Below are 57671 nucleotides of genomic sequence, written 5' to 3'. Positions count from 1 at the left end.
CTGGGTACTTGTTGATCTTGGTGACGTGATCGTGCATGTTTTCCATAAAGACGAGCGCGATTACTACCAGCTGGAAAAATTGTGGGGCGACGCTCCGCTTTATACATTGGAAAAAAAGCCGCTCTGAAGCGGCTTTAAAAATATCTGCGCCACATCCGGCCTTTCTCCGGATAAATGTCCTTCGATCTTTACGGCTGACGATTTCTTCATTTTGTCACATTTGTGGGGAGGATTCCGTGTTTGCCGGGAAGAATAGAGAAAGTGTGTTCTGTTTTTATTTTGCCGCCGCATTCAGTCTGTCTTACTGAAAAACGGATCCACGGCGAGATGATCTTCCAGGAATTTCTTCTGCGTTTCTTCAAAAAGATGCTCAAAAACAGTGCCGCATCCGTGACTGAGCACGTCCAGGCCAACCCCTGTTACCCCGCCTTTAACCGTAACTTTTTTTCTTAATTGTTCCAGTGTGTACGTCTTTTGCTCGAGCAGTTTTCCCAATCCGATAACCATTTCAGTGGTTAATTCCGCGGCTTCTTTTTGGGGAATATGCGTGGATCGGACAGCGCCGTCCACCATTTTTTCAAGCAAAAAAGAGAGAAAGGCCGGACCGCAGCTTGAGATGTCCGAGGCGGCACGGATATTCTCTTCCGCGATCTCGATCGGATGCGAAAAACGTTCAAGAAGATCCCACAGTCTATTCTTCATACGGTCATTCATGCCTGCACCGAACGTGACAAGCGTGCTTCCGGAAAGAGCCCGATTGACAATACTCGGGACGACCCTTGCAACCGGGCAGTCAATCATTGTTTCAAGCTGTCCGACCGCAAGCGGGCTTGTTATCGAAACGGCTGTCTGATCGGCGTTCCAGACGCCGCGGACGGACTGCAGCAAGGGGAAAAACTGAGGCGGCCGGACACAGAGAAAAATAAGGGCTGAATGCCGGATCACTTCGGCCGCGGAATGATGGACTGTCAGCCCCGGATACTTTTCAGTCAGGTTCAGCGCCTTTTTCTCCGTCCGGTTCATTACAGAGATGCTTTTCGCCTTGACCGCTTTACTTTTTATCAGGACGTCAACGATCAGCGAGCCCATGTTTCCGGTTCCGATCACGCCGATCTTCATGATTGCCTCACCTCGATTTGCCGGTATCCCCTGGATTGTATGCCCGGGTGAAACATCATATGTCCCCGGCGGGCGGCACAGAACACGATTCTAAGTGAATGGAAGTGGATCTATGGAGAAATTATGGCGAAAGCACAAAATCGTGCTGTTCGCACTGCTTGCCGCCGCCAGTCTTTCGCTTCTGGTCATGTACCGGTATTATACGGCGAAGTCAGCTTCCGAAACGGCGAAAACAGAATCCATGTTTTCAAAAACCGATCAGAAAAAAACGGCCGAACAACTGTCCGGAACGGCGCAAACTGAAAAAAAGCAATCGTCCGCCGCCGCTGTCGTCGATGTGAAAGGTGCGGTCAGGGCGCCCGGAATTTACCGGATGAATGCTTCCGACCGCGTGGTTGATGCCATACGCAGCGCGGGCGGCCTCACTGAAAAGGCAGACGGCAGCCAAATCAATCTTGCCCGGAAGGTTGCGGATGAGATGGTCGTTTATGTGCCGGAAAAAGGGGAAAAAGAGAGCCCGATTTTAGCGGGCCCGCCCGCCGCCGATTCCGCTGCCGCAGCTTCGGGCGGGTCGGACCGGGAAAAGACGGTGAATATTAATACTGCAGATGAACAGGGTATGCAGGATCTCCCGGGCATCGGTCCGGCAAAAGCGAAGGCGATTGTCGCGTACCGAAATGAGCACGGTCCTTTTAAAACGGTTGATGAACTGACCAATGTCTCGGGCATCGGCGAAAAATCTTTGGAGAAAATCAAACCCTCGGCAACGGTAAATTAATCTTTCTCCGGCTGCAGGTTCTGATACAATGGGGACAGGACACTTTTACTTTTTTAGGGAGGACAAAAGATGAAACGATTATCCTGGGATCAATACTTTATGGCGCAGAGCCATCTGCTGGCGTCGCGCAGCACATGCACGCGCCTGGTCGTCGGTGCGACGATCGTCCGCGACAAACGCATTATTGCGGGCGGGTACAATGGTTCAATATCGGGAGGCGTGCACTGTACCGATGAAGGATGCTACGTGATTGACGGCCACTGCGTCAGAACGATACATGCCGAGATGAACGCCATCCTGCAATGTGCGAAGTTCGGCGAACCGACTGAGGGCGCAGAGATTTACATCACACATTTTCCCTGCATCCAGTGCACGAAAGCAATCATTCAGGCAGGGATCCGGAGTGTTTATTATGCGAATGACTACAAGAATCATCCCTATGCGGAAGAACTCTTTAAAACGGCGAAAGTAGCCGTCAAAAAAGTTCCTTTTGACAATATTTTTGACGGAAGAGAGCAGGACATTTCCGGAAAGCAGCTGGCCTATATTGCATCGCTTTTTAAAAAGCTGGAAGAGTCCGGCATGGAAAAAGAAGAGCTGCATCGTTTGTATGATCAGGCGGAGCAGCTGTTTGCCCGCGGTATGTAATGCCGTTCGCAGGAAAATGGCATCTTCTTGCGCTGTGCGCCTGTCTTTCGGCCTGGGCGGCAGCGGAGCGGTCCGCCGTCCCGCTTCTCCTGCTCGTTGCATACGGGATTTATCTGATTTTCGGGAGACATTTCCGGATGCTGGCGGCTTTTGCGGTGCTGTTTCTGATTATCGGTGCCGATGTTTTCTTTTTTCGGACAGACCGGACCGTTTTATCGGAGAAACAGTCAGTCTTTGAAGGGACAGTGGAAAACAGTCCTGTTTTTGATGGGAATCAGTTAAGCTTCATGCTGAAGACGTCTTCGGGCGAAGTGGTGCAGACCTTTGTGAAGCTGCCTTCGGAAGAAGTGAAGAATAAACTGAAACGATCGATCCGGCCGGGAGCGGGGTGCCGGCTGTCCGGCCGGCTTGAACGCCCCGCGGCGCCTTCGAATTTTCATGCCTTCGACAATCGCCGATATCTTGCGTTTCGCCATGTCTATTGGATACTTAAAGCCAACGGACCCCCGCTCTGCCGGGACGGGCCTGTTTCTCCGGTCAATCGTCTGAAACGTTTCCGCCAGGATCAGATCGACCGGGTCAATGCTCTGTTCTCCCCTGCGAGCGCTGAAATGATCGATGCACTCGTTTTCGGCGACGACAGCGGTTTTAATCCGGAACTTGCCGATGCATACCGGCTTTTCGGTCTTGTCCACCTGCTGGTCGTTTCCGGCATGCACGTAGCCGTCATTTTCGGCTGCCTCTTTTTCATTGCCCGGCGTCTCGGCATGATCAGGGAGCATATCGTCATCCTGTTTCTGCTGCTTGTCCCGGTGTATGTTATCTTAACCGGGGCCGAGCCGTCGATCGTTCGCTCCGGGCTGACGGCCTGTCTGTTTTTCCTGTCTGATCTTTTTAAGAAGCGCCGGCTGAAGGCTGCCGATGTAATCGGCGGCGCCTGCCTGATCATGGTTGTCGGGGATCCGAATGTTGTCTTTGATCTTGGTTTTCAATTATCCTTTGCCGCAACATTTGCGATTTTGATTACCGGACCGCAGATTCTGGAAAGGTACCGGTCACCGCTGATCCGAATCGCCGTTTTATCGATCGTCAGTGAACTAGCCGTTTTTCCGATGGTTATTTTCAGCTTTTATCAGCTTCCCCTGATCAATTTTTTTCTCAGTATGTTTTTTGTCCCTTTTCTGACGTTTGTCATTCTTCCTCTCTCGGCAGGCGCTTACCTCGTCAGCATTCTCTCTCCCTTTTCAGCGGATTTTATGCCCTTTGTTATCGATTCGTTCCTCACTTTTCCGCATCAGGCGCTTCTGTTTCTGTACAGGCATCCGGTTCTGCAGCTGAATTACGGTGCGCTGTCTCCCTGGCTTCTTTCGTCAGCTATTGTGATTATTTTTACTGTTCTTCTGATCTGGGAGCGGTTCAGCGCCTCATGGACGCTGCCGCTTCTCATTGCCCCGTTTTTTCTGATTTACGCGCTCGTTGTCTTATCCGACTGGCTCAGCCCCTACGGTTCGGTTACGTTCCTCGATGTCGGCCAGGGAGACAGCATTCTGATCCGGCTGCCGCATCGGCAGGGGAATATACTGATTGACAGCGGCGGCTCGCTGCCCTATTTTCAGAAAAACTGGGAGAAGCGGAGAAGACCTTTTGAAGTAGGCAGAGACGTTGTTCTTCATGAATTGAGGGCGATGGGGGTCGGATCGCTGGATGCTGTTGTCATGACGCACAGCGATTATGATCACATCGGCGGTATGAAAAGCATCGTCGGTCAGCTGCCGATTAAAAGGCTTGTCATCAGCCCGTATTTCGACCCGGATCCGGCGGATATCGAGCTGTTCAGGAAAGCCGCCGGTACCGGAAGTGAAATCGATGAATTAAAATCAGGGGACAGGCTGAACATCGGAGGTACTGTCTTTTATGTGCTTTCGCCGGCCGGACGTTTGAACAGAAATGACGATTCGCTTGTGCTTCAGTCGACGCTCGGAGGGAAAAGCTGGATTTTTACGGGAGATCTGGGAAGCGACGGCGAACGAAGACTGATTGCCCACTATCCGGCCGTTCGGGCGGATGTGCTGAAACTCGGCCATCACGGCAGCCGGACCTCGAGTTCCGAAAACTGGCTGAACCAATTAAATCCGTCCATAGCTATTATTTCCGCCGGCAAAAATAACCGTTACGACCATCCTCACCAGGAAGTGCTGGACCGCCTGCAGGCGCATCGTATAGCGGCGATGAGAACGGACCGTTCGGGTGCGCTCCAGTTTCTGTTTACCAAATCGCGGATTGTCCGGATTCGAACGGCTGTCGTTCAGGAGTGATCAGAGGCATATTTTTTCCAGCATTTTGCGGGTGCTGACAAGTGTTGTCACCCATACTTTGCCTGCACATAGGATAACATAGAGAGAGAAACAGAACATCGTCTGTCCCGCGCTGTCCTAGGCTCTGCGAGACAAACGTTCATATATAAATCAGGGATCGGCCGCAAAAGCCGGTCTCTTTTCTCTTGTCAACCGTCTTTTCGGACTGTAAAGTAAACGGTATAAGGGGGGCGAAAGAAACTGGCACAGATCAAACAAATGGATTTGTCGGTCCGGAGACCGCTGGCGCCCGTCTACCTGCTTTACGGAACCCAGGATTATCTGCTCCGGCTGGTCAAAAGAAATATTATCCGGGAAGCATTGCCCGCTGAATCGCGCGATTTTAATTTTTCCAGTTATGATATGCTGGAAGTTCCGGTCGAATCCGCTCTCGAAGATGCGGAGACCGTTCCGTTCATGGGCGAAAAAAGAGTCGTGCTGATCGAGAATCCGTTTTTTCTGACCGCAGAAAGAGCGAGAACAAAAGTCGACCACAATCTGCGACGGTTTGAGCAGTATATTGAAAAGCCTTCTCCCGATACGGTTCTGCTGATTGAAGCCCATTATGAGAAACTGGACAAACGCAAGAAACTGGTCAAAACTCTGGAAAAAACGGCCCATGTATACGAGCTGTCCAGACTTTCGGACGCGACACTTTATGCGCTTCTGGAAAAAATTGCGGCCCGGCACGGATCTGTTTATACAAAAGAAGGGCATGAACAGCTGCTCTCGTCAGTCGGCCCGCATCTGACACAACTGGCGAATGAAGTTGAAAAATGTGCCCTGTATTGCGGTGAAAACAGGACGATCGATCGCGACGCCGTGCTGGAAATCGGTTCGCGTTCGCTTGAAACCAATGTTTTTCTGTTGGTCAATAAAGTGATGCAGAAAAAAACGGCGGATGCGCTTCACCTGCTCCACGAGCTGGTGAGTATGAAAGAAGAACCGCTCAAACTGCTCGCTCTGCTCGAACGGCAGTTCCGCATCGTCTATCAAGTGGCCTGCTACCGCGATGCCGGATATACTCAGAAGAATATTGCCGGAAAAATCGGGGTGCACCCCTATGCGGTAAAGCTTGCCGCTGATCAGTCGCGCCTATACAGTGCCGACATGCTGAAAACGGCTCTCGAGAAGTGTGCGGAGGCCGATTACCGGATCAAAACAGGGGGCATGGACAAACTGCTTGCCCTGGAACTGCTGATCCACCGTATCGCGTCGGCAGCTTCTGCGTAAAGAATGCCGGCTTCTCTCTGTTCCCGATACCGTTTATTTCTGATTATTTTTTTATAAAAAAATGGGGCCGCGATTTCGCGGCCCCTTCTTTTTAAATTCAGGCGTTCAGTTCATTCAGTTTCTTGGACAGTCTCGATTTTTCATGAGCTGCTTTGTTTTTGTGAATCAAGCCCTTCGAAGCCGCCTTGTCGACCTTTTTAGTAGCGGCAATAAAAGCTTCTTTTGCCGATTCAACATCTTTTTCTTCTGCTTTTGCGTTAAACGACTTGATCGCCGTCCGCATGGCGGATTTAAACTGCATATTGTGCTGACGATTGGCTTCGCTCTTCTTAACGCGCTTAATGGCTGATTTAATATTTGGCATCGCGTTCACCTCCAAAGCCTGGATTTCCGGTCAATCATAATCAAATGGCTGCAGAAACAGTGCCGAAACGAAATCTGCATCCATGTTTCGCTGAGATTATTTCTGACAAAGTGTATTGTATCAAAGCCGCACCGCTTTTGCAACGATGAATGAAAAATGCCGTGATCGGCCATCCTTTTTAAATAGAAGCATCCACACGGAGTGACGGAGGAATGTTATATGGAAAAATTGGATCTGCACGCCTACGGTGTTCGCACCGACCTGGCGATTGAGGCCGACGGCAAAAAATCGCTGATCAATCACGGCGTCACGGTTGAAGAAAAAGACGAGGACGGAATTAAAGTCACAAAAATGATGATAAAGCAGGAGGCGGCGGCGAGAATGAATAAGAAGCCGGGTGCCTATCTGACTTTTGAAGCCAAAGCGCTCCGTACTGGGGACACGGAAATAGAGGAAAAAACAGAAAAACTATTTGCCGGGTATTTCGCGCAGTTTCTCAAGGATCTGAATATCTCTGAAGAAGCCGAATGCCTGGTTGTCGGACTGGGCAACTGGAAGGTAACGCCGGATTCACTGGGACCAAGCGTCGTCGGGAACATCCTGGTCACGAAACATCTGTTCAATCTGCAGCCTGAAAACGTTCAGAAAGGCTATCGTCCGGTAAGCGCGATTACGCCGGGTGTTATGGGTCTGACCGGTATTGAGACAAGCGATATCATTCTGGGCGTGATCGACCGGTCGAAACCTGATTTTCTGATTGCCGTCGATGCGCTCGCTTCACGGTCGATAGAAAGGGTCAATACGACCATCCAGGTTTCGGACAGCGGCATTCATCCGGGATCGGGCATTGGCAACAACCGGAAAGAACTCAGCAGAAAAACGCTGGGGATTCCGGTGATTGCGGTCGGTGTGCCGACCGTAGTCGACGCGGTAACGATCACGAGCGATGTTCTCGATCTTCTGCTCAGGCATCTCGGACATGAGATGGGCGAAACGGAGCCTTCAAGCGCGCTCGTCCCTTCGTGGCTCCCGTTCGGTGAAAAAGTGGATTACACAAAACTGGCGCTTCCAAGCAAGGAAAAAAGGGCGGCGTTTCTCGGCCTGGTCGGCACGCTGGATGAAGATGAGAAAGCTCAGCTGATCGAGGAAGCACTGGGTGCCTCCGGAACCCAGCTGATGGTCACGCCGAAGGAAGTCGACTTTTTTATTGAGAAAATGGGCAATGTTCTGGCCGGCGGTCTGAATGCCGCCCTGCACAGGCAAGTGAACCAGGAGAATTTCGGGCATTTCACACACTAAGCGTCATAGAATTAATTGGGACGCATAAAATTCTGTATAAACAAGGCGACAGGCGGACAAGCCTTATCGACGGGCAGAGGAGAGCGATGAGTGTGAAACGGATCGTCATCGAAATGCTGGTTATTTTCTCAGTCCTGATGCTCTGCGTCCTCTACGGAGCGGTTACAGTCAGAGATGCGCAAAGCATCAATACGCAAACAAACGTTCAAACGGGAAACAGCCGAAGCACGGCCGCTCAGCCGGGCGCCAGTTCTTCCTCCGGATTGCATCCGGCGGCAGCCGGCGGGACGGCTCAGACAACGGCTGGACAAAATACGTCTATTAAATCGCCTCGTTCCGGATCGGCAGCGGTAAAAAATACGGGTGAAGCTTTTTCAAATAAAGTTTCCCGACTTTTTCTCTGGGGCGTGGGCCAGGTAGCCGGAATGGTCAGGGGAGTGATTCAAGGTTCCGGCTGAATTTCTCCGCAGATCGATTCCTTCCACGCCTGTTCTTTGCTTTATTGCCGGCATTTAAACAGATGGATCGAACCGGAATCTCTTCGTTCCGGCTTTTTCCGCGTTGAAACGGTCTGGTCCGATTGCTATAATCGAACGTAAGCAAGGTGTTTTGGAGCAGGAGGAACGCAGATGGCAGAAAATAGAAACAGCCGGCAGTCACACATCCGTAATTTTTCAATCATCGCCCATATCGATCACGGCAAGTCGACGCTTGCCGACCGGATACTGGAAGCGACACAGGCGCTGACCCAACGGGAGATGAAGGAGCAGACGCTGGACGCGATGGACCTGGAAAGAGAACGCGGAATTACAATCAAGCTGAATGCCGTTGAACTGACTTATAAAGCGCCGAACGGCGAAACCTATATTTTTCACCTGATCGACACGCCGGGGCACGTCGATTTTTCTTATGAAGTCTCCCGGAGTCTGGCGGCGTGCGAAGGCGCCCTGCTTGTCGTTGATGCCGCCCAGGGCGTTCAGGCTCAGACGCTGGCGAATGTTTATCTGGCTTTGGAAAATAATCTCGAAATTATTCCGGTCATAAATAAGATTGATTTGCCAAATGCCGATCCCGGCCGGGTAAAAAAGGAAATTGAAGATGTCATCGGTCTTGATGCCTCGGAAGCAGTTCTGGCTTCGGCGAAGACGGGCATCGGCACCGACGCGGTTCTGAAACAGATTATCGAAAAAATTCCGGCGCCGCAGGGAGATCCGGACGCTCGTCTCCGTGCGCTTGTTTTCGATTCGTTATACGATTCCTATAGAGGCGTCGTTGTTTATGTCCGGATTGTGGACGGAACAGTCAAAGTCGGCGACAGAATCCGGATGATGGCGAACGGAAAAACGTTCGAAGTCACCGAGGTGGGCGTGTCCACGCCGAAAATCGAGACAAGGGATCAGCTGTCGGTCGGGGATGTCGGCTTTCTGACGGCTTCGATCAAATCGGTTCACGATACGCGTGTGGGCGACACGGTCACCGATGCGGAACGCCCGGCCACCAAACCGCTTCCGGGCTACCGGCGGATGAACCCGATGGTCTACTGCGGACTCTATCCGATCGATACCGCGCGATACAACGACCTCCGCGAGGCGCTCGGACGCCTCGAGCTGAATGATGCGGCGCTTCAGTATGAACCGGAAACATCCGAGGCGCTCGGCTTCGGGTTCCGCTGCGGTTTTCTCGGATTGCTTCACATGGATATTGTTCAGGAGCGTCTCGAACGGGAATTTAATATCGATCTGATCGCTACCGCTCCCAGCGTAATCTATCAGGTCGTGCTGACCGACGGATCGACGGTCCGCGTCGGCAATCCATCGGAAATGCCCGAACGGAAATTCATCGCTGAAGTGAAAGAACCTTTCGTCCGGGCGACAATCATGACACCGAATGATTACGTCGGCGCCATCATGGAACTGTGTCAGAAAAAACGCGGCGAATTTAAGAATATGGAATATCTGGATGAGAACCGTACCAATGTCATTTACGACTTGCCGCTTTCCGAGATTATGTATGATTTTTTCGACTCACTGAAATCCAGCACGAGAGGCTATGCATCGCTTGATTACGAGATGAACGGTTACAGGTCCGGCGATCTGGTCAAAATGGATATTCTTCTGAACGGGGAAAAAGTGGACGCGCTTTCCGTCATTGTTCACAAAGAATTTGCTTTTGACCGCGGTAAGGCAATTGTCGAAAAACTGAAGGAACTGATTCCGCGCCAGCAATTCGAAGTGCCGATTCAGGCGGCGATCGGCCAGAAAGTCATCGCCCGTTCAACGATAAAAGCGCTCCGCAAGAATGTGCTGGCCAAATGTTACGGCGGCGACGTTTCCAGAAAACGCAAATTGCTGGAGAAGCAGAAAGAAGGCAAAAAGCGGATGAAGGCAGTCGGAAACGTCGAGGTGCCTCAGGAAGCGTTCATGGCGGTGTTCAAAATGAGCCAGGATGATTAAGGGGGGCATGCAGGTGGCACGAGGCGCATATATCCACATTCCCTTTTGCGATCACATCTGTTTCTATTGTGATTTTAACAAGGTATTTATTAAAAACCAGCCTGTTGACGAGTATCTTCTGGCGCTGGATCGGGAAATGGCCTATTATGCATCGATGGGTCCGGCAAAAACAATCTACATCGGGGGCGGGACTCCTACGGCGCTGAGTGATGCACAATTTGAGCGCATGCTGGACAGCGTGAGCAGGCATTTCATGCACCCGGAAATTGAGGAATTTACTGTAGAGGCCAATCCGGAGAGCCTGAACCATGCGAAACTGCGCCTGATGAAAAAATACGGAGTGACGCGCCTGAGCATCGGTATCCAGTCTTTTGATGACCGGCTTCTGAGAACGATTGGCCGCGCTCACGGATCGGAAGATGCCAAAGAAGCGGTCGGGCAGGCTTTAAACTCCGGTTTTCATAACGTGACTCTAGATCTCATGTTCGCACTTCCCGGGCAGACAGAAACCTCGCTGCAAGAATCGCTTGAGGCCGCAGTCGCGCTCGGAACGCCGCACGTTTCGATTTATTCACTGCAGATCGAGCCGAAAACAATCTTTTTCAATCGGATGAGAAGCGGCAAATTAAGACTTCCCGGCGAAGACATCGAAGCAGACATGTACGGCCGGATTATTTTTGAGCTCGAAAAGCACGGCCTGCATCAATATGAGATCAGTAATTTTGCAAAGCCCGGGTTTGAAGGCGTGCATAATTCGCTCTACTGGCATAACGAAGAGTATTACGGAATCGGGGCGGGCGCCCATGGTTACATTGACGGCAGAAGGTACGCCAACGCCGGACCGATTAAAAGATATATCGCTTCGGTTGCTGAACGCGGTTATTCGGAAGCCTTGTCTCATGAGGTCACAAGCCGTGAAAAAATGGAGGAAGAAATGTTCCTCGGCCTTCGCCTTCTGAAAGGTGTCAATAAAAAACAATTCCGGGAAAAAACAGGCCGTCCGATCGAAAGTATTTACAGCGAACCGATCGAGCGCCTGAAAGCACAGGGATTGTTGAAGGAAAACGGAGAACGGGTAGCTCTGACAAGAAGGGGCGTTTTTCTGGGGAACAACGTCTTTGAGGCATTTTTGCTGTCTTAAGCGCCACGCCGATAAATACAAATGAAATTGTTTATGCGGAAGGACACGAATCAGCAGTCTCCCATTAAATAAAATCAGCGGTCATTCAAAAAAGGCTGTTTGCCAGGCAGCCATTCCACGATTGATCATTGATTTGATGAAGCCCTTTACTGCTCCGTAAATGAACGACTGCATGGCAGACGGATACTGACTGCGCAACAGTCCGATCGGATTTCTCAATGGGCAGGTCGCACCGAAATGCTGGGGGAGTCGCACCGAAACGTGGGAAAGCTGCACCGAAATAGGAGAAAGTCGCACCGAATCGGGCAGACGCACCGAATTGGTCAGAGCTCGCACCGAAACGTGGGAAAGCTGCACCGAATCCCGAATAAGCTGCACCGAATCGGGCAGAACTTGCACCGAAATTTGAAGCCACACCGAATCGCTGGAATGTCGCATCGAAACGTGGAAAAGCTGCACCGAAACACCGGAATGTCGCACCGAATTGGTCAGAACTCGCACCGAAATGCAAAAAAGCTGCACCGAAACACGGAATGTCGCACCGAATAGAGGCAGACGCACCGAAACAGGAAAGAGCCGCACCGAAATGCAGAAAGGACGCACCGAAACGCCGGAATGTTGCACCGAATCGCTGGAATGTCGCACCGAATCAGGCAGAACTCGCACCGAAATGCAAAAAAGCTGCACCGAAACGTCGGAATGTCGCACCGAATAAGGGCAGACGCACCGAATTGGTCAGAACTCGCACCGAAATAGGAGAAAGTCGCACCGAATCAGGCAGAACTCGCACCGAAATGCAAAAAAGCTGCACCGAAACGTCGGAATGTCGCACCGAATAAGGGCAGACGCACCGAATTGGTCAGAACTCGCACCGAAACCGGAATGCCGCACCGAATCAGGCAGAACTCGCACCGAAACGTTAACGGCCCTGTTTGTCGATTTTATGCACCGTCCGATGCTTATGTGCAGCGTCATTCGTCCTGGTAAAGATTTCCTGTCCGGCAATCAATTTTTTGCAAATAAAAAATGGTGCGGGAATCGAACAAATGCTCATGAAACGGCTGACGGCAGTGACCTCTCTTCCTGAAGGGTAAGAGGTCATTTTTACTATGGCATCGCATTTAGACATTAAACGGCGCAAATTCGGAAAATGATGCTTCCGTATCCTGGTGCAGCCGTCTCTGGGCCCGGGCAATGAGGAACTTTACCGATGAGGAACTTTCCCATTGACCGTTTACCGGCTGCGCGGACAGCAACTGGATGATCGGCGCATGAACAAACGGAGTCATCCAGTTAAAAAAATAGCATTGGCTCCTCCATCGCCAATACTTGTGACGGCCACATGTACCATCCACTCTAACTTTATTTTAAATCACGTACATTAAAAACAGTTTAATGCCGGGTTAAGAAATAATGATTTTACGCGCGGGCCGCAGCGGCCGGTCGGACTGAACGAAGAAATAGTAAAGGGAGCCCCGGGCGGCACGGCATTTTGATAAATTATGAGCCTGTTTTGCCGGCGTAACGATGAGAATGCGGGGTTGCTCCGTTTACAGTAGTCGTGCCTTTGAACTCATGATAGTGCCTGCCGTCCGGAAGAGAAATGGCAGGGCCTGTAATGCCTGATATCTCATGATGATGCCCGTCGTCAAACGATGTAAACGTGAAATAACGGTGCGTATGCGGGACTCCGCTTGGAGCAGGTTCGGTCGTTCCGGCATATCCGTGGGCGTGCCCGGCATCAAAGGAAGTGACACCGCGAAACGGATGGACATGAACCGGCCCGCTGTCCCAGCTTGTTATAAAAAGCTGATGCGCATGAAGCGGATCTGAATCGTCTGAAGAATACATGAATCCGTAAATCGGCATTTTCATTTAACAGACTTCCTTTTAAAAGAAAGATTGATGAAACGGTAATCTATATTCATGGACTTTCGGATTAGAACGGGACGTTTTCATTCGATAATAAGACTCTATTTTTACAAAATTTTAATTCTTTATTAATGCTGTACGTTTATAATAAACAACGTTAGAAAAACAGAAAGGATGATCGGGATGAAAAGAAGGCCGTCGTATATTCAACTGGTGAGAACAAATAGATCCGAAATATTGGGAGACAAAGAAACGCTGGAAAGAATAGATCTGATCATCGAACAAAGGCGCATGAAAGAAAATCAAAAGCGGGCCGATCGGTTAAGAAAATAAAAAGGGGCCGGAAAGACGGGCTCCTTTTTTGTTGTGAAAAACAGTATTCACGGGACGAACGCTTAAAGGGCCGAGCAAGATGGGCCCCTTTTTATGTGAATTCCGGATTATGTATGTTCTTTTCCAATCTTTTTGCTTCATTCCGACCGTAAGATTACAATCGGCCGCTGCGATTATTGTTGGTAATACTTTTTATAAAATCAATGAATTAATGTATAATGATCAACGTTAATTATTCATGTTTTTTATCAGATGAAATCTCTTAAAACATTGACAAATGAGCGGGAAGTTGTTAAATTTTAATGTAGAATTAGCACTCGGATAAAGAGAGTGCTAACAGAGGTGATAAGGATGTTAACAGAACGCCAGTTGTTTTTGCTGCAGCTTCTTGTTAATGACTATATTCTCTCTGCCGAACCCGTGGGGTCCCGTTCGATAGCAAAGCGTGACGACGTTCATTACAGTCCGGCGACGATCCGGAATGAGCTGGCGGATTTGGAGGAGATGGGTTATCTCGAAAAGACACATATGTCTTCCGGGCGGGTGCCTTCGGAGAAGGGCTACCGCTTCTATGTGGATCATTTGCTTTCACCCATTATGCTGACCGATAAGGAAATGTCCGATATTCGCAGGGTGTACCATCAGCAGTTTACCGAGACCGAACAATTGATCCGGGTGACTGCCAGGCTGCTTTCCGAATTCACGAATTATACGGCGATTATGCTGGGGCCTGAATTGCTTGAGACGAAGCTGAGGCACATTGAGCTGATCAAACTGTCGGAAGAGCAGGGTGTGATTATCATCGTGACCGACACCGGACATGTTGAAAACAAACTTGTGTCTTTTCCGGAAGGAGTCAACACGGAGGATATTGAGAAAATCGTTAACATTTTGAACGAAAAGCTGAATATGGTTCCGTTGTATCAGCTGCAAAGCCGTCTCGATACAGAGATCAGAGACGTGCTGAAGCAAAATGTCAGCAGCTACGAGCGTGTGATGGATCTTCTGAGCGAAGGTCTGACGATCAGCGATCCGGAAAAGATCTTTTACAGCGGCAGAAGCAAGATGCTGGCTCAGCCCGAGTTTCAGAATGTTGATAGAATCATCTCGCTTTTTAATGTATTTGAAGGAAAAGAAATTGTTCGTGAACTGATGAGTATGCCGTCCGAAGGCCTGCAAATCCGCATTGGCGGGGAGAACAAGCTGGTCGGGATTAAAGACTGCAGCCTGATAACGACGACTTATTCGGCCGGCGGCGAGCATCTGGGAACCGTTGCTGTGATCGGTCCGACACGTATGGCCTATCCTCGTGTTGTCACGCTGATTGATGTTTTATCCAAAATATTGACAAAAAGTTTAAGTGAAAGGAAAAGCATGGCATAGCGCCGTTGCATTTTTTCGGGAGGTGAGCCTATGGCTAAACAGACGAATGAAGAGATAAGAAAAGATGTGGCAGGAAATACTGATGATCAAACAGATCAGCCGAAGGTAGAAAAGAAACCTGAAGAAGAGAGGAAAACGGAAGAAAAAAAGAAGGAAGCTGCCGTGCCGGAAGCCGAAGGTGAGGTACAGGACCGGCACGAGGAAGCATCGGATGAAAAGGCTGCCGATCAGCCGGATGCGCAATTGCTTGCCGAACAGGTTGAAGAATTGACGGCTGAGATCGGCTCTCTGAAAAAGGAGAAAGAGGATCTGAAAAATCGCCTGCTTCGTGCGCAGGCTGATTTTGAAAATTACAGAAAGCGCACGAACAAAGAAAAAGCGGATGCAAGAAAATACCGCGCTCAGGATCTGACATCGGATTTGCTTGAAATTCTGGATAATTTTAAGCGGGCACTGGATGTCGAGACCGCGTCTGAGGACGGGGCGGCTCTGAAAAAGGGTATGGAAATGGTGCTGAACAGATTCGAAGCGGCGCTTAAAAAGGAAGGTGTCGAAGAAATTGACTCCCTCGGAAAACCATTCGATCCGAACTTTCATCAGGCCGTGATGCAGGAAGAAAGCCAGGAACACGAGAGCGGTACAGTGATCCAGGTGCTTCAGGCAGGTTATACATTGAACGGACGGATCCTCCGTCCGGCAATGGTCAAAGTCAGTGCCTGATTTTACGGCACTGACTCAACATTTTGTTTCTAATACATTTAGGGGGAAATGAGAATGAGTAAAATCATCGGTATCGATTTAGGTACGACAAACTCGTGTGTGGCGATTATGGAAGGCGGGGAACCCGTTGTCATCCCGAATCCCGAAGGCGGCCGCACAACTCCGTCTGCCGTCGCCTTCAAAAACGGCGAACGCCAGGTCGGCGAAGTAGCCAAACGGCAGGCCGTCACCAACCCGAACACGGTGCTTTCCATCAAGCGCCACATGGGTTCCGATTACAAAGTAGAAATCGAAGGGAAAAAATATACACCGCAGGAAATTTCAGCGATCATTCTGCAGAAGCTGAAATCGGACGCTGAAGCCTATCTCGGGGAATCCGTGGAAAAAGCAGTCATTACCGTCCCGGCTTACTTTAATGACGCGCAGCGCCAGGCAACAAAGGACGCCGGCAAGATTGCCGGACTGGACGTTCTGCGTATCATTAATGAACCGACGGCGGCATCACTCGCTTATGGACTGGATAAGGGTGAAGATCAGACGATTCTTGTCTTTGACCTTGGCGGCGGTACTTTTGATGTGTCGATTCTCGAACTTGGGGACGGCATTTTCGAAGTCAAAGCGACGGCGGGCAACAACCGCCTCGGCGGAGACGACTTTGACCAGCGAATCATTGACTATCTGATCGCTCAGTTTAAAAAAGATAACGGCATTGATTTGTCCGGTGATAAAATGGCGCTTCAGCGGCTGAAAGATGCCTCTGAAAAAGCCAAAAAGGAGCTGTCGGGTGTTTCTCAGACTCAGATTTCTCTTCCGTTTATTTCAGCGGACGCAACCGGTCCGAAACACCTCGAAGTCAACCTGACGCGCGCCAAGTTCGACGAATTGACTGCCGATCTCGTTGAATCGACGATGGGTCCGGTTCGCCAGGCACTGTCCGACGCCGATATGACGATGGACGACATCGACAAAATTATTCTGGTCGGCGGATCGACCCGTGTTCCCGCGGTTCAGAACGCAATCAAGAATCTGACCGGCAAAGAACCGAGCAAGGGTGTCAATCCCGATGAAGTCGTTGCCGTCGGTGCAGCGATTCAGGGGGGTGTGCTGACCGGGGATGTAAAGGATGTCGTACTGCTTGATGTGACTCCGCTGTCCCTTGGAATTGAAACGATGGGCGGAGTATTCACCAAACTGATCGACCGTAATACAACGATTCCGACAAGCAAATCCCAGGTCTTCTCAACGGCTGCCGACAATCAGACGGCTGTCGATATTCATGTGCTCCAGGGTGAACGTCAGATGGCTGCGGACAACAAGACACTCGGCCGTTTCCAGCTTAATGACATTCCGCCGGCTCCGCGCGGCATTCCTCAGATCGAAGTCACATTCGAGATCGACGCCAACGGAATTGTCAATGTCAAAGCGAAGGACAAGGGCACCAACAAAGAGCAGTCGATCACCATTAAATCTTCGTCGGGCCTGAGCGAGAATGAAATCGACAAAATGGTTAAAGACGCTGAAGCGAATGCCGATGCCGATAAAAAACGGCGGGAAGAAGTCGATCTGCGCAACGAATCGGATCAGCTGATTTTTTCAACAGAAAAAACGCTGAAGGATCTTGGCGATAAGGTGGACGGATCGGAGAAAGCCAAGGCAAACGATGCCAAGGATAAACTGAAGAAGGCACTTGAAGGCAAGGATATCGAAGCGATTAAGAAAGCCAAGGATGAATTGAATGAAATCGTTCAGCAGCTTTCCGTTAAACTTTATCAGCAGGCGGCTCAGAAAGCCCAGGGCGCCAAGAACACCGGGACTTCAAACGGCGGAGATGCAAACGGAGATTCAAAAGGAAAGAAGAAAGATGACGATGTCGTCGATGCGGATTATAAAGAAGTCAATGATGACGACAAGAACAAGAAAAACTGATGCAGCGTAAACGAACACCGGCACGCAAGGTCGCTGAATGATCGAAGGATAAAGTCGAAGTCAGGCACGGGTCTTGGCTTTGGCTTTTTCTTGCTTAATCGCCAGTCCGAATGGTATGATTTATTTTATACGATTACAAAGCAAAAACGACCGGTTGAAAGTAAATAAGAGACACTTAAGCCGGGCTGCAGCCTGAGGCCCGGCTTGCCAGGTTTTCTATATGCAAAGTCATTTCGGGAGTGATTTGATGAGTAAACGGGATTATTACGAGATCCTCGGGGTGAGCAAGGATGCCTCGAAAGACGAGATTAAAAAGGCCTTTCGGCAATTGGCGAGAAAGTATCATCCCGATGTAAACAAGAGTCCGGGTGCAGCGGAAAAATTCAAGGAAGTTAAAGATGCCTACGAAGTTCTGAGCAATCCGGAAAAAAAGGCAAATTACGATCAGTACGGTGAAGCCGACCCGAATCAGGGCTTTGGCGGTCAGGGTTTTGGCGGCCAAGGCTTCGGCGGTTCCGATTTCGGCGGCTTCGGCGATATCTTTGATCAGATTTTCAATGGCGGATCGAGAAGGCGCGACCCGAATGCTCCGAGGCAGGGATCCGACCTTCAATATGAAATGTCGATCACCTTCGAAGAAGCTGCTTTCGGCAAAACGACGGAGATCAGGATTCCGAAGGAAGAAACATGCACAACGTGTCACGGGACCGGAGCCCAGCCGGGCACAAAACCGGAGAGCTGCCCGCACTGTCACGGGACCGGCCAGCTGAACACCGAACAAAATACGCCTTTCGGACGGATTGTTAACCGGCGCGTCTGCCCTTATTGCCACGGTACAGGTAAGGTTGTCAAGAGCCCGTGCCATACGTGCGGCGGCAACGGCAGAGTGAAAATCAACAAGAAAATCGAGGTCAAAATACCGGCGGGAATCGATGACGGCCAGCAAATCCGCCTGTCCGGACAGGGCGAGGCAGGCGTGAACGGCGGTCCTTCGGGAGATCTCTATATCGTGTTCACAGTTAAACCGCATAAATTTTATCGCCGTTCCGGCGACAACGTCTTCCTGGAAGTCCCGCTCAGCTTTGCTCAGGTGGCCTTAGGCGATGAAATCGAAGTGCCGACCCTCTACGGAAAAGTCAGGCTGCGGATCCCGGCGGGAACACAGACCGGGACGAAATTCCGGCTGAAAGGCAAGGGCATCAAAAATGTCAGAGGATACGGGCAGGGCGATGAACATGTAACGGTTAAAGTGATCACACCGAAACATCTGTCGGAAGAAGAAAAAATGCTTTTCAGAAAGCTTTCAAGCCTTTCGGGCGGTTCAGCGAATCCGGAAAACGAAAGTATCTTTGACCGAATGAAAAAAAAAGTATTTAAGGCCGACTGAACAGGGATACCCGGAGACAGTGCAAATGTCTTTTCAAGCGGCAGGCTTCCGCTTTTTTTGAAACAAGCGGAGGGTTCGGCCTTCTCCGGCATTTGAGCTATCTCTAAGACGGAAACGGAGCTTATGACTGATGAAATGGTCGGAAATCTGTATTCATACAACCGAAGAAGCCATTGAACCGATTACAAACATTCTTTATGAAGCAGGTGCGGGCGGTGTCGTCATTGAGGACTCCAATGACCTGCAGAAAGAATGGAAACGGGATAACGGTGAGGTTTATTCTCTGGACCCCGACGATTATCCGCAAGAGGGGGTCAATGTGAAAGCCTATTTTCCCGTAAACAGCTTTCTCGGCGAAACCGTCGCGGAAATCAAACAGTCGGTGAACGACCTGCTTCTCTATGATATCGATCTGGGAGAAAATCGATTGACGTTCAGTGAACGCAATGAAGAAGAATGGGCATCGGGCTGGAAGAAGTATTATAAGCCCGTCACGGTCGGCAGACATTTTGTGATTACTCCGACATGGGTTGATTACCGTCAGAAGCCGGCGGAACGGCAGCTGATTGAACTGGATCCGGGAATGGCTTTCGGTACGGGGACGCATCCGACGACTGTACTGTGTATTGAAGCTCTGGAACGGTACATGCCCGAAGACGCGAGAGTACTCGATGTCGGCACGGGCACGGGGGTGCTGTCGATTGCGGCGGCGAAACTGGGTGCCGGCAAAGTCCTGGCCGTCGATCTTGACCGGGTAGCCGTCCAGTCGGCAAGACTGAACGTGAAATTGAACAAGGTTCAGGATATTGTGGAAGTCAGGCAGAATAATCTGGCCGATAATATTGAGCCCGGCTTTGACGTGATCGTCGGCAATCTGCTGGCAGAACTTGTTATAAGGCTTGTCAAAGACGGCGCAGCCCGCATCATCAGGCCGGATGGATTGCTGATTGCTTCGGGCATCATTAAGACAAAGAAGGATCAGGTTGTCGCGGCACTTGCTGCGTCCGGCTTTCATGTCTGCGACAGCCTGGAAAGCGGGGACTGGGTGGCCTTGGTCACTAAGAAGAGGCCTTGAATGTTGCCGGGTGATCATTTCCGGAGAGCGGCCGGGTCGGCAAAAGCGGCTGTTCCGCCCTGCTTCTTTTATCGGGCAATGTGAGAACCGGAATGCCCAATGATGATTTGGAAAAGGGCTTTCGCGATGAAACCGAACAGCGAAACGCTCTGCTTCTCTTCCTGCGGTTTCGTCTCACGAATCATGGAGGGGTATGACTCGCTGCTCTGTACTTTCTGTCCCAGGATCCGATCATTTTTGAATTATTAGAACGCGAGGTGGATCGATAAAAATGCCTTCTGTCGCTTTTCATACATTAGGTTGTAAAGTCAATCATTATGAAACGGAAGCCATCTGGCAGCTGTTTCAGAAACAGGGATATGACCGCAGAGATTTTGAAAAAACCGCCGATGTCTACGTCATTAATACGTGTACGGTTACGAATACCGGTGATCAGAAAAGCCGCCAGGTGATCCGCCGCGCGATCCGCAGCAATCCGGACGCTGTGATCTGTGTAACCGGCTGCTACGCTCAGACGTCCCCGGCGGAGGTGCTTTCGATACCGGGTGTGGATATCGTCGTCGGTACACAGGACAGAAGCAGGTTGCTCGATTTTGTCGATCAGTACCGAAAAGAGCGCGAACCGATCAACGGTGTCTCAGACATCATGAAAGCGAAAGTCTATGAAGAACTTGATGTCCCCGTTTTCACAGACCGGACACGGGCGTCCCTGAAGATTCAGGAAGGCTGTAATAATTTCTGTACGTTCTGCATCATTCCCTGGGCACGCGGCCTGCTTCGTTCCCGGACGCCGGAGAATGTGCTGAAACAGGCGCAGCAGCTTGTGAACGCAGGCTATCGGGAAATTGTCCTGACCGGGATTCATACAGCGGGCTACGGCGAGGATATGGAAAATTACAGTTTCGCACAGTTGCTGCGCGATCTGGAAAGGAATGTTGACGGTCTGAAAAGGCTGCGTATCTCTTCCATTGAAGCGAGCCAGATTACCGATGAAGTAGTCGATGTGATTCATCGCTCCCATATCGTGGCCAGACACCTGCACATTCCTCTTCAATCCGGCTCGGACGGCGTCTTAAAAAGAATGCACCGGAAATATACGACAGCCTTCTTTGCCGATAAGATTGCCGGCCTGCGCCGGGCTCTTCCGGATTTCGCCCTGACTTCAGACGTCATCGTCGGCTTTCCGGGAGAAACGGATGAGGAGTTTGAAGAAACCTGTGATTTTATTCGCCGACTGAAATTTTCGGAGCTTCATGTGTTCCCGTATTCTCAGAGAACCGGCACGCCTGCCGCCCGAATGGCGGATCAGGTGCCCGTCGATGTGAAGCATCGACGTGTGGAGCGTTTGATCGGCCTGTCTAACAGGCTTTCGGAAGAATATGCGGCGAAGTACAAAGGCAGCGTGCTGGAAGTCATTCCTGAAGAACCGCTTAATCATCATGAACAAGACGGGTACTTTGTCGGCTTTACAGACAATTATCTGAAAGTCAAATTCCATTATCCGTCTCGCGATATTATCGGAAAACTGGTTCGTGTCAAGATCACCGAAACGGGCTATCCGATCAACGAGGGCCGTTTTGTCCGCATTCTCGATGATCGCGAACAGCCGGCAACGACGTACTGAAACAGCGGGCGGAGGCAACAGAGAATCTGCCTTATTTGAGCGGATTCTTTTCCACCCAGCGCCCGTACGGACCGGCAAGAGGAACGGCGAGAAGGGCTGTAATCAGATTGAAAAGAACCGATGTATGCGCAAGTGCTGTCCGGTCGCTGCCGGCGATAAACAGCGACAAATCGGCCATCGGATGAATGAACGGAAAGAAAAGCAGAACGCTCAGCACATTGAACAGAATATGTGTATAGGCTGTCCATCTGCCGGCTCTGCCCGTACCGAGGCTGGCAATATAGGTTGTCACGCACGTTCCGATATTTGCGCCGAGCATGATCGCAATCGCCGGGGGAAGCGACAGAATGCCGTGGTCGAGGAATCCCATGCAGACGAGCGTGGCTGCGGAACTTGACTGGATAATTGCTGAAAACAGCGTACCGACGACAACGGAAAAAAACAAATTGCCGTTAGCGTCTGCGAGCAGGTCGGATATGAACGGCGATTGAACAAGCGGTTCGGCAAGCGAACTGAAGCCGGCCATCGATGCGAAAAGACAGCCGATTCCGAAGAACAGCGCACCGATAGACAGGCTGTGACGGAAGGGGAGGCACATGATCGCCAGACCGGCAGCAAGCAATATGTAGTGGAACGATCCGATCGGCAGTGCGGCAATTTCACCGGTGAGCGTTGTCCCAATGTTGGCCCCGAGTATGATGCCCACGGTCTGCGAGAAACGGAGCGCATTCGCGCCGATCAGTCCGACCGTAATGATCGCCACGGCCGAACTGCTTTGCAGTAAAATGGATGCCAATGTGCCGATTGCCAGCCCTTTCATAGGCGTGTCGGCCGCATGCTCCAGAATGCGGCGCATGCGATCGCCGACGAGTCGATGCATACCACCGGTCATGACACCCATGCCGAGCATAAAAAGAAGAATATAGAAAATAAAGACGAGGACCTGATGGTTCACCTTGATCACCTCGTCCTATTCTATTAAAGAGACGGATTTTCGATGACTTAAAAAAGAGGACATGTTTCCAAAACTGCCCGACAGGGCGGGCGCACCGGCGCCTTTCGTGTTTTTTTCAGCCGTCCTGAAAAAAAAGCCCGTCCTCCACTGGGCAAAACTCATCGTTTTTAATTTGATCATTTATGGTCTATCGTATATAATGTCTAGTGACATGCAGAGATGTCATTTTAAGTTGTTGTGCTTTTGGAGGGAGGGAAACATAGATGGTCGAAACAAGGGTTCGGAAAAATGAATCAATTGAAGATGCTCTGAGACGTTTTAAACGGTCGGTTTCTAAATCCGGGACTTTAGCGGAAGTGAAGAAACGGAGGAACTATGAGAAACCAAGTGTAAAACGGAAGAAAAAATCTGAGGCTGCGCGTAAAAAGCGTCGCAGATTCTGAGAAGGGGTTTTATAAATGAGCCTTGTTGATCGTCTGACAACAGACATGAAGCAGGCGATGAAAGCGAAAGATAAAGCCAGGCTTTCCGTCATTCGCATGATCAAGACATCGCTGCAGAATGAGTCGATCAAGAACGGTAAACCTTTATCGGAAGACGAGGCATTGACGGTTCTGACCCGAGAACTTAAACAGAGGAAAGACTCCCTCCGAGAGTTTGAGAATGCGGGACGGCAGGATCTTGTTGACGAAGTCAGCAATGAAATTGCAATCGTTCAATCCTATATGCCTGAACAGCTGTCTGATGATGAGATCCTGTTCATTATAGAAAAAGCAATTTCTGAAGTCGGCGCCCAGTCAAGCGCCGACATCGGCAAAGTCATGAAGGCTGTCATGCCGAAAGTGAAAGGCCGCGCCGACGGAAGCCAGATTAATCGTCTGGTGCGCAAGAAGTTAAGTTAAAGACAAAAGCTCTGTTTGCAGTGAAAGACAAACAGAGCTTAATTTCTGATTGGAGCTTAATAAATTTTTTCGGGAAAGAAAGAGAAAACCAATAATTGATAAATAGGGGTTGAAAGCTGTGTCGACATCAACGGTAAGCGTTTTAATCATTGCCGCACTGATTATTATCGCAATTGTCGTTCTTTTCACCTTTGTTCCGATTATGCTTTGGGTATCGGCCCTTTCATCCGGAGTCCGTATCAGCATTTTTACATTGATTGGTATGCGTCTGAGACGAGTTATTCCGCGCCGCGTCATCGATCCGCTGATCAAAGCAACCAAAGCCGGCCTCGATCTGCACACCAATCAGCTCGAAAGCCACTATCTGGCCGGAGGCAATGTGGACCGCGTCGTTAACGCGCTGATAGCGGCGCACCGCGCGAATATCGAGCTGACCTTTGAGCGGGCGGCGGCCATTGATCTGGCCGGGCGGAATGTACTTGAGGCTGTCCAGATGAGCGTCAATCCCAAAGTTATTGAGACACCGTACATTGCCGGTGTCGCGATTAACGGGATTGAAGTCAAGGTCAAGGCGAGGATTACCGTTCGCGCAAACATCGACCGGCTGGTCGGCGGTGCCGGAGAAGAAACCGTTCTGGCCCGTGTCGGCGAAGGCGTTGTCAGTACCATCGGAGCGTCGCATACGCACAAGGATGTTTTGAAAAATCCGGACGCCATTTCTAAGACCGTTCTTCAGAAGGGCCTTGATGCCGGTACGGCGTTCGAAATCCTTTCCATTGATATTGCCGATGTCGACGTCGGCAAGAACATCGGAGCCTTCCTGCAAACCGAACAGGCCGAGGCGGACAAAAATATTGCTCAGGCAAAAGCGGAAGAGCGCAGAGCGATGGCTGTGGCCAGCGAGCAGGAAATGCGTGCCCGTGTAGAGGAAATGCGTGCCAAGGTCGTTGAGGCAGAATCGGAGGTACCGCTTGCGATGGCCACCGCACTAAAAGAAGGGAAGCTCGGCGTCATGGATTACATGAACTACAACAACATCAAGGCCGATACGGAGATGCGCCATTCATTCGGCAACAACGGGGAAAGCGATGACAATTCTTCGGGGGATGAATATAAGTAATCGCATTCCGGGCGGGAAGGAGATGTTCAAGGGATGGGGTTTGCCTCGATTATCTTTGCCGTGATCATTTTGCTGTTTTATGTTGCCCGATCGGTGGAAAAACAGAATGCACAGGAGCGCGCGCGGCGTGCAGCAAGAAGCGGACGACGCACGGCTGTTCCTGAAGATCGGTCTCATGAAGAAGGCAGCTCCGGTTCCTCCCCGGAAAAAGAGGCCGGTAACAGCGGATCTGATCCGGAGCCGCTAAATAGCCAGGGTGCGGAACCCGCGGAGCAGAGACCGCTTTTTCAGGAGACAAGCGATCGGCTGGCCCGCTCCCAAGCAAAAAGAATGGCTCCATCCGGGCGGCGTACGATCGAGAGAAGCCCGGCCGGCGTTTCTTCCGGAAAGTCAAAAATGCAATGGGCCGGAGACCGGCGCAGGATTCGCCGAGCTTTTATTTTCGCGGTGTGCATCGGAAAACCGCGGGCGCTGGAACCGCATCAATACTTCGGAAAACAGAAAAGCCCGGGGAATAAATATAAAAACTGAGCCGATACCGGTTTCAGGTTTCGCTCAACAGGGAAGACGGACCGATTGATCCCCCTTCTTTGGCAGTTAACTAAAGTTGATAATCCGCGAAGCCATTCCGCGATCGATCTATGCTGATCCGGGTCTCATGGTTGAGCAATCGTCTCCGGGAATACGTTTGTGCAGAAAGATACAGCTTTTTAAAAACAGTCCGGCGATACATTTTGATTTTGCAGATGTGTCGCCGGTTTTTATTGCTCAGCTTTGAAAATAAACTCTTGATAAGATGTTCACTTGGAGCGGCCAGCAGTCATTCAAAAAAAGAATTGCTGACTCAGACAGCTGTTCCGTGATTGACGCACGGATTTAATGAAAAAAGACTCTATACCAAAGAAATGAACGACTGCGCGGTATAAACGGAACCTGCACAACGTCCGATCGGGTTTAGAAAACCGAACTCAGTGAGCGGGTCGCCCTGAATCGGCTACAGACGCGCCGAAACGCTGGAAACGCGCACCGAAAATTCGAGGTCGCACCGAATTGATCGGAACTCGCACCAAAACAGGGGAAAGTCGCCCCGAATCCGGCTACAGTCGCACCGAAAATTCGAGGTCGCACCGAATTGATCGGAACTCGCACCAAAACAGGGGAAAATCGCCCCGAATTGGTCAGAACTCGCACCGAAATAGAGAAAAGTCGCCCCCAATCCAGCTACAGACGCCCCAAAAATTCGAGGTCGCCCCGAATCGATCGGAACTCGCCCCGAAACAGGAGAAAGTCGCCCCGAATCCGTTTACAGTCGCCCCAAAAATTCGAGGTCGCCCCGAATTGATCGGAACTCGCACCAAAACAGGGGAAAGTCGCCCCGAAACGAGCTACAGTCGCACCGAAAATTCGAGGTCGCACCAAATCGATCAGAACTCGCACCAAAACAGGAGAAAGTCGCCCCGAATCCGGTTACACTCGCACCAAAACACCGTAAAGTTGCTCCGAAATATAAATCGGAATTCAGATCGGACCCGGCGGGGTTCATATAACTAAAAAGCTCCACTCATTGCCCATATCTTTTCAGCTTTTAATTTCATTCCTATCGATTTGATGCACCGGCCAATGCTCCTGCACCACTTCATTCGTTCTCAGTAAAGGACTTGTTTTTCCGGGCCCGGCGGTCAGCTTCCCTGTAAATGATGCCGCGATCTTTCCGCTGCCGGATCTACTTGCTGAAGCACTGCGGAAAATCAGCTGGGCGAGACAATTTGTCCGATCGAACAGCGGATCCCTGTGAAACAGAAGAAAATAGAATGACGTCGCGGTGTTGGCATCCAGAGCCCCCTTTTAAAGAAATTCATGAGCACGCAGCGAATCCGCGGAAAGCCCCCTCACTTTTAAATCCCCCGACACCAAATGATCCGGATTCAGTGTGCTAGGAGGACTGACTGGCACATAAGCTGTAAAGAGGTGGAGAGAGATCATGAAAAAATGGACCGCTCGGTTTAGGAAATGGTTTGCGGCTGTCTCCGACATACCCGCGGATGTTGTGATGGACTTACCGAGAATCACTCTGATCGGTCAGTTTCATCTCTCTATAGAAAATCACACAGAAGTTCTGGCCTTTTCACAGAATGAGCTGAAGCTTGCCCTGCAAAACGGCGAGCTGCACATCACTGGTGAAGGGTTTGTTTTGGAAAACGTTTTAGAAAAAGAGATATACCTTGAGGGACGTGTGAAAGATGTCCGGTTCGTCAATGACTGATAGAAGGGGGTGCGGTGGCGTTGACACATCGGATTCAGCATCCGGGAGGCTATCTGAAAGCAGTCATTACGGGTGCACAGACCGAACGGTTTATCACCCGCTGTGCTGAGGAAGGTATCCGGATGTGGCAAATCAGGCGCAGAAATGAGACAACCCTTGTTTGTTATATTGAGCTGACTGAGCCCGAAAAGCTGAAAAGCATGCTTAAGGAAACCGGAAGCCGCATTCGCATTCTGGATAAAAAGGGAGTCCCGTTCCTGTGGAGAAGCATCCGCTCCCGTCTTGGAATGGCCGCCGGTCTGTTCTTTTTTTTAGCGCTGTTATTTATTCTGTCTAATATGGTATGGGATGTGAAGGTGAACGGGGCGGATCCGAAACTCGAAGAGCAGATCCGATCATTGCTGAAGAACGAGCATCTTTATGTCGGCTCTCTTGAATTTTTCGTTCCGACGACCGATCGGCTCGAGTCCGGATTGTCGGCTAAGCTGACCAATGTGACATGGATCGGAGTTTCTCAGGACGGAACCCGTTATCAGATTGATGTGGTTCAGAAAAAGTATCCGAAGAAAAAAGAAACAACGGGGCCGAGAAATCTTGTCGCCACGAAGCGGGCCGTGATCCATCATATGTTTGTTGAAACCGGACAGCCTGTCGTCGAAAGCAATCAATTTGTCAAGCCCGGCCAGATTCTCGTTCTCGGCAGAATCGGAAACGAAAAGGATCCGAAATTTGTCTCCGCCAACGGGAAGGTCATCGGCGAAACCTGGTATCAGTCTGAAACGGCCATACCGCTGAAAAGCCGCTATACTTTATATACGGGAAAATCGTATACGCAGCACCGGCTCGTTTTCTGGGGCTGGTCCGTGCCGGTCTGGGGTTTTAAAACCAAGCCTTTCAAGAGCTGCGATCAGGAAACCACCCGCAAGCCGTTCCGTTTCCTGATCTGGGAACTCCCCATTTCCTATGAGCAGATTCTTTACCGGGAAAAACAAACCGTTGTCCGCAGCCTGAAAGAAAATGAAGCGCTTATAGAAGGAAAGGAGACGGCTGAAAAAAAATTGTTGAGTGAGCTTCCCGCTGACTCGGAAATTGTTTCTTCGACGATTGAAGATAAACGTACGGAGAGCGGCAAGCTGATCGTCCGCAGCCATTATATTGTTTATGAAAATATTGCCCGTCCGCAGCCGATTGATCCGGCGGCGGAACGGAAAAATCTGAAAGAGAAAGAATAAGCGTCCTGCAGACCGGAACGGAAGGCGGCGCCGTTTTCCGCCTGCTGATAATCGGTCCTAAATCGACGGAAGGCCGTTCTGCTGATTTTGAATAAAAAGCGATTGGAATTCAGGCGCTCACGTATGTTAAAATGAGAAAAAAGCGATCTGATTTTTGAGGAGGATAATCAAAGTTTGCCAGAACGCCAATTATACGGGATTACGATAGACTGGGATAATGCAAATGAAGCGCTGATGTTGTTTGGTCCGGGGGATGCCAACCTGAAGATTATCGAGAAGACACTGGGCATTTCCATTGTGACGCGCGGCGGCGTGGTCAGTGTCTCGACAGAAAATCAGAGCGATGTCCGGAAGGTTGAGCAGGTGCTCCGGGCTCTTCTGCAATTAATCAGGCGCGGTATTTCCGTCTCGGAACGGGACGCTGTTTATGCCTTGAAAATGGCAGAGAACGGCCAGCTGGATGCATTCGGCGATTTATATGAGACGGAAATTACAGCTAATGCGAAGGGAAAGCCTATCCGCGTGAAAACGCTCGGACAGCAAAAATATGTCCAGGCGATCAAAAAATTTGATATGGTGTTTGCTATCGGACCTGCCGGAACAGGAAAAACTTATCTTGCCGTCGTGATGGCCGTCGCCGCCATGAAGGCCGGAAAAGTAAAACGCCTCATTCTGACCCGGCCGGCTGTCGAAGCTGGAGAAAGCCTCGGTTTTCTCCCAGGCGATCTGAAAGAGAAGGTAGATCCTTACCTTCGTCCGCTTTATGACGCGCTCCATGACGTACTGGGCTCGGAACATACGCTCCGGCTGATCGAAAGAGGGACGATCGAGATCGCCCCGCTGGCCTACATGAGAGGGCGGACACTGGAAGATGCCTACGTTATCCTTGATGAAGCACAGAACACAACTCAGGAACAGATGAAAATGTTCCTGACCCGCCTTGGTTTCGGTTCGAAAATGATCATTACGGGGGACGTGACTCAGATCGATCTTCCGAAGGGGAAAAAATCGGGGCTGAAAACGGCAAGAGAATTACTGTCGCATATTGACGACATTGCTTTTATAGATCTGCACAGTACGGATGTCGTCCGTCATCCGCTCGTCCAGAAAATTATTCAGGCTTACGGAGACTGACAGATCGCCGATGAAAAATGAATGCATCCCGAGAAGGGGCCTGTTTCCCGGAAAACGATCGCGGTCGTTGCCGGAGATCGGTGGTGACTGACTTCATCAGTGAAGTTTTGGAGGCACAATCATGACATCATCGTTCCTTTTTAGAGGTCAGCTAAAGAAATTCTTTGCCAGGTATATTGCCGACTGGGGTATTTACGCCATTGTCTGTGTGGTCCTTTATGTACTGATGATCGGCAGTGTGATGCCGAAAAATCCAAACGTCCGCCTTCATGAAATTGCTTCGAGCGATATTCAGTCGCCGATCGACGCAGTCGACACGCAGGCAACGGCGGTAAAAAAACAGGAGGCAATGGGGGCAACGCCGTCTGCTTATGTATATAACAGCAATCTCGCGCTGATTCAGGTCGAGAAAGCCGGAGACCTTTTCGATACGATATCCGCAGTAAGAAAGGAAGACAAAATAACGGCCCAGTCGACTCCCGCGCAGCTGAACGCGGCGGCCGGGAAGGTTTCCGCCAGGCTTGCTGCATCTCCGGACACCAAAATATCGAACACGACGATGAAAACACTGATGACGGCGTCGGACCGCGATCTTCAGGTTGCCCAGGATATCGTCAGCACAAGCATTTATGAAGCGATGAGCGGAAAGGTCGGCTGGAATGATCTGGAGAGCGTGCAAACGAAAGCCTCGGCTTCGCTCCCGTCCTCCGTGCTGGACGACAGCATGCGGAGTGCGCTGAATGAAATATTGCGCGCTTATATCACGGCCAACTACACTTTTGATCCGACGACGACGAGGCAAAATAAGCAGGAGGCCGCCAGTAATGTCGGCAATATTATGATCCATCAGGGAGAAGTGATTGTCAGAAAGGGCGAACTGGTTACGAGCGATATGATCCGTCAGCTGAAACTGGTCGGATTAATGGACGAACACTTTAATATTATTCCGTTTATCGGCCTATTATTACTCACCCTGTTCATAACGGCCGTGTTCTGGCTCGAATTTAATCGCTTTAGAGCAAAGAGCGGAGAAACTCCGTTGAAATATCTCGGCATTTACGTCCTGATTTTTCTTGGAATGGCCGTCATTATCAAGATCTGCAGCTATCTCAGACTGGCAAACGTTACCGGACTGACGTATATTATTCCGATCGCTTTCGGCACGCTGCTGATTCGCATGCTGCTGAACGAACGGATGGCTATTGTTTCCGGCATGCTCCTTTCCCTGATCGGAAGCGTGATATTCGGGGTCAGTGTGAAGGCCTCTCTTTTCGACGCTCCGACGGGTATTTATCTGCTTTTTTCTTCGCTTGCCGGTGCGGTGGTACTGAGAGGAAAACAGACCCGCCCGAAAATTTTTCTAACGGGCGGAATCATCGCACTTGTGAATGTACTGGCCGCTCTTTCCCTGATGATGTTCCAAAATGCACAGTTCACGCTTTCCGAAACAGGAATGACTCTGGGGTTCGCCTTTCTTTCCGGTTTCCTGTCGGTGATTCTGGCAAGCGGCGTGATGCCGCTCTTTGAAGCGGGGTTCGGCATTTTATCGCCGATACGGTTGATTGAATTGTCGAACCCGGGCCAGCCGCTTCTGAGAAAAATATTGCTTGAAGCGCCCGGAACCTATCATCATAGTGTCATGGTTGCCAACCTGGCGGAACGGGCGTGCGAAGCGATCGGAGCGAACGGGCTTCTTGCCCGGGTCGCTTCGTATTATCACGATATCGGCAAAACAAAGCGTCCGAGGTTTTTTGTTGAAAATCAGCTTGACGGGGTCAATCCCCATGAGAAAATTTCGCCTCAGCTGAGCCGGACGATCATCTTTTCTCATCCCTATGACGGCGCCGATATCTTACGCAAACACCATATGCCGAAGGAAATTATCGACATTGCCGAGCAGCATCACGGCACGACGATTCTCCGCTACTTCTATGCCAAGGCCCAGGAGCAGAGCGAACAGCCGATTCCGGAAAGCGAGTTCCGCTATCCGGGACCGAAAGTGCAGACGCGGGAGGCGGCCGTCGTTGAACTTGCAGACAGCATCGAAGCAGCGGTACGTTCCATGAAAAAACCGACGCCGGTCAAGGTAGAGAATCTGGTAAAAAGCATTTTCAATGACCGCTTGAGCGACGGCCAGTTTGATGAGTGCGAGATCACGCTGAGCGACCTGAAGAGGGTTGAAAAATCGATTGATGAGACACTGAGAGGTGTTTATCATTCACGCATTGAGTATCCGAAAGAACTAAAGATGAAAAAGGTGAACGGGAAATGACGATGACGATTGACATACATGATGAGACCGGAGAAGTCGGCGCCGAACTGCAGCAATGGGTGATCCGGCTGATCGACCATGCAGCCGAAATTCTGAATCTGGAAGGGGAGATCGAATGCTCTCTGACTTTCGTCCGAAATCCAAGGATTCAGGAAATTAACCGGACCTATCGCGGAATCGAAAGGGCGACCGATGTGATCTCTTTTGCACTGGAGGAAATGGAAGAGGGCGAGGTTCCGATTCTTCCGGAGGAAGGCGAACCGCGCGTCCTCGGCGACATCGTCGTTTCGATCGATAAAGCCCGTGAGCAGGCCGAAGCCTATGACCATTCATTTGAGCGTGAGCTCGGGTTTTTAATCATCCATGGCCTGCTTCATCTCCTCGGCTATGATCACACAACGAAAGCGGAAGAAGAAAAAATGTTCGGCCTTCAGGAGGACATCCTTTCTTCTTTTGGATTGAAAAGGTTCTGACTATGGAAAAGTATAAAAGAAGAAGACATAAGCACCTTTCAGAAAGCTTCAAAGATGCCATCTGCGGGTTCCGCCTGGCCCTCTTCCAGGAGCGCAATATTCACATTCAGCTGTTCGCCGCTGCCGCCGTGATCATTTTCTCGCTGGCCATCCGCGTGCCGCTGACGGACATGCTGATCATTATTGTTCTGATCGGCGGCGTCATTAGCCTGGAACTGGTCAACACGGCGGTCGAACGCTTGGTCGACCTCGTCACTAAAGAGCATCATCCGATGGCGAAAGCGGCAAAAGATACGGCCGCCGCCGCCGTATGGTGGTTTTCCGTCATGGCGGCCGTTATTTATTTTTTTATCGTGTACAGCACGCTGCATTAATCCGTTTTCGGAAGAAAAGAGTGAAACAAATGAAAGATGAACAGCTAATGGCGGCAGCGCGAAAAGCAATGAATGGTGCCGATGCACCCGATGCATATTTTCAGGCGCGTGCCTTTTCAACGAAACCCGGCAAAGTTGCGGGCGGGTTCCGTGGCGGGAACGCGGCCGAAGGACCGCTTCCGCGGACCTTTGAAGCGGGGGATATGAAAAAATGAGCGAATCATTTAAGTCCGGTTTTGTCGCAATTATCGGCCGGCCGAATGTCGGAAAATCAACACTTCTGAATCAGGTTCTCGGCCAGAAAATCGCTATAATGAGCGATAAGGCGCAGACGACGCGAAATAAAATCCGCGGCATTTACACGACGGATGACGAACAGATTATTTTTATCGATACGCCGGGGATACATAAACCGAAACACAGACTCGGAGAGGTCATGACGGCGACGGCGCTGGCTACGCTTAACGAAGTGGATCTGACTCTCTTTATCATCGATGCGGAGCAGGGCTACGGCAGAGGCGACCAGTTTATCATGGACTTTTTGAAGAAGACCGCCTCCCCCGTTTTTCTTGTCGTCAATAAAATCGACAAGGTACGCCCGGATGACCTGCTTCCGCTTATCGAACGCTACCGGCAGCTGTACCGCTTCGCCGAAATTGTTCCGGTGTCCGCTTTGCAGGGACAGAATGTCGGAACGTTGATGAAACAGATCCGCGGCTATCTGCCCGACGGTCCGAAGTATTACCCCGACGATCAGGTGACCGACCATCCGGAGCGGTTCATCGTTTCTGAACTGATCAGGGAAAAAATTCTTCAGATGACCCGGGATGAAGTCCCTCATTCCATCGCCGTGATTATCGAACAAATGAAGCACGACAAAGATCGCGGCATCGTTGATATTCAGGCGACGATCGTTGTGGAACGTCCTTCGCAGAAGGGAATTATCATTGGAAAGGCGGGCAGTATGCTGAAAAAAATCGGCACACTGGCCAGAAAGGAAATTGAAGCGCTGATCGGCTCGAAGGTCTTTCTCGAACTGTGGGTGAAAGTCGATAAAGACTGGCGCGATAAAGAAGAAGAGCTGAAAAATTTTGGCTATATCGACGACGAAAAAGAGTAAAGCCTTACAGTTCCGCGCTCAATTAGCAATCATTTCTTCTCATGATTCCGTATTTTTCGCAGACGCTATAACAGACGAGGCGAAAAAATGGGAAAGAAGGGAAACTCATGTTAGACTTAGCTTGGTGGACTTTTTGTATGACCGGGAGCATCGATGTCTATCTGCTGATGAGGGAAATAGAACAAGATGGCGAGGGACAGTCGGCGGCGGAGCCCCTGTCCGGCCTATCCGAACCTGCCGGATAAGCAAAAATCAAGCAAGATGAGGGAAACGGGTGATCGCTTTGATGATCAAAGCGGAAGGTATCATCATTCGCACGACGGATTATGGGGAAACGAATAAAATCGTGACCCTTTTTACTGAAGAATACGGAAAGATAGGGTTGATGGCAAGAGGGGCAAAAAAGCCGAGGAGTCCCCTTTCGTCAGTCAGCCATGTCCTTTTTTACGGCCTCTGTCTCTTCCAAAAAGGCAGGGGCCTTGGCATGTTATATCAGGCCGAGGGACTGAATCCTCTCAGACACATCATGGAAGATATTGAAAAAGCGGGTTATGCGGCCGTCATGCTTGAGCTGACGGACCGGCTGACTGAAGAAGGCAAAGCTTACAGCGGGCTTTATCATATGCTCAGGGATACACTTCTGTTAATGGAGAAAGGAACGGATGCTGCTGTGCTTGCGGCGATTTTTGCGGTGAAAATGATGCGCATTGCCGGAATCGATCCAGAGGTGGATCGCTGCATCCGCTGCGGCAGACAAAGCGAACAAGTCAGATTTTCTGTATCCGGAGGAGGGATTCTCTGCTCCGATTGCGCGGGTGCGGACCCTCATGCGATTCCTGTCTCGGTTCCGGCTGCAAAACTGCTGTCACTTTTTAAACATATTCCGATTGCGCGGATCGGGCATGTGTCGCTGAAGCGTAAAACCATAGAAGAAATCGAATCATTGATTGCTGTTTACTATGAACAAAACGCGGGATTGAAACTGCGTGCCTGGCGTTTTATTGAGCAGCTGTCCAGGTTTCGGACCGAATGAAACGCTGCGGTACTGTTCGTGGGGCAGGGATAACGGCTGATCGGACCGTCATGCGTTGCACACAGAGATATGAAAGGGCAGGGGAAACGGATGGAACTGAATGAGCGGCAAAAAAAAATTATTGAAATTGTGAAAGAAGGTGCGCCGGTAACCGGGGAGCAGATCGCGGAAAAACTTCATGTGACGCGTGCAACCCTGCGGCCGGATCTTGCCATCTTAACCATGGCCGAGTTTCTTGATGCGAGGCCGCGTGTCGGCTACTTTTACACCGGTCAGACCCTTTCAACATTGCTTTCCAATCAGATTAGAAAAATGAAAGTAAGGAATTATCAGTCTCTTCCGGTTGTTGTCAAAGAATCTTCGTCGGCTTATGAAGCGGTATGTGCCATGTTTCTGGAAGACGTCGGTTCTCTTTTTATTGTTAATGATCAAGGCCTGCTTTCCGGAGTCCTTTCGCGAAAAGATCTCTTGCGAACGGCGATCGGGTCTCAGGATATGAACCATGTGCCGATCAGCATGATTATGTCCCGGATGCCGAATATCACTTTTTGCCGCAGCGATGATGCCGTGATTGACGTTGCCGAACTGCTTATATCGAGAGAGATCGACGCTTTGCCGGTTGTCCGGGCCAAAGGGGACGGGCTGGAAGTTGTCGGGCGGATCACGAAAACGAATATTACCAAAGCTTTTGTCGAGCTTGCCGGAGGGACTGATGAGTGATCAGTCCGGGCAGAAAATCCTGAATCATGCCGGCGCTTCACCCCGGAAGACAAGGGATATGATACTTGGGAGGAATGTAAATGACTGAACGCCACCTGATCTATGTTGTCTCCGATTCTCTCGGCGAAACGGCCGAGTCGGTTGTCTGGGCGGCAGCAAGCCAGTTCGGGCAGACAAATGTTGAGATCGAACAGTTTTCATTTGTCCGCGATACAAAAAAGATTGACGATTTGGTTGCTTCGGCGAAAAAGGATCACGCTTATGTCGTGTTTACTCTGGTGATGCCTAATTTAAGCCGCTATTTTACAGCGAAAGCCATGGAAGCGGGAATCCAGTATCTCGATCTGATGAGCGAGATGGTCGACGGATTAAGCCTGTTTTTCGGTAAAAAACCTTTGGGGGAACCCGGGCTTTCTCATCAATTGGACGAAGACTATTTTCGAAAGATGGAAGCCATCGAATTTGCGGTGAAATATGATGATTGTAAAGATACACGCGGCATTTTATTTGCGGATATCGTGCTGATCGGCATCTCCCGTACGTCCAAAACGCCGCTTTCACAATTTCTGGCCGTCAAAAAATATAAAGTAGCGAATGTCCCCATTGTTCCGGAAGTCGATCCTCCCGAAGAACTTTTTAAGATCAATCCGAAACACTGCTTCGGATTGAAAATCAGCACGAAACGTCTGAACTCGATCCGTATGGAACGGCTTGCCGCGCTTGGACTGGACGGAGGAGCAAATTATGCGAACCTGGACCGCATTAATGAAGAGCAGCGATATTTCGACGAGATTGTCCGGCGTATAGGCTGCAGGGTAATCGACGTGTCATTTCGTGCAGTCGAGGAAACGGCTAATGAAATACTGAAATCGATGAGTGAAATCGGCTGATTTTCTCGCAGATCCTGCGGCGTTTGCAGGCGCGGTGCCGTTGCTCCGCTCTGATCTGAAAAAATATTGATCCGGAACGGCGTGCCGGACAGATTGAAAAACCCTCTCCGCATTTTTTGACAATATTGGCAATATAAAAACATAAAAAGACAAGAAGGATTTATAAAGGAAGTTAGAGAATTATTAATTATGGTGAATAAAATCACGTTATATGTCGATGCGGACGCATGCCCTGTAAAAAAAGAAATTGTCGACTGTGCCGGATTGTACGACATTCAGGCTGTTTTTGTTGCTTCTTATGCCGGGTTCAGCCCCGACCGGCAATCAGCATGGATTTTTGTGGATCAGGAGAAGGAAGCCGCCGATCTCTATATCCTAAACCATGCCCGGCCGGGCGATGCCGTTGTGACACAGGATATGGGGCTCGCCGGCCTGCTTGCCGGCCGCGGGGTGTCCGTTTTATCTGATCGCGGAAGGGAGATCATGGAGAGGGATGTTCCGGAAATTCTGAACAGGCGGTATATATCCCGCAAATCGCGTGCTGCGGGAAGGAGAATCAGGGGACCGAAGCCGTTTGCCGCGGAGGATCGGAAAAAATTTTCGGCTGCTCTGACAAATTTGTTATGCCGTTTAGGTCATTAGGATATAAATAAGTAATATGTTGGTGGTGCATGGCAAAGTGCGGCTGCAGGAAGAAACCATTGAGAAAATCAGAAAGTCACTCGATATTGTCGATATCATCGGCGATTATGTTCAGTTGAGGAAGCAAGGGAGAAATTTTATAGGCCTGTGTCCTTTTCACAGCGAACGCACCCCTTCTTTTTCCGTATCCCCGGATAAACAGCTTTATCATTGCTTCGGGTGCGGTGCGGGAGGAAATCTGTTCACATTTATTATGGAAATCGAAGGGATGTCCTTTTCAGAGGCGGCGCAGTTGCTTGCAGACAGGGCAAAAATCGATCTGGGCTCCTCTTTCTCAAATACTTCTGCCGGAGAGCATGCCGATCAAAGCAGAAAACAACTATCCGAGGGTATGAGCCTGTTAACGAAATTTTATCATTATTTGCTGGTGACTGCAAAGTATGGCAAACCTGGCATCGATTACCTGATTGATCGCGGATTTACAAAAGAGATGATTGAGCGCTTTCAGCTCGGCTACGCGGTGGACAGCTGGGAGGCAGCCACTTCTCTGATGGAGAGAAGGCGGGTGAACCTCGAACAGATGGAGAAGGCCGGGCTGATCGGCAAACGCGGTTTTGACAATAAGTATTTTGATCGTTTCCGCAACCGGATCATTTTTCCGATTTTCAATCCGAGAGGACAGACGGTCGCTTTCGCCGGACGGACGCTTGGCGATGAAAAACCGAAATATCTGAATACCCCGGAGTCTTCTCTCTTCCACAAGGGGAAAATTCTGTATGGTTACCATCTGGCAAGGCCGTCGATCCGAAAAAGCAATCAGGCGGTACTGCTCGAAGGCTACGTCGATGTGATCCGCGCACATCAGGCCGGCATAACGAACAGCGTCGCCTCAATGGGAACGTCGCTGACCGAAGAACAGGCGGCGGCGCTTTCCCGGGCGGCGGAGACAGTAGTCATTTGCTACGACTCGGACAGCGCCGGAATTGAAGCATGTTTTCGCGCGGCGGCCATGTTTCAGGAACGCAGTAAAATTGTGAAAATCGCTAAAATGCCTGAAGGAATGGACCCCGATGACTACATTCGCAAGTTTGGCGGCGAACGTTTTAGAAGTGATGTAATAGGGGCGAGCCAAACGCTGATGACTTTCAAGATGGATTACTTCAGAAGAAAAAGGAATCTGAGTGATGAAGGAGATCGGCTGCTCTACATCGAAGAAGTGTTGAGGGAAATCAGTACTCTTAAAGGAGCGGTGGAACGTGACCATTATCTGAGATTGCTGGCTGAAGAATTTTCAATTTCTCTGGATGCACTGAAGAGACAGGCGCAGATGTACAACAAAGCGGCAAAAAGGGCGGAAAAACGCCGGGACCGCGTGCGCCCTGTCATTTTAAACCGGACGGACCGGCTTCCTCCCGCTTATGAAATGGCGGAGCGAAGGCTGCTCGCAAGAATGATGAGAAGCGGGAAAGTGACGGAATATGTCCGGGAAAAAGTGGGCGGGACTTTTGCCGTTGACGTGCACCAGGCATTGGCTGCACATCTGTATGCCTATTATGAGGGGGGCAATCCGCCTGATGAAGGACTGTTTATCCAGCGTCTTGAAGACCCCGGTCTTCAGCAGAAAGCCGTGGAATTATCTATGATACCTATAAGTGATCAGGCGGAAGAAAGAGAAATTGAAGACTGCATCGATCAGGTCATCAGGCATTCCAAAGCGGCGGTGATTGCGGATAAAGAAGAGGAGAGAAAGCGGGCGGAACAAAGCGGCCATTATCAGCTGGCTGCCCGGCTTGTGTCCGAAATCATCGGTATTAAAAAGCAATTGAACACTCACAATGCTGAGCGAGAATAGTACTCGGAAGGAGGGGGTCAAATGGCAGGCAAAGCAAGCAGGACGGATCAAGGAACAGATCAGGAACTGACCGTGGATCAAGAAAAAGAACAGCTTTTTGAATTGGGAAAGAAGCGGGGTTCTCTGACATACCAGGAAATTGCGAATCGTCTTGCGCCATTTGATCAAGAACCGGAACAGATGGATGAATTTTATGAGATGCTTGCCGATCAAGGCATCGACATCGCAGATGAATCCGATGAACCGAGTTCTGATGGAAAGAACAAGGAAGAAGAATTCGACTTAAATGATCTCAGCGTTCCCCCGGGCGTCAAGATCAACGACCCGGTCAGAATGTATCTGAAAGAGATCGGGCGGGTGGATCTGCTTTCTGCAGATGAAGAAATCGCCCTTGCCAAACGGATTAAGGCCGGAGATGAAGAAGCCAAAAGGCGGCTTGCGGAAGCAAACCTGAGGCTGGTCGTCAGCATTGCCAAACGCTACGTCGGACGCGGCATGCTGTTCCTCGATCTCATCCAGGAAGGCAACATGGGGCTGATTAAGGCCGTTGAGAAATTTGATTATACAAAAGGGTTCAAGTTCAGTACCTACGCGACGTGGTGGATACGCCAGGCCATAACCCGCGCCATTGCCGATCAGGCCAGAACGATCCGCATTCCTGTCCACATGGTGGAAACCATCAATAAATTGATCCGTGTCCAAAGGCAGCAGCTGCAGGATCTCGGCCGTGAACCGACGCCTGAAGAAATCGGCAAAGAGATGGACCTCTCCCCGGACAAAGTCAGGGAAATTTTGAAGATCGCTCAGGAACCGGTCTCGCTGGAAACGCCGATCGGCGAAGAAGACGATTCTCATCTTGGCGATTTTATTGAAGATCAGGATGCGAAGGCACCTTCTGATGCTGCAGCCTATGAACTTTTGAAAGAACAGCTGGAAGACGTACTGGATACGCTGACGGACAGGGAAGAAAATGTTCTGAGACTTCGTTTCGGACTGGACGACGGCAGAACAAGGACGCTTGAAGAAGTCGGCAAGGTTTTCGGAGTAACGAGAGAACGTATCAGACAGATTGAGGCCAAGGCTTTAAGAAAGCTTCGCCATCCGAGCAGAAGCAAGCAATTGAAAGACTTTTTGGACTGAAGACCCGGCAAGCCGCTTGCTCCCCGTAAAGGGGGCGAGTTTTTTTTTATAAAAATGGAAAAGAACTGTTTTACACTTTTCATTTTAATGGCTTTTCATTCGACTTGCAAATAATCGCCGGAAAATTTGACCGGCCGTAGCCGATAAACAGATTTTTGGCTTTTATAAATATTGAATACCTTTCTATTTTAAACGATAATGAAAACGTTATCAACAGAGAGCCTCCGCAGCGCGGCTGCCCTTTTCAAAAACAAACAGGAGCCTTTTCGCAGCCGCGAAGATTTGCGGATGTTTTTAATTCTTCTCTGACTGCAACTGCGAAACCTGTCTTTTTGAGATTTTGCGGCTGCTCCGCCGTCCGTGCGACGGCGATTGACACAGTAGTTTTTCGTGACACAGACAGATTCCGACCTTTGTCCGCTCGGAAATTGGGCAATTTTCACGGAATGTGATAAGATAGCATGGAATTCGCAAGCGTTAAAATTAAGGATTGTGACCCATGCAAACGATACACTTGTCCAAAAGACTTCAGGCTGTCCTGGCGTTCATTCCCCAGGGGGCCGTGCTGGCCGATATCGGGGCGGATCACGCGCATCTTTCCTGCCGTGCCGTACAAAAGGGGATAGCTGTTCAGGCGATTGCCGGAGAAGTAAGAGAAGGCCCGTTCAATCAATCGCTCTCTAATGTCCTGGCCATGGGCATGGCCGCTTCGGTTTCTGTCCGGCTGGGGGACGGACTGGACGTCATCAAACGCGGGGAAGCCGGTGCTATTGTCATTGCGGGGATGGGCGGGGAACTGATCGCGGACATTCTTGAGCGCGGCCGTGCGAAGCTTGCGGAAGGGGCAACGCTGATCCTGCAGCCGAATATCCGCGAGGCCGTCTGCCGTGCGTGGCTCGCCTCCGGCGGCTGGACGATTATTGACGAAGCCATTGTCGAAGAACCGCCCCATTTTTATGAGATCATTAAAGCCCGCCGGTTTTCGGCGGGAGAAATCCGTTTGACTGATAAGGAATTGATGATGGGGCCGATCCTGCTCAGAAATCAAACCCCCGTCTTTAGGAAGAAATGGTCGCTGCGTGAGAGAAAGCTGCGGATGATTGTGCAGTCGCTCGAACAGAGCGAGGAGACGGAAGCTGTGAAATTAAAGAGAGCGGACTGTGTCCGGACCCTGAAGATGATCGGGGCCGTTCTGAAAAGATAGCGGACGCGGGAGCAGGCGGCGTGCCCGGGAGTTCCCTCAAGATAAAATTCCTGAATAAAGAAGGCTTTTGCATGAACCAATGGATTTCGGGCCGGCGGCTTATTGAACGATTCGAGGAATGGGCCCCGAAGTCTCTGGCCTACGAAAATGACAAAATCGGATTGTTGATCGGGACTCTGAATAAAAAAATAAAGAAAGTCATGGTAACGCTGGATGTGCTGGAAAACGTTGCCGATGAAGCGGCGCAGAAACAGGCGGACCTGATTATCGCGCACCATCCGGTGATTTTCCATCCGCTGAAAAATGTACGGTCCGACGAAGGCCAGGGCAAAATTGTCACGAAATGCATCAAACATGATATTGCGGTTTACGCGGCGCATACCAATCTCGATATCGCGGAAGGCGGCGTCAACGACATGCTTGCCTCTCAGCTCGGACTTGCCGGGACAGAGATCCTGCAGCCGGCCGTCAGCGAACCGCTGTATAAGCTTGCGGTCTATGTGCCGGAGAGTCACCTGGAAACGGTCAGAGACGCGATCGGCGACGCGGGAGCGGGCTTTACAGGCCACTACAGCCATTGTACATTTACGTCGGACGGGGAGGGGACTTTTCTGCCCGGGGAAGGCACTCATCCGTTTATAGGCACTCCGGGCAGGCTGGAGAAAGTTGCCGAAAGAAAAGTTGAGACCGTGGTGCCGGAGCACCTGCTTTCCGCAGTCATTGAAAAGATGATCGAGAGCCATCCCTATGAAGAGGTAGCTTATGACGTTTACCCTCTGAAAAATGAAGGCAAGGCTTACGGGCTCGGCCGTCTTGCCAGACTTCCCGAACCGATCGCATTCGGCGACTATTGCCTGAGCGTCAAGGAAAAGCTGGGCCTGGGAGGATTGCGAGCGATCGGTCCTCTGAATGAAAAGGTACAGACGATAGCCGTGTCGGGCGGAGACGGCAACAGTCTGATTCCGTTTGCAAAAAGCCGGGGAGCGGATGTGCTGATTACGGGCGATATCTACTACCATACCGCTCACGATGCCCTGCTGTGCGGATTGAAGGTCATCGACGCAGGACATCATATTGAATCGGTGATGAAGAAAGGCGTTCAGCTTTATCTGCAGCGAGTGATTGAAGAAGAAAACTGCAATACTGAAGTGATTATTTCAGAATCGGCAACCAATCCGTTCCAGTTTATCTGAATAACGAAAGGCCCGCGTTTGCCGGAAGATCGGCTGCGGGCCTTTTTTGTTTATTTGTTTATATGAGTATCTCTTTAGCTCATTTTTCTGCTGTTCGTCAAATGATGATCGGCTTTTCCCGGGACTATCAATCTCTCGAAAAACGGAGAGCGTTTCCGTGATGAACAAACTTCTGCAGCAATTGATAAACTTCCTGTCGCGGTTGATAAACCGAATGTACCCTCGAAGACCGATTAAGCACCGGCGTCGACCGAAAAACAGCATCTAACTGTAGCCGGATTCGGAGCGATCTCTCTTGTTTGGTGCGACTCTTTTCTATTTCGGAGCGACTTCCCGACGATTCGGTGCAGGTTTGGCCCGATTCGGTGCGCTTTTTCGGCATTTCGGTGCGTCTGTAACCGGATTCGGGGCGACCTTTCTGATTCGGAGCGACTTCCCAACGGTTCGGTGCAAGTTTGGCCCGATTCGGAGCGACTTTTCGGCATTTCGGTGCGTCGACCGATAAACGGCCAAAACTCCCGGCCGTGGGTTGATTTAATCAATCGGGTATAAATTACTGTTCCGATCATTTACCTATTGATTCCGGTCCGTTTACTGCCGATTACTGTTAATATTTTGCACTTTACTGCTTTATACAGCGATTAACTGTACGCTCTCGTTTTCCAGCGCACCGCGATTTACAGGAATACGCAGCGGTCCGAAGAAAAAGATCGGGTGTTTTCGCCATGTAATGCCTGTCCGCGCAGGATATCGATTTTTTTCAACAAAACAAATTGCCGTTCGCATGAACATTCAGAGGAATAGGCAGGGGTCCTTACCAAGTGCCAAGCGATCGCCTGTCGGAAGGTCGGCTGCGGACCTTTTCTGTTTAACATCCGCCGATTTTCCGATCGGCTCATCGATCACTGCCCGTCTCCATTGAACGGCCGGCGGACAGGGGAAATCCGCATCTCTGAAATCAGAGAAATGACCTCTTAAAAGAGGAAGCCGCCCCGGCTGTGCCGTCAATCGCTTTCGGACAGGCTGCGAGGATCTTTTTTTCGCTGGCGGGATCCGCAGGCTTGTACGTTCTGAGCCATCAGGCCGTCAGGCTTCTCTCGGTTCTTTTCGGTGCCGGATGTGGTCCGCTTTGACCTTGGGCAGGATGTTTTTGTTCCTTGCTGCCTTGCTTTCGGTCGACCAGGTCTCCGGGTTGTCCGGATTGTATTGATCGAGAAAAAGGATAACCTCCTTGGTCAGCTGCGTCGGCGTTGATGCTCCTGCCGTGACCGCGACCTTCTTGACGCCTTTCAGCCAGCTTAGCTGCAGCTCGGACAAGTCGGCAATCCGATGGGCCGGCGTATGGGCAATTTCTTCAGAAACCTGTGCCAGCCGGTTGGAATTATTGCTTCGCGGATCGCCGACTACAATCAGGAGGTCGGCCTCTTTCGCCTGGGTGGCTACAGCCTCCTGGCGCGTCTGAGTCGCCTGACAGATTTCATTGGCCGTCTCCGCCTGCGGATATTTCTTTTTAATGTCATTCATGATTTCACGTACGTCCCACTGACTCATCGTTGTCTGGTTCGTGATGATGATTTTTTCTGCGTCAAGGTTGAGCTTATCTAAATCTTCAACGGTTTCAACAAGGTGGACACTATCGGGGGCGACGCCGATCGCGCCTTCGGGTTCCGGATGCCCCTTTTTTCCAATGTAAATGACGTGATAGCCCTCTTTTTTCTTCCTCTCGATCAGATCGTGTGTCTTCGTGACGTCGGGACAGGTAGCGTCGATTGTCGTCAGTCCTTTTTTTTCAGCGAGAATCCGCACTTCCGGTGAAACGCCGTGTGCGGTAAAAATAACGGTTCCGTGGTCGATTTCCTGCAAGAGGTCGATCCGTTTCTTTCCCGGACGATCAAGTGTGATGATGCCCTCTTCTTTGACCGCTTCGGTCACATGGTGGTTGTGGACAATCATGCCCAATATATAAATCGGCTTCGGCAATGCTTCATTCATGGCTGCTTTCTTCGCGATCACCAATGCATCAACCACACCGTAACAATAGCCCCGGGGTGAAACCTTGATCACTTTCATATATCTATCTCTCCGATCTGAAGAACTTCGTCTTTTCTCTGCTTCATTATAATGGAGCCGATTCGAGAACACAACGAAGTTGCAGAAGGGATGCCTTAAATGTACATACGCGGCCGTGAAGGCCTGGTCTCGAAGTCTTCGCTGTCCCACGAGATCCGCTTTTTTTTCACAGATTTATTTTTTCTTTCCCGGTTGGGAACGTTTTTTTTTGTCTCGTTTCGTTTCGTTTTTCGCTTATTTTTCGATTCGTTCTGCTTTTTCTTGGATTCGTTTTCTGTTTCGCCCGTTTCTTCTGCTCCGTCTGTCTCTTCTTCCTCTTCTGTCTCCTTCTCGGACTCCTCCGTCTCTTTGGAAGCCGTTTCTTCGGAGGACTGCATGCTTTTCAGAACGCTGATAATGGCCGGAGCGTTTTTGATCAGCGGCCCGAATTGCTGGAACATCGGAAGAACGGTTTGTGCCGTCTGAATCGCTTTCTGGGCATTGGCAAGCATGCCGAAAAAATTGATTCCGCTTCCTGACTGCCCTGCTCCGGAAGACAGCATTGAGAGCAGATTGGAAAGTCCGCCTGTTCCTGAAGAAGGGGCCACAGGCATTCTCGACATAGAGGAAGACATGCCCCGGAAAAGCGAAGGGAATCCCTGGGTCGGCGGCGCCGGCGGAGAAAGAAATGAGGGCATGCCCCGGAACATCGGCGGTGGTCCTTGCTGAAACGGCGGCATGTTTTTTCATTCCCTTCATCGTATATTTCGCTGATATCCAGTGTATGTGACAAACGACGATCCGTGAATAATGGGAAGGAGGGCGGCAGGAGGCAAATTCGGACAATTATGCTAAAATAAGTGAAGAAAAGAGGGGATGTCTTTGTTAAAGATAGGATCGCATGTTCATATGTCCGGCTCTAAAATGCTTCTCGGGGCGAGTGAAGAGGCGGCGGCTTATGATGAGACAGTTATGATGATTTATACCGGAGCCCCGCAGAATACGTTAAGAAAACCGATCGAGAAGCTGAATATTGAAGCGGGCCGGGCACATATGGAGGCGCACCATATTGAAGAAGTGGTCGTCCACGCGCCTTATATCATAAATATCGCCAACACGGTCAAGCCGGAAACCTTCTCTCTCGGCGTATCCTTTCTGCGCAAGGAAATCGATCGGGCGGCAGCGATCGGTGCCGGGCAGATTGTGCTTCATCCCGGTGCACATGTCGGGGCGGGTGTCGAGGCCGGCATTGCAAAAATTATCGAAGGGCTGAATGAAGTGCTTGAAGAGGACGATACAGTTCAGATCGCACTGGAAACGATGGCCGGAAAGGGAAGCGAATGCGGCTTCTGCTTTGAACAGCTTGCGCAAATTATAGACGGTGTCCGGCTGAATGAGAAACTGTCCGTATGCTTCGATACATGTCATACGAATGACGCCGGTTATGATGTGGCTCATGATTTCGACGGGGTTCTGAACACATTTGATAAAATAATCGGAGCGGACCGGATTAAAGTGATTCATGTGAATGACAGCAAGAATCCCCTGGGAGCCCGAAAGGACCGGCATGCCAACATCGGCCTGGGTACGATCGGCTTTGAGCCGCTGAATGCCATCGTTCACCACCCGCAGCTGGAAGCACTGCCGAAAATACTGGAGACTCCGTATGTCCGTGCCGGCGCGGATACAAAGAATAAGAAACCGCCCTATAAGTATGAAATCGCCATGCTGAAGGCCGGGCATTTTAACGCTCATCTGCTTGAGGATATTCTCGCCGGTTAAGGTCGATTGTTCGCCGCGCCGCCTTAGGAATATGTAAAATAAGCCGGAGAAACTCCGGTTTATTTTGTAAGGACATCAGAAAGTTGTTCTGTCTCATGGCTCTTTTCGTGCGATCACTGATACTTTATCATCAGATCTTCAAAGCGCCGGTTCAGGTCTTCGGCCAGTTTCGGTCCTAATTCCTCAACAAGAATCCGGCGCAGTTTCCTTTGATCCGCGGGATCAAACAGATTAATGTTTTTTCCGTGCACACGGCCGGCCACCCTGGCGGCCTGATTTTTTGAGATCGGGATCCCGTATTGAACGGCCTGCCGGTAAAGCTCTTCCGCCGTGACTTGATTAATCCGCTGATTGACGATCTGCTGAATCATGGGATGCACATTCTCCACTCCAATTCATTTTTTGATGAAACATTCACCATAGCCTATGCCGGCCGAATCAGACGAATACACGCAATTTATCGGCGAAAATCGACAGAATCCGCCATAAAGTCGAAACTTGTCAAACATTCTTTGGTCGTTTGCCCTATATCATTTTTCCTGATTAAAGTATAATTTAAATACACACAAAAAGCGTTTGAATTTTTAAACGTTTAAATCCGAACTGTCTTTTAAGGAGTGTTGAGAGTGCACGGGGCGTAAACGTAAAATATAAAGAGGAGTGATAACCATCATATATCATGAATCCTTTCTATCCGTTTCTGAGAAAGACCTGTTCGAGAATCAACTGTCATTGGAAATGCGCTTCTGCCTGACTCCCGAAGGTCGTATTTTAGATTGCAATAGAAATGGCAAAGTTATGGTTGATCGCTTTGGAGATTGCTTCTTGGACTTTTTTACGGAACATGTCCGGACAGAGAGCAGAAATTACCTCAAAACCATCATGGAAAGCGATGACATTGTTGCCGCGCTGCTGGATGATCGGGTTGAAAACAACGGCGTAGGCACCCTTTACAATGGATTCAGCAAAGACGGGAAAATATATATTGCCGCCTACCACACTGCAATGATTACCCGTCTTGCGGCAGAGTTTGCCCATGAGCTGAGAAATCCGCTGACCGTGATCAAGGGGTTTGTGCAATTATCCGACTATACACAGGAATTTGATAAATATAAAAGAACGATCATTTCCGAAATAGACCGCATGCACGCAATTCTTGAAAGCTTTCTGACCCTTTCAAAAAAACAAATTAAGAAAAAGCAGATGCTGCCTGATCAAGTCTGCACGTCCCTGATTTCTCTGATTTCATCGGAATGCTCACTCAAAAAAATTTCTTTCGATTACGATGTGGCTTATTCCGAAAAGATGTGTTCGGTCGATCTCTCCATGATTAAGCAGGTTATTCTGAATCTGCTCCGAAACGCGCTGGAAGCGATAGAAGAAAAGGAGCAGGCGGAGAAAAGAATTTTTTTCAGAGGAGCCGTTGAAACGAGGGGTTACCGTTTTTCATTGTCGGATAACGGTTCAGGAATCGAGACCAGTGTCCTCAAACAGCTTGGCAAGCCTTTTTTTACGACAAAGGAAAAAGGGACAGGCATCGGTCTGTCCCTGTGCAAAAAGATCGTTGCCGACCATCGCGGGACATTCTGCGTGAGCAGTCTGCCGGGAAAAGGGACAACGGTCAGCTTCTTCCTTCCTTTTACTGCCGCTTAACGGAATCACTCCGTTTCCATAATCTGTATCAGTTAAATCGATTCATTTGAGTCAGACTATAGACGATCCTAAAAAGAAAGTGAGGGGTCGCTATGGCTGATAAGGATCATTTGGAGGAAGATTCATTATACGGGAAGCAGCATGCTTACAATAATGAAGAGTACGCAAAAGAGCTGGCGGCCGATCAGTATGATCCGGAAGCCGGACGGGCGGACCATGATCATGCGCACAGGAGCGGCGAGCGCCGGGTTTTTGAGAACGGGAGAGGCATGGGCTGGCTTGCGCTTGCCTTTTCCGTCGTATCGTTATTCTTTCTCCCCATTGTTCTCGGCATTGTCGGGATCATCGTCGGCTATATAGCCTTCCGGGAAGGTGCACGGACTTTGGGCGGCTGGGCCATAGGCATTGGCTGTGCTGCTGTTTTGATCCAACTTTTTTCGCCGATGTTCTGGTGAAAAGGTCAACGAAAGGGCGCTTTGCAATTTGCAAAGCGTCTTTTTGAATGATACATATTTCTAACACTGTAATTGTGACATATGTTACAATATCGTTGAAAATAGTTGATGATATTGTGAAAAAAAGGAAGGAGATAGCATGGAAACAATAGAAGCCATTGATACAAGACGTTCGGTTCGCAAAGTGACGGACCAGGCGGTGCCGAAGGAAGAAATTGTACAAATTCTCGATGCAGCGCGGCGCGCGCCGAATCACTTTAACACGCAGCCGTGGCATTTCACGGTTCTGACCGGCGAAGGCCGCAATAAACTGGGGGATGTTTACGGGAAAGCCAATCAGCAGAATTTGGAAAGTAAGGACAAGGAATCACTTGAGGCTGTATATCAAAAGGGATTAGCCAAGGCAAAACGTTCTCCGGTCATTATTGTTGTAACCGCTGAACCTTCTGACAAACCGAAAGTAAAAATGACGGAAGAAATTGCGGCAACCGCCTGTGCCGTTGAAAACATGCTGCTTGCCGCCCATGCGCGGGGGCTTGGAGCGATGTGGCGTACAGGGGATGCGGTGTATACCGACACGATGAAGCAGAATTTCGGCATTTCCGCCAAGGGACTTGTGATCGGCTGTGTCTACGTCGGTTATCCGGAAGAAGGAAATACGCTTAGGGCACCGGCCAGAGCGTCTGTCGAAGAAATAACGGCCTGGGTGAACGAATAAAGGTCGGAGCTTCTGAATGCCGCTGAAATGAAAAAGTTCCGGGATTTAAAATCCCGGAACTTTTTTTGGTGCGCCCGGCATGGGCGATAACTTGGCGGTGAAAGTCCGCTGTAGACCGTAGCGGTCGGAACTACCAGCTGAGGACAAGAGTGTCTCCTGTGAGGGAGGATCTGAAGGAAGTCTCAGGCAAAGTGCTGAACGGATGCACAAGAACCAGCTATAAGGTTACACGTCATGGATCAGGTTGCCAAACAAACCCAAGTCCGATACCGCTCAAAATGACGAGTCGTAGAGCTGGCAGTTACATGGCACGAAGGTTATCGCTCTTACCCGGGGAGATCTGTATCATACGTGGCCGACAAGAAGGACGAAAAGTCCTACAGCGACAAACCGTGCAGTGATGGGCGGCTGAATGATGCAGAAGTCAGCCGAGGTCATAGCAGCTGTCTTTGGCAGTGAAGGACCGAACAATAACAATTCTCACTGATACTGGAGGTGGAAGCCGTGCGACAATCGCAGAAAACAGAACATCAAGCTGACCGCCGGAAGAGGGCAGGCAGGGAAGGCCAAGAGTACTCCGGGGCGCGCAGTATGGCTTCTGGTGAAGGTGCAGCTGAGAGCGGCACTTCAATGATGGAGCGTGTCCTGTCGCGAAAGAACCTGAATCAGGCCTATCTTCGGGTGAAGTGTCATAAGGGGGCGGCAGGAATTGACGGAATGACCGTAGAAGAGGCACTGCCTTATCTCAAAGAACATCGGGATGAATGATTAGCATCATGGCGCAAAGGGACCTAGAAACCAACTCCGGTCAAACGTGTAGAAATACCCAAACCGGATGGCTCTAAGCGCAAACTCGGCATACCGACCGTTGTTGATCGAGTGATCCAGCAGGCAGTGGCTCAAGTGATGAGGCCCATGTTTGAAGGGGTGTTCTCAGATCATAGCTATGGTTTCAGGCCGCATCGCAGTGCTCATGACGCTCTGTTACACCCTGACGAATGAAAAACTGGAGCATCTTGGATTAATGAATCTTTCCCAGACACTCCAGCCTATTCAAAGTGCTTAAGTTATTGAACCGCCGTATACGGATCCGTACGTACGGTGGTGTGAGAGGCCGGCAGTGTGAACTGCCTCCTACTCGATCCTCTCAGCCCTTGATCTCTGCCTGTTCCGCTTTCTTCCTGGCAAAATATTCGTCGGCAAGTTTGTCGATCTCGATTTTCAGCTCTTCGACCATCCGATCTTCGGGTACTTTGCGAATGACTTCTCCGTGTCTGAACAGAAGGCCTTCTCCGCGGCCCCCGGCGATGCCGATATCGGCTTCCCGCGCTTCGCCCGGGCCGTTGACCGCACAGCCGAGTACCGAGACCTTAATCGGCGCGTTGATATGGTCGATGTAGTCTTCCACTTCGTTGGCAATCTTGATCAAATCAATCTGGATACGGCCGCATGTCGGACAGGAGATCAGCGTCGCGGCATTGGTCAGGCCGAAAGTTTTAAGCAATTCGCGGCAAACTTTGATTTCTTCGACAGGGTCGGCCGATAAGGAAATCCGCATAGTATTGCCGATGCCTTCGTTCAGCAAAATGCCCAGCCCGGCCGCGCTCTTGATACTGCCGGAAAACTTGGTTCCGGATTCCGTGATGCCGAGATGCAGCGGATAGTTGAACGTGCGGGCGGCCTTCTCATAGGCCGCGACTGCCAGATGAATGTTCGAAGCCTTCAGCGAGACGATGATATCATGAAAATCAAGGTCTTCAAGAATTTTGATATGATGCAGCGCGCTTTCGACCATTCCGTCCGCAGTCGGATAACCGTATTTATCCAGAATGTGTTTTTCCAGTGATCCGGCGTTGACGCCGATCCGGATCGGGATGTGCCTGGCTTTCGCCGCACGGACAACGGCTTCAACATTCTCTTTTTTTCCGATATTTCCTGGATTGATGCGGATTTTGTCGGCACCGCCCTCGATCGCTTTCAAAGCAAGTTTATAGTTGAAGTGAATATCGACGACAAGCGGAATATGGATCCTGCGCTTGATCTCCGGTATGGCCAGCGCATCCTCCATGGTCGGACAGGCGACGCGGACCATCTGGCATCCTGCTTCTTCAAGCCTTCTGATCTGAGCAACGGTTGCCGCAACGTCGCGTGTTTTTGTTGTTGTCATGCTTTGTATGATGACTTCATTGGATCCGCCAATGGTTAGATTCCCGACTCTCACTTTTCTCGTTTTCGTCCGGTGCGTAATTTCTGACACGAACCATCCGCTCCTTTATGGGTAAGAATGAATTATCTGCGGCATTTTCACACAGAAACAGTATATCATGAATCGAGCGGAGCTGCCGCCTTTTGACATTTCCATGCGGCATGGACAATCAAGACACCGGCTGTGTAGCGAGAAAATGATTCGCTGATTTTTTGTTAAGGCTGACGGTCGTAATAGGGAAACGCATACGTTCGCCCAATCTGCAGATGGTTCGGGTCGACCGACGGATTTAAAATGGCGAAATCCTTGATCACTTGATCAATGGAAGGGGATGTCTTATTGATACGTTCCGCAACCGAAAGCAGTGTGTCTCCGGGCGCTACGGTGATTCTTTGGGAAGGAATCTGAACTTTTACGGATTGAGCGGAGGCAGCGGAGGCATGCGCCGCGGTTCCGGCCGGCAGCGATCCGGATGTCAGATCGGTATAGCTTGTCCAACAAGCAATTAAGAACAGTAGGGTAAAAATTCGTCTTTTCATCCGATCATCTCCTCGTAGTCATCTATACGCATTGAATCCAATCACTATTCACTTTTTTTAAAAAATATTTAAAAGAAGCTTTTCGCCGGACTCTGCGTATGGTTTAATGAAAAGAGACCGGTCAAATTATTTGAAAAGAAGGGAAGGCGGGGAAAGAAAGCCGTGTTTTGTCTCTCATCCGACGTACTTTGCCTTTCTCCGGCCGGCTGAAAGAAGGTGCCCGATTTGAGTTTATTGGCATATCCCGCAAGCGGTTTTTTCATCATCCTGTTTGCATCCGCTTTTTTATTTGCCGAACTCATGGTCAAAGCAAAGGGTCTTTTCGCCGTCATCGGCAGTGGACTGTTTATTTATTATTTTTCCTATTTTCTTACCGATCAGGCATCGCCGTGGATCGTCCTGCTGCTTGTCGGAGGACTCCTTCTGATTATTATTGACGGGAAACTTTTTACTACAGGTGTGATTGCCATCCTGGGCTTTATTCTGATGATTATCGCCTGTGCGCTTCCGGCGCCGTCGTTACTGTACGGCATGCTGGTGGCGATTGCGTTTGCCATCGGTACGTGCGGTTCCTTTCTCTTTAATAAGTGGCTTCCGAAGCGCGACTATCTGGAAAAGCTGACTCTTCAGGACCGGCTTTCCAGCGATAAGGGCTATATATCGATGAACAGGGACTATCGGGAACTGGTCGGCAGGCGGGGCATGACGGTGACGCCCTTTCATCCGGTCGGCACGGTCGCCATTGATGGAAAAAGATACAGTGCCATTACGGACGGTGCTTTTCTTGAGGAAAATATGCCGGTACAGGTTGTCTCCGTAGACGGAACCAGAATCGTGATCGATAAAATTTAAAAGATGGGAACCGATAAAGTGAAAAAGCAGCTAGATCCGACCGGATGTAACTGTCTTTTTCATTTTTCGATTGCAGGCGGAATGAAGAATGGGGGGGAAAAGCATTCACACAGAAATATCTTCTGTCGCAAACACGTAAGAACGATAGGCTGCCGATAATGCAATGATTGAACCGACTAAAAAGAACAGGACACCTCCAAGATAAAGAGCAGCTGCGACCACTTTGCTTTTTTCGTTAAGCACGACGGCCCCTTGTGTACGATCCATAATCAGCCTTCACCTCTTTCAAACTTTTTGTATCTATATGTATTCACCGAATAGGTACTCGGTTCCTGATAAACGCGGAAGTGAAACACGATCCGGGAAAGAAACGCAAAAAAATGTTGTCAAATCCGGGCCAGTATGGTATATTAACATTTGTCGTTGAAAGAGAATCGGCTGCTTTCAACAAATATTGACAGGCGTGACGGCTTGTGTTAAATTAGTTCTTGTTCTGAATTTATTCCACAGTAGCTCAGCGGCAGAGCAATCGGCTGTTAACCGATCGGTCGTAGGTTCGAACCCTACCTGTGGAGCCATGGCGGTGTAGCTCAGCTGGCTAGAGCATACGGTTCATACCCGTAAGGTCGAGGGTTCGATCCCCCCCGCCGCTATTTTTTTTTCTAATGGCGGTTATGGTGAAGTGGTTAACACACCGGATTGTGGTTCCGGCACGCGTGGGTTCGATCCCCACTAACCGCCCGTTGGACCCTTAGCTCAGTTGGTTAGAGCAGACGGCCCATAACCGTCCGGTCGTAGGTTCGAGTCCTACAGGGTCCACCATTTGTTTTGGAGGAATACCCAAGCTTGGCTGAAGGGATCGGTCTTGAAAACCGACAGGGGCTTCACGGCTCGCGGGGGTTCAAATCCCTCTTCCTCCGATCAGGGATTTTTATGACTTTTTATAATTCCTCAAGATCGTTGATATGATACGATTTTTGAGGATTTTAATTTTATAGCTTTTTATACACTTGCCGGCTAAAAACCAGCTGTTTATTTTGCTGCTGTTTTCAGCTGCACGACTGAGCTTTCCAGCTTTGTAAAAAGTCCGCCGACGACATCCTCCGTTCCTTCTATCTTTATATTCTTATTCAACCATTCCGAAAATTCTTCCGCAGGTGGTTTTTCGGGACTTTTTGTTTATAACGGGGCGGGTCCATGCACAACTTGCGTTCCTGAGTAGGCATGAGCGGGCATGATTAACGGCATGGATGCCTGCTGTACGGTTTTTCCGCTTCCCCTCTTTAGATGGATGATCTCCGCTTTGGTCAGATCGACCTGGGGAAGGGGCGGCTTATTCAAATGTAATCTTCTGTTCATTTTTTTACACCTTTTGGGATGGTCAATAAACCATAAAATGTATGGGTTAACTAACCTACTTCAGCAAAATCTATACAGGGATTACCCCGAGCCAGGATAAATATATCGGTAACAGCCTGTGGAAATTTCGATTAAGAGATGTCTCGGCAGGTAGCCCAATGTCACGGTCAACCAGGGTGTCGGCCTGCGGCGGCTCAGAGGGAAAGGGGCTTATAGAAGAAAGGAAGTCTTTTTCTGTCTGAGAAAAATTTTACCTCAATGGCGAAGAACGTTTTTTCTTGACAAGGATTATCCGATCAGTTATTATTTATTTATCGACCAATAACTTATTGCAGAAGGAGATAGAACATGAGCCGTCCGAAAAGGGGGAATCGCGAAGAAGAGATTATCGAAGCCGGTCTGGAAGTTTTTGCGAAAAGAGGATATTATCAAACGACAACCGCGCTCATCGCGGAGAAGGCGGGTATTTCACAGCCGTATGTGTTTAAATTTTTTAAGACAAAAGAAGTACTGTTTGAAACGGCGCTGAGCAGAGCTTACGAACGGATTAACCGATCCCTTCAAAACGTGAAAGCCGATCCCGATCATCTCATCGAAGCGATGATCGCCGCTTACGAAAATTTGTCGGATTCCCGCCCGTACGAAGTTGCTTTGCAAGTCATCGGTCTGTCCGTGCCTGAAGCTGCGATAATGGCAGTTACACGTCGGGGCCTGCTGCTGATTCGAAAGAATGTGCTCAACCGATTTCGGGAAGCCGGAATCAAGAATGCCGAGCGGGAGGTCACTCGGCTTATGGCCGAGGGCATACTCTGCAACATTTCCTTTTTCCTTGAATTACCGGAATTGATGGAGAAACAAGCGGCGGAAAAATAACGGAGAAAGGCAATTTTTTTGGCACATTAAGTTATTGATTGATCACTAAATTTAAAGGAGAGATCTACGAATGGAAAGAGCCCTTGTATTGGGAGCCACCGGAGGAATAGGCCAGGCCATCGTTGCGGAACTCATCGCCAGAGGAAGCCATGTGATTGCTTTCGGGCGCTCGCAGCAGAAGATGAAAAAAATATTTGCCGCCTACAATCGGCAGCAGCTTTCTTACGCGACCGGCGACGTTTTCGACGCCGACACGGTTGCCGATGCAGCAAAAGATGCCGATGTCATTTTCCATTGTGCGAATGTCAACTATCAGGAAATGAAAAATAAACTGTTGCCGATGGGTCAAAGCGTGATGACGGCAGCCGATCGTCTGCATAAAAAAATCGTGGTGATTGACGGTATCTACGTCTACGGCCATCAAGTTGCCGAAGGGAATGAGGCTCACCCGAAACACCCGCACACACAAAAGGGGAAAATTCGCCTGGCTTATGAAAAATTGATATTCAGCGATCAATGGCGCAACGCTCGGCCGCTCATTGTCAGATTGCCGGATTACTACGGCCCGACTTCGCAAAGCGCTTATTTACAGCCGACCCTTGAAGGATTGACAAGACACCGTATCGCGTTTTTTATCGGGAATCTGACCACACGGCGGGAGTACATTTATCTGCCGGATGCAGCCCAAATGATCGTCAGCCTGGCGGAGCGGGACGATACGTCCCGTGAAAACTGGAATATTCCCGGTTCAGGTCTCATTTCGGGAAAAGAGATCGTTAAGATTGTCCGGGAAATCACGGGTCGGCGGAAAAGAGCCATTCCGCTGCATACGTGGATGATCGCATTGATCGGACTTTTCGATCCGTTCATGCGGGAAGTCACGGAAATCATGTATCTTACGAAAGAGGGTTTTATCCTAAGCGGAGAAAAATATCGGAAACGGGTCGGACCGATCGTCAGGACACCTTTCCGGCAGGGACTGGCGCAAACACTGCGTGCTTATAAGGCCGAAGATCAGTAATGAAAGGCAGATCGGGCATCTATAGAGGCAAATTCTATCCGCCGTTTGAAAATATGACCGGCACAAACATCTTTATCTCAATCTGCTGCAATGAAGTTCAGTTCATTCACAGGGATAATTATAATGATGGCGATTTATGAATTTATAGTGGGGCGTTCATCCGAATAGGTTCGCTGATCTCTATTCCCGTGTTACTGCGAGAAAGGATTCAATCGGATGAAACGGTACCGGATCGGCAGAAAATGCATTATCGAGAAACTATTCACCGTTTTTTTCCCTTTTGCACTGATTCTGGCTGCGTTCATCATTTTATCGGGTATCGTCGGCAGTCTAATCCATCTGCCGGCTTTCCCCTTTCTGTTTATATAGACTATCCCATTATTTTAATACTCACAGTAAGATCTCTTAAAGTGATTTTTCGCTTCAGAAGATAAAGGGGGGCATCCAGGAGCTTTATATTTAGGGGCCTCCGGAACATATAGTGGATTTTCTTTTTTAATAGAAAAAGAACAATGGGTACGAAGATAGGATTGTTTAGTAGTAAAAGGCAAACGATAATATAAATTTAGGTATCAAACGTATTAGATTGATATCTTGTGAAAAATGTAAAGGAATAACGGTGTACTTATTACTTTTTAGGAATTTATTTCTTGGTAAAAGTTTATATATTTTATCAGTTCTGTGATTCCTTTCAATTGAAGTAATAGCTGATTACTTAAATTTTCCAAAGCCAATTGAAAGGAACGTTCGTTTTTTTCATAGTTTTGGGTGTCCAAATTATTTAATAGCCGCTTCATATTTTCAATATAATAAACGGTTTTTCGCAAGCTGCTTATGACCAGTATTCTGCGAAGTTGAGATATTGAAACCATTCTGTAGCCGTTTTCTTTATTTCTTTCTAAATGGATTAAACTCATTTTTTCCCAGTGACGGATAGCTGAAGTATTTACGCCTGCTATTTTTGCAGCCTCTCCAATACTCATATATTCTTTAAATTTTACGTTATTATATTGAGTAAAATCGGCATTTTGCAGCATTGTCAGTATTTCTTCGACCCGCTGTTTCTCCACTTGAATATAATACTGCTGTTCATTGACTAACCAAAGAGCTTCTTCAAACCTTGCATTTTTAATCATTCTCATTACTTCGTAAACAACAGGTATATCATATCCTCTTAATAAGGCTCTGATGGCAGCAAAAGCCTGGAAGTGGATCGTTGTGTAGAAACGGCGATTACTTTTTGTTCTGGGTACAGCAGGAATAAGTTCTTGTTCTTCATACCTCCTCAAAGTTGTGGTACTGACATTCAATGCCTTTGCAATTTGTTTAGGCGTATATGTCTCCATTTACTAACTCCTTCTTAAAGTAAAACCTTGAAGTGCTACAATAACATATTTCAGTCAGAAATCCCAATATATAAAGGCCAGAGTATGGAAAACCGAAAGATTGCATGAATTTTGTATGATGGTTATAGAAACATTCTGGAGGAGTGATAGAAATGGAAAAGAGCATAAAACTTGCGGACGAATCAGAATTAAAAGCTGGCTTGGCAGGAAATCCAGATTTACCCACAATCATGCTTCCAGTTACTAAAGAATCTGTTTATGGACAGGAAGCCGAGTACTTAAAGTTGTGGGGAGTAGATTCTGAATTAGGAAAACATTTTGTCGAGGGACTCATGGACAATTTCCAGATTTTATATTTCGACTATGAAGGACATCGTTTACAACATCCGAACCCAGAGAACCTCACACCTGAAAGCATCGTAAAGGACTTTCTGACAATTGCTGATGAAATGAACGTTATGAAATTCAGCTACTATGGTTATTCCTGGTTGGCTTTAATTGGATTACAATTAGCCATTCGGACAGACAGGCTGGAAAGCTTGATCATGGGCGGTTATCCGCCAATAGATGGTCCCTATAAAGAAATGATG

General features: G+C 49.6%; 60 protein-coding genes, 5 tRNA genes and 1 pseudogene (2 of these 66 cut by a window edge). 53 read left to right on the top strand and 13 right to left on the bottom strand.

The genetic code is table 11. The features are described 5' to 3' along the window. Positions 1–127, top strand: partial view of a ribosome silencing factor gene (rsfS, locus tag OYT88_RS03505; RefSeq protein ID WP_274398016.1) — the end only. 227 nt of this gene lie to the left of the window's left edge; the window shows 127 of its 354 coding nt (coding positions 228–354); its start codon lies off the left edge, out of view; it ends in the stop codon at positions 125–127. Positions 128–291: 164 nt separating this feature from the next. On the opposite strand, the gene comER is transcribed toward rsfS, so the two are convergent. Then, positions 292–1119 carry a late competence protein ComER gene (comER, locus tag OYT88_RS03500; RefSeq protein WP_274398015.1) on the bottom strand — a complete coding sequence of 276 codons (828 nt, stop codon included), beginning with the start codon at positions 1117–1119 and terminating at the stop codon, positions 292–294. Positions 1120–1231: 112 nt separating this feature from the next. Between comER and OYT88_RS03495 the strand changes: the two genes are divergently transcribed. The 4 genes from OYT88_RS03495 to holA all read left to right on the top strand — a co-directional run bounded on the left by OYT88_RS03495 (position 1232) and on the right by holA (position 6132). Then, on the top strand, positions 1232–1897 hold the full coding sequence (locus OYT88_RS03495; RefSeq protein ID WP_274398013.1) for a helix-hairpin-helix domain-containing protein: 666 nt from the start codon (positions 1232–1234) through the stop codon (positions 1895–1897). Positions 1898–1966: 69 nt separating this feature from the next. Further along, a complete protein-coding gene (locus tag OYT88_RS03490; RefSeq protein WP_274398011.1) occupies positions 1967–2545 on the top strand; it encodes a ComE operon protein 2 in 579 nt (192 codons plus the stop codon). Further along, the gene (locus tag OYT88_RS03485) at positions 2545–4860 is read left to right on the top strand and encodes a DNA internalization-related competence protein ComEC/Rec2 (protein ID WP_274398010.1); all 2316 of its coding nucleotides are present in this window, start codon (positions 2545–2547) and stop codon (positions 4858–4860) included. The genes OYT88_RS03490 and OYT88_RS03485 overlap by 1 nt, the downstream gene beginning before the upstream one ends. A 258-nt stretch (positions 4861–5118) precedes the next feature. After that, positions 5119–6132, top strand: a complete 1014-nt coding sequence (gene holA, locus OYT88_RS03480; RefSeq protein WP_274398009.1) for a DNA polymerase III subunit delta — start codon at positions 5119–5121, stop codon at positions 6130–6132. 97 nt (positions 6133–6229) lie between these two features. Here holA and rpsT read toward each other — a convergent pair whose 3' ends face one another. After that, positions 6230–6496 (bottom strand): 30S ribosomal protein S20, encoded by a 267-nt coding sequence (gene rpsT, locus OYT88_RS03475; protein WP_274398008.1) that lies wholly within the window; start codon positions 6494–6496, stop codon positions 6230–6232. Between the two features lie 219 nt (positions 6497–6715). Here rpsT and gpr point away from each other — a divergent pair, with 219 nt between their 5' ends. The 4 genes from gpr to hemW all read left to right on the top strand — a co-directional run bounded on the left by gpr (position 6716) and on the right by hemW (position 11389). Next, positions 6716–7795, top strand: a complete 1080-nt coding sequence (gpr, locus tag OYT88_RS03470; protein ID WP_274398007.1) for a GPR endopeptidase — start codon at positions 6716–6718, stop codon at positions 7793–7795. 86 nt (positions 7796–7881) lie between these two features. Further along, complete coding sequence (locus OYT88_RS03465) at positions 7882–8253, top strand: hypothetical protein (RefSeq protein ID WP_274398006.1); 372 nt, start codon at positions 7882–7884, stop codon at positions 8251–8253. A gap of 171 nt (positions 8254–8424) precedes the next feature. Beyond that, a complete protein-coding gene (gene lepA / locus OYT88_RS03460; RefSeq protein ID WP_274398004.1) occupies positions 8425–10248 on the top strand; it encodes a translation elongation factor 4 in 1824 nt (607 codons plus the stop codon). Positions 10249–10261: 13 nt separating this feature from the next. After that, positions 10262–11389 (top strand): radical SAM family heme chaperone HemW, encoded by a 1128-nt coding sequence (gene hemW, locus OYT88_RS03455; protein WP_338000537.1) that lies wholly within the window; start codon positions 10262–10264, stop codon positions 11387–11389. A gap of 81 nt (positions 11390–11470) precedes the next feature. On the opposite strand, the gene OYT88_RS03450 is transcribed toward hemW, so the two are convergent. Together OYT88_RS03450 and OYT88_RS03445 are read right to left on the bottom strand one after the other, a co-directional pair. Then, entirely contained in the window at positions 11471–12034 is a 564-nt protein-coding gene (locus OYT88_RS03450; RefSeq protein WP_274398002.1) for a hypothetical protein, read from the bottom strand. Positions 12035–12889: 855 nt separating this feature from the next. Further along, entirely contained in the window at positions 12890–13264 is a 375-nt protein-coding gene (locus OYT88_RS03445; protein ID WP_274398001.1) for a YmaF family protein, read from the bottom strand. A 171-nt stretch (positions 13265–13435) separates the two neighbouring features. Between OYT88_RS03445 and OYT88_RS20880 the strand changes: the two genes are divergently transcribed. The 7 genes from OYT88_RS20880 (at position 13436) to mtaB (ending at position 21709) form a co-directional block, all read left to right on the top strand. After that, entirely contained in the window at positions 13436–13594 is a 159-nt protein-coding gene (locus OYT88_RS20880) for an FbpB family small basic protein (protein WP_443217489.1), read from the top strand. A gap of 351 nt (positions 13595–13945) precedes the next feature. Next, the gene (hrcA, locus tag OYT88_RS03440; RefSeq protein WP_274397999.1) at positions 13946–14977 is read left to right on the top strand and encodes a heat-inducible transcriptional repressor HrcA; all 1032 of its coding nucleotides are present in this window, start codon (positions 13946–13948) and stop codon (positions 14975–14977) included. A 30-nt stretch (positions 14978–15007) separates the two neighbouring features. Next, on the top strand, positions 15008–15697 hold the full coding sequence (grpE, locus tag OYT88_RS03435) for a nucleotide exchange factor GrpE (protein ID WP_274397998.1): 690 nt from the start codon (positions 15008–15010) through the stop codon (positions 15695–15697). A 54-nt stretch (positions 15698–15751) separates the two neighbouring features. Further along, positions 15752–17623, top strand: a complete 1872-nt coding sequence (gene dnaK, locus OYT88_RS03430) for a molecular chaperone DnaK (RefSeq protein WP_274397997.1) — start codon at positions 15752–15754, stop codon at positions 17621–17623. 247 nt (positions 17624–17870) lie between these two features. Beyond that, the gene (gene dnaJ, locus OYT88_RS03425; RefSeq protein ID WP_274397996.1) at positions 17871–19010 is read left to right on the top strand and encodes a molecular chaperone DnaJ; all 1140 of its coding nucleotides are present in this window, start codon (positions 17871–17873) and stop codon (positions 19008–19010) included. A 130-nt stretch (positions 19011–19140) separates the two neighbouring features. Further along, positions 19141–20085, top strand: a complete 945-nt coding sequence (gene prmA / locus OYT88_RS03420; RefSeq protein ID WP_274397995.1) for a 50S ribosomal protein L11 methyltransferase — start codon at positions 19141–19143, stop codon at positions 20083–20085. Positions 20086–20356: 271 nt separating this feature from the next. Next, positions 20357–21709, top strand: coding sequence for a tRNA (N(6)-L-threonylcarbamoyladenosine(37)-C(2))-methylthiotransferase MtaB (gene mtaB / locus OYT88_RS03415; RefSeq protein WP_274397994.1), 1353 nt, complete (start codon positions 20357–20359; stop codon positions 21707–21709). 31 nt (positions 21710–21740) lie between these two features. Here the strand turns inward: mtaB and OYT88_RS03410 are convergent, their stop codons facing one another. Next, on the bottom strand, positions 21741–22664 hold the full coding sequence (locus OYT88_RS03410) for a Na/Pi symporter (RefSeq protein WP_274397993.1): 924 nt from the start codon (positions 22662–22664) through the stop codon (positions 21741–21743). Positions 22665–22927: 263 nt separating this feature from the next. Here OYT88_RS03410 and rpsU point away from each other — a divergent pair, with 263 nt between their 5' ends. From rpsU to OYT88_RS03305, 21 genes are all read left to right on the top strand, one after another. Then, a complete protein-coding gene (gene rpsU / locus OYT88_RS03405; RefSeq protein ID WP_093669959.1) occupies positions 22928–23107 on the top strand; it encodes a 30S ribosomal protein S21 in 180 nt (59 codons plus the stop codon). 15 nt (positions 23108–23122) lie between these two features. Further along, positions 23123–23566, top strand: a complete 444-nt coding sequence (locus OYT88_RS03400) for a GatB/YqeY domain-containing protein (protein WP_274397992.1) — start codon at positions 23123–23125, stop codon at positions 23564–23566. Between the two features lie 118 nt (positions 23567–23684). Then, complete coding sequence (gene floA / locus OYT88_RS03395) at positions 23685–24686, top strand: flotillin-like protein FloA (RefSeq protein WP_274397990.1); 1002 nt, start codon at positions 23685–23687, stop codon at positions 24684–24686. A gap of 33 nt (positions 24687–24719) precedes the next feature. Beyond that, positions 24720–25217 (top strand): hypothetical protein, encoded by a 498-nt coding sequence (locus OYT88_RS03390; protein ID WP_274397989.1) that lies wholly within the window; start codon positions 24720–24722, stop codon positions 25215–25217. Between the two features lie 1450 nt (positions 25218–26667). Continuing rightward, on the top strand, positions 26668–26949 hold the full coding sequence (gene yqfC / locus OYT88_RS03385) for a sporulation protein YqfC (protein ID WP_274397988.1): 282 nt from the start codon (positions 26668–26670) through the stop codon (positions 26947–26949). 14 nt (positions 26950–26963) lie between these two features. Beyond that, positions 26964–28181: a sporulation protein YqfD gene (gene yqfD, locus OYT88_RS03380; protein ID WP_274397987.1), complete on the top strand. Its 1218-nt coding sequence runs from the start codon at positions 26964–26966 to the stop codon at positions 28179–28181. 174 nt (positions 28182–28355) lie between these two features. Then, positions 28356–29315, top strand: coding sequence for a PhoH family protein (locus tag OYT88_RS03375; protein WP_274397986.1), 960 nt, complete (start codon positions 28356–28358; stop codon positions 29313–29315). 121 nt (positions 29316–29436) lie between these two features. Next, the gene (locus OYT88_RS03370; protein WP_274397985.1) at positions 29437–31587 is read left to right on the top strand and encodes an HD family phosphohydrolase; all 2151 of its coding nucleotides are present in this window, start codon (positions 29437–29439) and stop codon (positions 31585–31587) included. Next, positions 31584–32060 carry an rRNA maturation RNase YbeY gene (gene ybeY / locus OYT88_RS03365; RefSeq protein ID WP_274397984.1) on the top strand — a complete coding sequence of 159 codons (477 nt, stop codon included), beginning with the start codon at positions 31584–31586 and terminating at the stop codon, positions 32058–32060. The genes OYT88_RS03370 and ybeY overlap by 4 nt, the downstream gene beginning before the upstream one ends. Before the next feature lie 2 nt (positions 32061–32062). Continuing rightward, positions 32063–32434, top strand: a complete 372-nt coding sequence (locus tag OYT88_RS03360; protein WP_274397983.1) for a diacylglycerol kinase family protein — start codon at positions 32063–32065, stop codon at positions 32432–32434. A 29-nt stretch (positions 32435–32463) separates the two neighbouring features. After that, entirely contained in the window at positions 32464–32649 is a 186-nt protein-coding gene (locus OYT88_RS03355) for a hypothetical protein (protein ID WP_274397982.1), read from the top strand. After that, entirely contained in the window at positions 32646–33554 is a 909-nt protein-coding gene (gene era, locus OYT88_RS03350; RefSeq protein ID WP_274397980.1) for a GTPase Era, read from the top strand. Before OYT88_RS03355 ends, era begins: the two co-directional genes overlap by 4 nt. Before the next feature lie 107 nt (positions 33555–33661). Then, a complete protein-coding gene (locus tag OYT88_RS03345) occupies positions 33662–33799 on the top strand; it encodes a YqzL family protein (RefSeq protein WP_274397979.1) in 138 nt (45 codons plus the stop codon). A 41-nt stretch (positions 33800–33840) separates the two neighbouring features. Then, complete coding sequence (recO, locus tag OYT88_RS03340; RefSeq protein ID WP_274397978.1) at positions 33841–34587, top strand: DNA repair protein RecO; 747 nt, start codon at positions 33841–33843, stop codon at positions 34585–34587. A 90-nt stretch (positions 34588–34677) separates the two neighbouring features. Beyond that, positions 34678–35307, top strand: coding sequence for a transcriptional regulator CcpN (gene ccpN / locus OYT88_RS03335; protein WP_274397977.1), 630 nt, complete (start codon positions 34678–34680; stop codon positions 35305–35307). Between the two features lie 80 nt (positions 35308–35387). After that, the gene (locus OYT88_RS03330; RefSeq protein ID WP_274397975.1) at positions 35388–36197 is read left to right on the top strand and encodes a pyruvate, water dikinase regulatory protein; all 810 of its coding nucleotides are present in this window, start codon (positions 35388–35390) and stop codon (positions 36195–36197) included. A 189-nt stretch (positions 36198–36386) separates the two neighbouring features. Then, positions 36387–36839 (top strand): YaiI/YqxD family protein, encoded by a 453-nt coding sequence (locus OYT88_RS03325; protein ID WP_274397974.1) that lies wholly within the window; start codon positions 36387–36389, stop codon positions 36837–36839. Positions 36840–36855: 16 nt separating this feature from the next. Beyond that, on the top strand, positions 36856–38691 hold the full coding sequence (dnaG, locus tag OYT88_RS03320) for a DNA primase (protein WP_274397973.1): 1836 nt from the start codon (positions 36856–36858) through the stop codon (positions 38689–38691). Between the two features lie 21 nt (positions 38692–38712). After that, on the top strand, positions 38713–39831 hold the full coding sequence (rpoD, locus tag OYT88_RS03315) for an RNA polymerase sigma factor RpoD (RefSeq protein WP_274397972.1): 1119 nt from the start codon (positions 38713–38715) through the stop codon (positions 39829–39831). A 499-nt stretch (positions 39832–40330) separates the two neighbouring features. After that, the gene (locus OYT88_RS03310; protein ID WP_274397971.1) at positions 40331–41035 is read left to right on the top strand and encodes a tRNA (adenine(22)-N(1))-methyltransferase; all 705 of its coding nucleotides are present in this window, start codon (positions 40331–40333) and stop codon (positions 41033–41035) included. Between the two features lie 71 nt (positions 41036–41106). Continuing rightward, positions 41107–42228, top strand: a complete 1122-nt coding sequence (locus OYT88_RS03305) for a Nif3-like dinuclear metal center hexameric protein (protein ID WP_274397969.1) — start codon at positions 41107–41109, stop codon at positions 42226–42228. Between the two features lie 1086 nt (positions 42229–43314). Here OYT88_RS03305 and OYT88_RS03300 read toward each other — a convergent pair. Next, complete coding sequence (locus OYT88_RS03300) at positions 43315–44298, bottom strand: 4-hydroxy-3-methylbut-2-enyl diphosphate reductase (protein WP_274397968.1); 984 nt, start codon at positions 44296–44298, stop codon at positions 43315–43317. Between the two features lie 95 nt (positions 44299–44393). Beyond that, on the bottom strand, positions 44394–44900 hold the full coding sequence (vrrA, locus tag OYT88_RS03295) for a VrrA/YqfQ family protein (RefSeq protein ID WP_332238717.1): 507 nt from the start codon (positions 44898–44900) through the stop codon (positions 44394–44396). A gap of 259 nt (positions 44901–45159) precedes the next feature. Between vrrA and OYT88_RS03290 the strand changes: the two genes are divergently transcribed. Continuing rightward, positions 45160–46059, top strand: coding sequence for a deoxyribonuclease IV (locus OYT88_RS03290; protein ID WP_274397967.1), 900 nt, complete (start codon positions 45160–45162; stop codon positions 46057–46059). A 113-nt stretch (positions 46060–46172) separates the two neighbouring features. On the opposite strand, the gene OYT88_RS03285 is transcribed toward OYT88_RS03290, so the two are convergent. Further along, complete coding sequence (locus OYT88_RS03285) at positions 46173–46430, bottom strand: DUF2624 family protein (RefSeq protein ID WP_274397966.1); 258 nt, start codon at positions 46428–46430, stop codon at positions 46173–46175. 454 nt (positions 46431–46884) lie between these two features. Here OYT88_RS03285 and OYT88_RS03280 point away from each other — a divergent pair, with 454 nt between their 5' ends. From OYT88_RS03280 to OYT88_RS03260, 5 genes are all read left to right on the top strand, one after another. Beyond that, positions 46885–47712, top strand: coding sequence for a sensor histidine kinase (locus OYT88_RS03280; protein WP_274397965.1), 828 nt, complete (start codon positions 46885–46887; stop codon positions 47710–47712). A gap of 92 nt (positions 47713–47804) precedes the next feature. After that, entirely contained in the window at positions 47805–48167 is a 363-nt protein-coding gene (locus OYT88_RS03275; RefSeq protein WP_274397964.1) for a hypothetical protein, read from the top strand. Between the two features lie 139 nt (positions 48168–48306). Next, positions 48307–48885: a nitroreductase family protein gene (locus OYT88_RS03270; protein ID WP_274397963.1), complete on the top strand. Its 579-nt coding sequence runs from the start codon at positions 48307–48309 to the stop codon at positions 48883–48885. Between the two features lie 504 nt (positions 48886–49389). Then, complete coding sequence (locus OYT88_RS03265; protein WP_274397962.1) at positions 49390–49653, top strand: hypothetical protein; 264 nt, start codon at positions 49390–49392, stop codon at positions 49651–49653. 54 nt (positions 49654–49707) lie between these two features. After that, the gene (locus OYT88_RS03260) at positions 49708–49887 is read left to right on the top strand and encodes a reverse transcriptase domain-containing protein (RefSeq protein WP_274398295.1); all 180 of its coding nucleotides are present in this window, start codon (positions 49708–49710) and stop codon (positions 49885–49887) included. A gap of 145 nt (positions 49888–50032) precedes the next feature. Here the strand turns inward: OYT88_RS03260 and ispG are convergent, their stop codons facing one another. After that, on the bottom strand, positions 50033–51142 hold the full coding sequence (gene ispG, locus OYT88_RS03255; RefSeq protein WP_274397961.1) for a flavodoxin-dependent (E)-4-hydroxy-3-methylbut-2-enyl-diphosphate synthase: 1110 nt from the start codon (positions 51140–51142) through the stop codon (positions 50033–50035). 164 nt (positions 51143–51306) lie between these two features. After that, the gene (gene yqfZ / locus OYT88_RS03250; protein ID WP_274397960.1) at positions 51307–51630 is read right to left on the bottom strand and encodes a protein YqfZ; all 324 of its coding nucleotides are present in this window, start codon (positions 51628–51630) and stop codon (positions 51307–51309) included. Between the two features lie 216 nt (positions 51631–51846). On the opposite strand from yqfZ, the gene OYT88_RS03245 reads away from it, so the two are divergent. Further along, positions 51847–52482: an NfeD family protein gene (locus OYT88_RS03245; RefSeq protein ID WP_338000536.1), complete on the top strand. Its 636-nt coding sequence runs from the start codon at positions 51847–51849 to the stop codon at positions 52480–52482. A 105-nt stretch (positions 52483–52587) separates the two neighbouring features. Here the strand turns inward: OYT88_RS03245 and OYT88_RS03240 are convergent, their stop codons facing one another. Further along, complete coding sequence (locus OYT88_RS03240) at positions 52588–52749, bottom strand: hypothetical protein (protein WP_274397957.1); 162 nt, start codon at positions 52747–52749, stop codon at positions 52588–52590. Positions 52750–52985: 236 nt separating this feature from the next. Between OYT88_RS03240 and OYT88_RS03235 the strand changes: the two genes are divergently transcribed. From OYT88_RS03235 to OYT88_RS03215, 5 genes are all read left to right on the top strand, one after another. Next, positions 52986–53060, top strand: a tRNA-Asn gene (locus OYT88_RS03235). Between the two features lies 1 nt (position 53061). Next, positions 53062–53135, top strand: a tRNA-Met gene (locus tag OYT88_RS03230). A 15-nt stretch (positions 53136–53150) separates the two neighbouring features. Continuing rightward, positions 53151–53223 (top strand) — tRNA-His (locus OYT88_RS03225). A gap of 4 nt (positions 53224–53227) precedes the next feature. Then, a tRNA-Ile gene (locus tag OYT88_RS03220) sits at positions 53228–53304 on the top strand. A gap of 8 nt (positions 53305–53312) precedes the next feature. Beyond that, positions 53313–53402 (top strand) — tRNA-Ser (locus OYT88_RS03215). Positions 53403–53661: 259 nt separating this feature from the next. On the opposite strand, the gene OYT88_RS03210 is transcribed toward OYT88_RS03215, so the two are convergent. Then, on the bottom strand, positions 53662–53841 hold the full coding sequence (locus tag OYT88_RS03210) for a hypothetical protein (protein ID WP_274397956.1): 180 nt from the start codon (positions 53839–53841) through the stop codon (positions 53662–53664). A 348-nt stretch (positions 53842–54189) separates the two neighbouring features. Here OYT88_RS03210 and OYT88_RS03205 point away from each other — a divergent pair, with 348 nt between their 5' ends. From OYT88_RS03205 to OYT88_RS03195, 3 genes are all read left to right on the top strand, one after another. Next, positions 54190–54714, top strand: a complete 525-nt coding sequence (locus OYT88_RS03205) for a TetR/AcrR family transcriptional regulator (RefSeq protein WP_274397953.1) — start codon at positions 54190–54192, stop codon at positions 54712–54714. 70 nt (positions 54715–54784) lie between these two features. After that, positions 54785–55735 (top strand): SDR family NAD(P)-dependent oxidoreductase, encoded by a 951-nt coding sequence (locus OYT88_RS03200; protein ID WP_274397951.1) that lies wholly within the window; start codon positions 54785–54787, stop codon positions 55733–55735. 216 nt (positions 55736–55951) lie between these two features. After that, positions 55952–56104, top strand: coding sequence for a hypothetical protein (locus OYT88_RS03195; RefSeq protein ID WP_274397949.1), 153 nt, complete (start codon positions 55952–55954; stop codon positions 56102–56104). A 266-nt stretch (positions 56105–56370) separates the two neighbouring features. On the opposite strand, the gene OYT88_RS03190 is transcribed toward OYT88_RS03195, so the two are convergent. Continuing rightward, positions 56371–57081, bottom strand: coding sequence for a MerR family DNA-binding transcriptional regulator (locus OYT88_RS03190; RefSeq protein WP_274397947.1), 711 nt, complete (start codon positions 57079–57081; stop codon positions 56371–56373). Between the two features lie 152 nt (positions 57082–57233). Between OYT88_RS03190 and OYT88_RS03185 the strand changes: the two are divergent. Beyond that, positions 57234–57671 (top strand): annotated as a pseudogene (locus OYT88_RS03185) (alpha/beta fold hydrolase) (it continues 431 nt past the right edge of the window).

The sequence above is a fragment of the Sporolactobacillus sp. CQH2019 genome (genome assembly GCF_028765345.1).
Lineage (GTDB): Bacteria > Bacillota > Bacilli > Bacillales > Sporolactobacillaceae > Sporolactobacillus.
The sequence above is the reverse complement of the archived record's forward strand: the minus strand, read 5'-3'. Positions and strand labels throughout refer to the sequence as shown.

Coding starts and splice junctions, on each gene's coding strand:
- ccpN (WP_274397977.1), top strand. CDS start 34,678: ATGGAACTGAATGAGCGGCAAAAAAAAATTATTGAAATTGTGAAAGAA.
- OYT88_RS03270 (WP_274397963.1), top strand. CDS start 48,307: ATGGAAACAATAGAAGCCATTGATACAAGACGTTCGGTTCGCAAAGTG.
- mtaB (WP_274397994.1), top strand. CDS start 20,357: ATGCCTTCTGTCGCTTTTCATACATTAGGTTGTAAAGTCAATCATTAT.
- OYT88_RS03355 (WP_274397982.1), top strand. CDS start 32,464: ATGAAAGATGAACAGCTAATGGCGGCAGCGCGAAAAGCAATGAATGGT.
- yqfC (WP_274397988.1), top strand. CDS start 26,668: ATGAAAAAATGGACCGCTCGGTTTAGGAAATGGTTTGCGGCTGTCTCC.
- yqfZ (WP_274397960.1), bottom strand. CDS start 51,630: ATGAAAAGACGAATTTTTACCCTACTGTTCTTAATTGCTTGTTGGACA.
- OYT88_RS03360 (WP_274397983.1), top strand. CDS start 32,063: ATGGAAAAGTATAAAAGAAGAAGACATAAGCACCTTTCAGAAAGCTTC.
- OYT88_RS03275 (WP_274397964.1), top strand. CDS start 47,805: ATGGCTGATAAGGATCATTTGGAGGAAGATTCATTATACGGGAAGCAG.
- OYT88_RS20880 (WP_443217489.1), top strand. CDS start 13,436: ATGATCGGGATGAAAAGAAGGCCGTCGTATATTCAACTGGTGAGAACA.
- OYT88_RS03240 (WP_274397957.1), bottom strand. CDS start 52,749: ATGGATCGTACACAAGGGGCCGTCGTGCTTAACGAAAAAAGCAAAGTG.
- grpE (WP_274397998.1), top strand. CDS start 15,008: ATGGCTAAACAGACGAATGAAGAGATAAGAAAAGATGTGGCAGGAAAT.
- OYT88_RS03490 (WP_274398011.1), top strand. CDS start 1,967: ATGAAACGATTATCCTGGGATCAATACTTTATGGCGCAGAGCCATCTG.
- OYT88_RS03205 (WP_274397953.1), top strand. CDS start 54,190: ATGAGCCGTCCGAAAAGGGGGAATCGCGAAGAAGAGATTATCGAAGCC.
- OYT88_RS03310 (WP_274397971.1), top strand. CDS start 40,331: ATGCAAACGATACACTTGTCCAAAAGACTTCAGGCTGTCCTGGCGTTC.
- gpr (WP_274398007.1), top strand. CDS start 6,716: ATGGAAAAATTGGATCTGCACGCCTACGGTGTTCGCACCGACCTGGCG.
- dnaK (WP_274397997.1), top strand. CDS start 15,752: ATGAGTAAAATCATCGGTATCGATTTAGGTACGACAAACTCGTGTGTG.
- recO (WP_274397978.1), top strand. CDS start 33,841: ATGATCAAAGCGGAAGGTATCATCATTCGCACGACGGATTATGGGGAA.
- OYT88_RS03345 (WP_274397979.1), top strand. CDS start 33,662: ATGTTAGACTTAGCTTGGTGGACTTTTTGTATGACCGGGAGCATCGAT.
- holA (WP_274398009.1), top strand. CDS start 5,119: ATGGATTTGTCGGTCCGGAGACCGCTGGCGCCCGTCTACCTGCTTTAC.
- rpsU (WP_093669959.1), top strand. CDS start 22,928: ATGGTCGAAACAAGGGTTCGGAAAAATGAATCAATTGAAGATGCTCTG.
- OYT88_RS03285 (WP_274397966.1), bottom strand. CDS start 46,430: ATGATTCAGCAGATCGTCAATCAGCGGATTAATCAAGTCACGGCGGAA.
- OYT88_RS03305 (WP_274397969.1), top strand. CDS start 41,107: ATGAACCAATGGATTTCGGGCCGGCGGCTTATTGAACGATTCGAGGAA.
- OYT88_RS03495 (WP_274398013.1), top strand. CDS start 1,232: ATGGAGAAATTATGGCGAAAGCACAAAATCGTGCTGTTCGCACTGCTT.
- rpoD (WP_274397972.1), top strand. CDS start 38,713: ATGGCAGGCAAAGCAAGCAGGACGGATCAAGGAACAGATCAGGAACTG.
- OYT88_RS03190 (WP_274397947.1), bottom strand. CDS start 57,081: ATGGAGACATATACGCCTAAACAAATTGCAAAGGCATTGAATGTCAGT.
- OYT88_RS03200 (WP_274397951.1), top strand. CDS start 54,785: ATGGAAAGAGCCCTTGTATTGGGAGCCACCGGAGGAATAGGCCAGGCC.
- rpsT (WP_274398008.1), bottom strand. CDS start 6,496: ATGCCAAATATTAAATCAGCCATTAAGCGCGTTAAGAAGAGCGAAGCC.
- hrcA (WP_274397999.1), top strand. CDS start 13,946: ATGTTAACAGAACGCCAGTTGTTTTTGCTGCAGCTTCTTGTTAATGAC.
- lepA (WP_274398004.1), top strand. CDS start 8,425: ATGGCAGAAAATAGAAACAGCCGGCAGTCACACATCCGTAATTTTTCA.
- dnaG (WP_274397973.1), top strand. CDS start 36,856: ATGTTGGTGGTGCATGGCAAAGTGCGGCTGCAGGAAGAAACCATTGAG.
- OYT88_RS03195 (WP_274397949.1), top strand. CDS start 55,952: ATGAAACGGTACCGGATCGGCAGAAAATGCATTATCGAGAAACTATTC.
- OYT88_RS03400 (WP_274397992.1), top strand. CDS start 23,123: ATGAGCCTTGTTGATCGTCTGACAACAGACATGAAGCAGGCGATGAAA.
- comER (WP_274398015.1), bottom strand. CDS start 1,119: ATGAAGATCGGCGTGATCGGAACCGGAAACATGGGCTCGCTGATCGTT.
- OYT88_RS03300 (WP_274397968.1), bottom strand. CDS start 44,298: ATGAAAGTGATCAAGGTTTCACCCCGGGGCTATTGTTACGGTGTGGTT.
- era (WP_274397980.1), top strand. CDS start 32,646: ATGAGCGAATCATTTAAGTCCGGTTTTGTCGCAATTATCGGCCGGCCG.
- OYT88_RS03370 (WP_274397985.1), top strand. CDS start 29,437: ATGACATCATCGTTCCTTTTTAGAGGTCAGCTAAAGAAATTCTTTGCC.
- ybeY (WP_274397984.1), top strand. CDS start 31,584: ATGACGATGACGATTGACATACATGATGAGACCGGAGAAGTCGGCGCC.
- OYT88_RS03210 (WP_274397956.1), bottom strand. CDS start 53,841: ATGAACAGAAGATTACATTTGAATAAGCCGCCCCTTCCCCAGGTCGAT.
- OYT88_RS03445 (WP_274398001.1), bottom strand. CDS start 13,264: ATGAAAATGCCGATTTACGGATTCATGTATTCTTCAGACGATTCAGAT.
- prmA (WP_274397995.1), top strand. CDS start 19,141: ATGAAATGGTCGGAAATCTGTATTCATACAACCGAAGAAGCCATTGAA.
- dnaJ (WP_274397996.1), top strand. CDS start 17,871: ATGAGTAAACGGGATTATTACGAGATCCTCGGGGTGAGCAAGGATGCC.
- OYT88_RS03325 (WP_274397974.1), top strand. CDS start 36,387: ATGGTGAATAAAATCACGTTATATGTCGATGCGGACGCATGCCCTGTA.
- OYT88_RS03390 (WP_274397989.1), top strand. CDS start 24,720: ATGGGGTTTGCCTCGATTATCTTTGCCGTGATCATTTTGCTGTTTTAT.
- OYT88_RS03330 (WP_274397975.1), top strand. CDS start 35,388: ATGACTGAACGCCACCTGATCTATGTTGTCTCCGATTCTCTCGGCGAA.
- OYT88_RS03485 (WP_274398010.1), top strand. CDS start 2,545: ATGCCGTTCGCAGGAAAATGGCATCTTCTTGCGCTGTGCGCCTGTCTT.
- OYT88_RS03465 (WP_274398006.1), top strand. CDS start 7,882: ATGAGTGTGAAACGGATCGTCATCGAAATGCTGGTTATTTTCTCAGTC.
- vrrA (WP_332238717.1), bottom strand. CDS start 44,900: ATGTCGAGAATGCCTGTGGCCCCTTCTTCAGGAACAGGCGGACTTTCC.